62 protein-coding genes and 1 pseudogene are annotated in these 53,149 nt (G+C 28.2%); 20 read left to right on the top strand and 43 right to left on the bottom strand.

Going from position 1 to position 53,149, the window contains the following annotated elements:
• Positions 1–162: 162 nt before the first annotated feature.
• Complete coding sequence (gene thyX, locus QIA27_RS00515) at positions 163–966, bottom strand: FAD-dependent thymidylate synthase (protein ID WP_301403418.1); 804 nt, start codon at positions 964–966, stop codon at positions 163–165.
• A gap of 206 nt (positions 967–1,172) precedes the next feature.
• Positions 1,173–1,942, bottom strand: a pseudogene (locus tag QIA27_RS00510) (OMS28 family porin).
• 524 nt (positions 1,943–2,466) lie between these two features.
• On the opposite strand from QIA27_RS00510, the gene QIA27_RS00505 reads away from it, so the two are divergent.
• The 9 genes from QIA27_RS00505 (at position 2,467) to QIA27_RS00465 (ending at position 11,221) form a co-directional block, all read left to right on the top strand.
• Positions 2,467–3,342, top strand: a complete 876-nt coding sequence (locus QIA27_RS00505; protein WP_301403417.1) for a complement regulator-acquiring protein — start codon at positions 2,467–2,469, stop codon at positions 3,340–3,342.
• Between the two features lie 166 nt (positions 3,343–3,508).
• Complete coding sequence (locus tag QIA27_RS00500) at positions 3,509–4,288, top strand: complement regulator-acquiring protein (protein WP_301353303.1); 780 nt, start codon at positions 3,509–3,511, stop codon at positions 4,286–4,288.
• A 307-nt stretch (positions 4,289–4,595) separates the two neighbouring features.
• On the top strand, positions 4,596–4,838 hold the full coding sequence (locus tag QIA27_RS00495; RefSeq protein WP_363325295.1) for a complement regulator-acquiring protein: 243 nt from the start codon (positions 4,596–4,598) through the stop codon (positions 4,836–4,838).
• Positions 4,839–5,035: 197 nt separating this feature from the next.
• Positions 5,036–5,797, top strand: a complete 762-nt coding sequence (locus QIA27_RS00490; RefSeq protein ID WP_301403416.1) for a complement regulator-acquiring protein — start codon at positions 5,036–5,038, stop codon at positions 5,795–5,797.
• 171 nt (positions 5,798–5,968) lie between these two features.
• Positions 5,969–6,754, top strand: coding sequence for a complement regulator-acquiring protein (locus tag QIA27_RS00485; RefSeq protein ID WP_301403415.1), 786 nt, complete (start codon positions 5,969–5,971; stop codon positions 6,752–6,754).
• 219 nt (positions 6,755–6,973) lie between these two features.
• Positions 6,974–7,726: a complement regulator-acquiring protein gene (locus QIA27_RS00480; protein WP_301403414.1), complete on the top strand. Its 753-nt coding sequence runs from the start codon at positions 6,974–6,976 to the stop codon at positions 7,724–7,726.
• Positions 7,727–7,946: 220 nt separating this feature from the next.
• Positions 7,947–8,639: a complement regulator-acquiring protein gene (locus QIA27_RS00475; protein ID WP_301386156.1), complete on the top strand. Its 693-nt coding sequence runs from the start codon at positions 7,947–7,949 to the stop codon at positions 8,637–8,639.
• Positions 8,640–8,794: 155 nt separating this feature from the next.
• On the top strand, positions 8,795–10,075 hold the full coding sequence (locus QIA27_RS00470) for a complement regulator-acquiring protein (RefSeq protein ID WP_301403413.1): 1,281 nt from the start codon (positions 8,795–8,797) through the stop codon (positions 10,073–10,075).
• Between the two features lie 177 nt (positions 10,076–10,252).
• On the top strand, positions 10,253–11,221 hold the full coding sequence (locus QIA27_RS00465) for a complement regulator-acquiring protein (protein WP_301353301.1): 969 nt from the start codon (positions 10,253–10,255) through the stop codon (positions 11,219–11,221).
• Between the two features lie 118 nt (positions 11,222–11,339).
• Here the strand turns inward: QIA27_RS00465 and QIA27_RS00460 are convergent, their stop codons facing one another.
• On the bottom strand, positions 11,340–11,516 hold the full coding sequence (locus tag QIA27_RS00460; RefSeq protein ID WP_301353300.1) for an Lp6.6 family lipoprotein: 177 nt from the start codon (positions 11,514–11,516) through the stop codon (positions 11,340–11,342).
• Between the two features lie 182 nt (positions 11,517–11,698).
• Between QIA27_RS00460 and QIA27_RS00455 the strand changes: the two genes are divergently transcribed.
• From QIA27_RS00455 to QIA27_RS00440, 4 genes are all read left to right on the top strand, one after another.
• Entirely contained in the window at positions 11,699–12,385 is a 687-nt protein-coding gene (locus QIA27_RS00455; RefSeq protein ID WP_301353299.1) for a hypothetical protein, read from the top strand.
• 354 nt (positions 12,386–12,739) lie between these two features.
• Complete coding sequence (locus tag QIA27_RS00450) at positions 12,740–13,531, top strand: hypothetical protein (protein ID WP_301386154.1); 792 nt, start codon at positions 12,740–12,742, stop codon at positions 13,529–13,531.
• Positions 13,532–13,629: 98 nt separating this feature from the next.
• A complete protein-coding gene (locus tag QIA27_RS00445; protein WP_301353297.1) occupies positions 13,630–13,848 on the top strand; it encodes a hypothetical protein in 219 nt (72 codons plus the stop codon).
• Between the two features lie 469 nt (positions 13,849–14,317).
• Positions 14,318–15,580, top strand: a complete 1,263-nt coding sequence (locus QIA27_RS00440; protein ID WP_301403412.1) for a hypothetical protein — start codon at positions 14,318–14,320, stop codon at positions 15,578–15,580.
• Positions 15,581–15,643: 63 nt separating this feature from the next.
• Here the strand turns inward: QIA27_RS00440 and QIA27_RS00435 are convergent, their stop codons facing one another.
• The 19 genes from QIA27_RS00435 to QIA27_RS00345 form a co-directional block, all read right to left on the bottom strand.
• On the bottom strand, positions 15,644–16,213 hold the full coding sequence (locus QIA27_RS00435) for a DUF777 family protein (protein WP_301403411.1): 570 nt from the start codon (positions 16,211–16,213) through the stop codon (positions 15,644–15,646).
• The gene (locus tag QIA27_RS00430) at positions 16,203–17,141 is read right to left on the bottom strand and encodes a DUF693 family protein (RefSeq protein WP_301403410.1); all 939 of its coding nucleotides are present in this window, start codon (positions 17,139–17,141) and stop codon (positions 16,203–16,205) included. Before QIA27_RS00430 ends, QIA27_RS00435 begins: the two co-directional genes overlap by 11 nt.
• A gap of 124 nt (positions 17,142–17,265) precedes the next feature.
• A complete protein-coding gene (locus tag QIA27_RS00425; RefSeq protein ID WP_301403409.1) occupies positions 17,266–18,114 on the bottom strand; it encodes a hypothetical protein in 849 nt (282 codons plus the stop codon).
• A 40-nt stretch (positions 18,115–18,154) separates the two neighbouring features.
• Positions 18,155–18,718: a DUF792 family protein gene (locus QIA27_RS00420; protein WP_301353292.1), complete on the bottom strand. Its 564-nt coding sequence runs from the start codon at positions 18,716–18,718 to the stop codon at positions 18,155–18,157.
• Between the two features lie 20 nt (positions 18,719–18,738).
• Positions 18,739–20,106, bottom strand: a complete 1,368-nt coding sequence (locus tag QIA27_RS00415) for a hypothetical protein (RefSeq protein WP_301403408.1) — start codon at positions 20,104–20,106, stop codon at positions 18,739–18,741.
• 8 nt (positions 20,107–20,114) lie between these two features.
• Positions 20,115–20,333 (bottom strand): DUF1322 family protein, encoded by a 219-nt coding sequence (locus QIA27_RS00410; protein WP_301403407.1) that lies wholly within the window; start codon positions 20,331–20,333, stop codon positions 20,115–20,117.
• Entirely contained in the window at positions 20,326–20,853 is a 528-nt protein-coding gene (locus QIA27_RS00405; RefSeq protein WP_418906220.1) for a DUF1473 family protein, read from the bottom strand. The genes QIA27_RS00410 and QIA27_RS00405 overlap by 8 nt, the downstream gene beginning before the upstream one ends.
• Positions 20,854–21,276 carry a DUF1463 family protein gene (locus QIA27_RS00400; protein ID WP_301386148.1) on the bottom strand — a complete coding sequence of 141 codons (423 nt, stop codon included), beginning with the start codon at positions 21,274–21,276 and terminating at the stop codon, positions 20,854–20,856.
• Entirely contained in the window at positions 21,276–22,346 is a 1,071-nt protein-coding gene (locus QIA27_RS00395) for a DUF787 family protein (RefSeq protein ID WP_301403405.1), read from the bottom strand. The genes QIA27_RS00400 and QIA27_RS00395 overlap by 1 nt, the downstream gene beginning before the upstream one ends.
• A gap of 58 nt (positions 22,347–22,404) precedes the next feature.
• Positions 22,405–22,944 (bottom strand): DUF764 family protein, encoded by a 540-nt coding sequence (locus QIA27_RS00390; protein ID WP_301353286.1) that lies wholly within the window; start codon positions 22,942–22,944, stop codon positions 22,405–22,407.
• Entirely contained in the window at positions 22,925–23,308 is a 384-nt protein-coding gene (locus tag QIA27_RS00385; protein ID WP_301403404.1) for a hypothetical protein, read from the bottom strand. Before QIA27_RS00385 ends, QIA27_RS00390 begins: the two co-directional genes overlap by 20 nt.
• The gene (locus QIA27_RS00380; RefSeq protein WP_301403403.1) at positions 23,305–23,679 is read right to left on the bottom strand and encodes a DUF1506 family protein; all 375 of its coding nucleotides are present in this window, start codon (positions 23,677–23,679) and stop codon (positions 23,305–23,307) included. The genes QIA27_RS00385 and QIA27_RS00380 overlap by 4 nt, the downstream gene beginning before the upstream one ends.
• Entirely contained in the window at positions 23,676–24,134 is a 459-nt protein-coding gene (locus QIA27_RS00375; RefSeq protein WP_301353283.1) for a DUF3890 domain-containing protein, read from the bottom strand. Before QIA27_RS00375 ends, QIA27_RS00380 begins: the two co-directional genes overlap by 4 nt.
• A 2-nt stretch (positions 24,135–24,136) precedes the next feature.
• Entirely contained in the window at positions 24,137–25,054 is a 918-nt protein-coding gene (locus tag QIA27_RS00370) for a hypothetical protein (RefSeq protein ID WP_301353282.1), read from the bottom strand.
• Positions 25,055–25,070: 16 nt separating this feature from the next.
• Complete coding sequence (locus QIA27_RS00365; RefSeq protein ID WP_301403402.1) at positions 25,071–25,679, bottom strand: DUF228 domain-containing protein; 609 nt, start codon at positions 25,677–25,679, stop codon at positions 25,071–25,073.
• A gap of 56 nt (positions 25,680–25,735) precedes the next feature.
• A complete protein-coding gene (locus QIA27_RS00360; protein WP_301403401.1) occupies positions 25,736–26,338 on the bottom strand; it encodes a DUF1357 family protein in 603 nt (200 codons plus the stop codon).
• Between the two features lie 11 nt (positions 26,339–26,349).
• Positions 26,350–27,582 carry an anti-CBASS protein Acb1 family protein gene (locus QIA27_RS00355; protein ID WP_301403400.1) on the bottom strand — a complete coding sequence of 411 codons (1,233 nt, stop codon included), beginning with the start codon at positions 27,580–27,582 and terminating at the stop codon, positions 26,350–26,352.
• A gap of 351 nt (positions 27,583–27,933) precedes the next feature.
• On the bottom strand, positions 27,934–28,542 hold the full coding sequence (locus QIA27_RS00350) for a hypothetical protein (RefSeq protein WP_301353279.1): 609 nt from the start codon (positions 28,540–28,542) through the stop codon (positions 27,934–27,936).
• 105 nt (positions 28,543–28,647) lie between these two features.
• Positions 28,648–29,310, bottom strand: coding sequence for an Mlp family lipoprotein (locus tag QIA27_RS00345; RefSeq protein WP_301403399.1), 663 nt, complete (start codon positions 29,308–29,310; stop codon positions 28,648–28,650).
• 494 nt (positions 29,311–29,804) lie between these two features.
• On the opposite strand from QIA27_RS00345, the gene QIA27_RS00340 reads away from it, so the two are divergent.
• Entirely contained in the window at positions 29,805–31,391 is a 1,587-nt protein-coding gene (locus tag QIA27_RS00340) for a peptide ABC transporter substrate-binding protein (protein ID WP_301353277.1), read from the top strand.
• 147 nt (positions 31,392–31,538) lie between these two features.
• On the opposite strand, the gene QIA27_RS00335 is transcribed toward QIA27_RS00340, so the two are convergent.
• The 5 genes from QIA27_RS00335 to QIA27_RS00315 form a co-directional block, all read right to left on the bottom strand.
• Complete coding sequence (locus QIA27_RS00335) at positions 31,539–32,006, bottom strand: hypothetical protein (protein ID WP_363325345.1); 468 nt, start codon at positions 32,004–32,006, stop codon at positions 31,539–31,541.
• 262 nt (positions 32,007–32,268) lie between these two features.
• Positions 32,269–32,463: a hypothetical protein gene (locus QIA27_RS00330; protein WP_301353275.1), complete on the bottom strand. Its 195-nt coding sequence runs from the start codon at positions 32,461–32,463 to the stop codon at positions 32,269–32,271.
• A 136-nt stretch (positions 32,464–32,599) separates the two neighbouring features.
• Entirely contained in the window at positions 32,600–33,040 is a 441-nt protein-coding gene (locus QIA27_RS00325; RefSeq protein WP_301403398.1) for a hypothetical protein, read from the bottom strand.
• 293 nt (positions 33,041–33,333) lie between these two features.
• Positions 33,334–34,686: a PBSX family phage terminase large subunit gene (locus QIA27_RS00320; protein ID WP_301403397.1), complete on the bottom strand. Its 1,353-nt coding sequence runs from the start codon at positions 34,684–34,686 to the stop codon at positions 33,334–33,336.
• A 3-nt stretch (positions 34,687–34,689) separates the two neighbouring features.
• The gene (locus tag QIA27_RS00315; RefSeq protein ID WP_301403396.1) at positions 34,690–35,283 is read right to left on the bottom strand and encodes a hypothetical protein; all 594 of its coding nucleotides are present in this window, start codon (positions 35,281–35,283) and stop codon (positions 34,690–34,692) included.
• Between the two features lie 133 nt (positions 35,284–35,416).
• On the opposite strand from QIA27_RS00315, the gene QIA27_RS00310 reads away from it, so the two are divergent.
• The 3 genes from QIA27_RS00310 (at position 35,417) to dbpA (ending at position 37,338) form a co-directional block, all read left to right on the top strand.
• Entirely contained in the window at positions 35,417–35,725 is a 309-nt protein-coding gene (locus QIA27_RS00310; RefSeq protein ID WP_301403395.1) for a hypothetical protein, read from the top strand.
• Between the two features lie 415 nt (positions 35,726–36,140).
• Positions 36,141–36,695 (top strand): decorin-binding protein DbpB, encoded by a 555-nt coding sequence (gene dbpB, locus QIA27_RS00305; protein ID WP_301403394.1) that lies wholly within the window; start codon positions 36,141–36,143, stop codon positions 36,693–36,695.
• Positions 36,696–36,816: 121 nt separating this feature from the next.
• Complete coding sequence (gene dbpA, locus QIA27_RS00300; RefSeq protein WP_301403393.1) at positions 36,817–37,338, top strand: decorin-binding protein DbpA; 522 nt, start codon at positions 36,817–36,819, stop codon at positions 37,336–37,338.
• A gap of 131 nt (positions 37,339–37,469) precedes the next feature.
• Here dbpA and QIA27_RS00295 read toward each other — a convergent pair whose 3' ends face one another.
• The 14 genes from QIA27_RS00295 to QIA27_RS00230 form a co-directional block, all read right to left on the bottom strand.
• The gene (locus QIA27_RS00295) at positions 37,470–37,901 is read right to left on the bottom strand and encodes a DUF261 domain-containing protein (RefSeq protein ID WP_301353267.1); all 432 of its coding nucleotides are present in this window, start codon (positions 37,899–37,901) and stop codon (positions 37,470–37,472) included.
• A 671-nt stretch (positions 37,902–38,572) separates the two neighbouring features.
• The gene (locus QIA27_RS00290) at positions 38,573–39,118 is read right to left on the bottom strand and encodes a chromosome replication/partitioning protein (protein ID WP_301353266.1); all 546 of its coding nucleotides are present in this window, start codon (positions 39,116–39,118) and stop codon (positions 38,573–38,575) included.
• Positions 39,119–39,147: 29 nt separating this feature from the next.
• Positions 39,148–39,900, bottom strand: coding sequence for a ParA family protein (locus tag QIA27_RS00285; RefSeq protein ID WP_301353265.1), 753 nt, complete (start codon positions 39,898–39,900; stop codon positions 39,148–39,150).
• Positions 39,876–40,460, bottom strand: coding sequence for a DUF226 domain-containing protein (locus QIA27_RS00280; RefSeq protein WP_301386134.1), 585 nt, complete (start codon positions 40,458–40,460; stop codon positions 39,876–39,878). The genes QIA27_RS00285 and QIA27_RS00280 overlap by 25 nt, the downstream gene beginning before the upstream one ends.
• A gap of 47 nt (positions 40,461–40,507) precedes the next feature.
• Positions 40,508–41,704: a plasmid maintenance protein gene (locus QIA27_RS00275; protein WP_301353263.1), complete on the bottom strand. Its 1,197-nt coding sequence runs from the start codon at positions 41,702–41,704 to the stop codon at positions 40,508–40,510.
• A gap of 562 nt (positions 41,705–42,266) precedes the next feature.
• Positions 42,267–43,160, bottom strand: a complete 894-nt coding sequence (ospB, locus tag QIA27_RS00270) for an outer surface lipoprotein OspB (RefSeq protein WP_301403392.1) — start codon at positions 43,158–43,160, stop codon at positions 42,267–42,269.
• A gap of 9 nt (positions 43,161–43,169) precedes the next feature.
• The gene (gene ospA, locus QIA27_RS00265) at positions 43,170–43,991 is read right to left on the bottom strand and encodes an outer surface lipoprotein OspA (protein ID WP_301353261.1); all 822 of its coding nucleotides are present in this window, start codon (positions 43,989–43,991) and stop codon (positions 43,170–43,172) included.
• Positions 43,992–44,192: 201 nt separating this feature from the next.
• Positions 44,193–44,558, bottom strand: a complete 366-nt coding sequence (locus QIA27_RS00260; protein ID WP_301403391.1) for a BBA14 family lipoprotein — start codon at positions 44,556–44,558, stop codon at positions 44,193–44,195.
• Entirely contained in the window at positions 44,548–44,961 is a 414-nt protein-coding gene (locus QIA27_RS00255; protein ID WP_301353259.1) for a BlyB family putative holin accessory protein, read from the bottom strand. The genes QIA27_RS00260 and QIA27_RS00255 overlap by 11 nt, the downstream gene beginning before the upstream one ends.
• Complete coding sequence (locus tag QIA27_RS00250; RefSeq protein WP_301353258.1) at positions 44,958–45,137, bottom strand: BlyA family holin; 180 nt, start codon at positions 45,135–45,137, stop codon at positions 44,958–44,960. The genes QIA27_RS00255 and QIA27_RS00250 overlap by 4 nt, the downstream gene beginning before the upstream one ends.
• Before the next feature lie 23 nt (positions 45,138–45,160).
• Positions 45,161–46,195, bottom strand: a complete 1,035-nt coding sequence (locus QIA27_RS00245) for a DUF685 domain-containing protein (protein ID WP_301353257.1) — start codon at positions 46,193–46,195, stop codon at positions 45,161–45,163.
• 66 nt (positions 46,196–46,261) lie between these two features.
• Complete coding sequence (locus QIA27_RS00240) at positions 46,262–46,873, bottom strand: DUF735 family protein (protein WP_301403390.1); 612 nt, start codon at positions 46,871–46,873, stop codon at positions 46,262–46,264.
• 2 nt (positions 46,874–46,875) lie between these two features.
• A complete protein-coding gene (locus QIA27_RS00235) occupies positions 46,876–47,748 on the bottom strand; it encodes a DUF276 domain-containing protein (RefSeq protein WP_301386130.1) in 873 nt (290 codons plus the stop codon).
• Positions 47,745–48,080, bottom strand: a complete 336-nt coding sequence (locus QIA27_RS00230; protein ID WP_301353254.1) for a contractile injection system sheath initiator — start codon at positions 48,078–48,080, stop codon at positions 47,745–47,747. Before QIA27_RS00230 ends, QIA27_RS00235 begins: the two co-directional genes overlap by 4 nt.
• A 171-nt stretch (positions 48,081–48,251) precedes the next feature.
• Between QIA27_RS00230 and QIA27_RS00225 the strand changes: the two genes are divergently transcribed.
• The 3 genes from QIA27_RS00225 to QIA27_RS00215 all read left to right on the top strand — a co-directional run bounded on the left by QIA27_RS00225 (position 48,252) and on the right by QIA27_RS00215 (position 51,193).
• On the top strand, positions 48,252–48,725 hold the full coding sequence (locus QIA27_RS00225) for a BBA07 family lipoprotein (RefSeq protein ID WP_301403389.1): 474 nt from the start codon (positions 48,252–48,254) through the stop codon (positions 48,723–48,725).
• Positions 48,726–48,974: 249 nt separating this feature from the next.
• A complete protein-coding gene (locus QIA27_RS00220) occupies positions 48,975–50,246 on the top strand; it encodes a hypothetical protein (protein WP_301353252.1) in 1,272 nt (423 codons plus the stop codon).
• 98 nt (positions 50,247–50,344) lie between these two features.
• Positions 50,345–51,193, top strand: coding sequence for a S2/P23 family protein (locus tag QIA27_RS00215; protein WP_301403388.1), 849 nt, complete (start codon positions 50,345–50,347; stop codon positions 51,191–51,193).
• A 91-nt stretch (positions 51,194–51,284) separates the two neighbouring features.
• Here QIA27_RS00215 and QIA27_RS00210 read toward each other — a convergent pair whose 3' ends face one another.
• Together QIA27_RS00210 and QIA27_RS00205 are read right to left on the bottom strand one after the other, a co-directional pair.
• On the bottom strand, positions 51,285–51,803 hold the full coding sequence (locus QIA27_RS00210; protein WP_301403387.1) for a BBA03 family outer surface lipoprotein: 519 nt from the start codon (positions 51,801–51,803) through the stop codon (positions 51,285–51,287).
• Between the two features lie 282 nt (positions 51,804–52,085).
• Positions 52,086–52,571 (bottom strand): P13 family porin, encoded by a 486-nt coding sequence (locus tag QIA27_RS00205; protein WP_301403386.1) that lies wholly within the window; start codon positions 52,569–52,571, stop codon positions 52,086–52,088.
• Positions 52,572–53,149: the final 578 nt, after the last annotated feature.

The raw sequence follows: 53,149 nt of genomic DNA, 5'->3' as shown, positions 1-53,149 counted from the left end.
AATTAAGTATTTATTAGTATAATAGCAAATACTCAATTAAAGGTTGTATAGTATCAGTATCTTTTAAAAATCAAGCTTTATCCTAAAAATTAATTTTTGGCCGTAAATTTTAAAGTTTAGTTCTGATATTTATTAAATATCAGAACTAAACACTATAAAAAATCAAAAAATTCCTAGCTTATCTTTTAATAAGTTCAATTTTTTATCATCCATATTAAGCTTATTTAAATCCAAAGCATTAGCAATTGCTATTATCTCTTCATGAGAAAATCTCTTCCCTCTTAAACAATGATTCTCAAAACTGTTAAAAGCGGCGGGGACAATTTCTTTTACTATGCTTACCAATGCTTTAGCATATTTGCGCATTTCTTTTGGCGAATTTTCATTAATTTCTTTTGGACTGTCTAAAGCTAATCTCAATTTAATAAAATTGAAAAGATTATTTAAATCAATTTGCCAATACCATTCGGTATATAAACTTAAGGGCAAAACTATCCTTGAAAGTTCTTTTGGAATATTAGAATTGATCATATCTTGATAAAGCCCATAAGAATGTTGTTGATGATGCTTTATTTTGTCTGAGAAACTTTTTTCCAAAGACTTAAACTCTCTTTTAGGTTGACTATTGCTAGAAATTTGGCACTCCAAGTCTTCTTCTAAAGGAACATAAAATTCCTCTCTTGCCAAACTGTAGCATCCAGAAACTTCATTAATCCTTGCGGTTCTGTGCCTCATCCATTGCCTTGCAATAAATATTGGAGCTTTAACATGAAATGTGAAAACAACCTGCTCCAATGGACTTGTGTGTCCATTTCTTATTAAATAATCAATAAGTTCCTCATCTTTCCTTTTAACGCTGTCTCCTCGATAAGAAATCCTTGCGGCCTCAACTATTCTCTTATCATCTCCCATAAAATCAATAAGCTTTAAAAACCCATTGTCCAAAACTTTGTATTCTTTATTCAAAAATTGATACTCCTTGCTTAAGGATAAATTTATTAACTTTTTAAGAATGTAAATATTTAGAATGAAAGTATTATATCATAAAAACAGCCTTAATGGGGAGCTTAATTTGATCTTAGCGAAATAAAAATAAAAAAGGCAGAAGCTAATATAATTAGCCTCAAACCTTTTCCTTTAACCTTTAATAATTTATAAATCTATATAATCAACTATCTCATATACAAAGAAATGGTCATTACTTTTGTAAGATCTCTTGCACCTTGAGCTACCTTAACAACATTAGAAATAGCCCTTGCAACATCTTTTTTGCTACTGCTTGATCCTTATTTGATGGATTAAAGCCATTAACGGTGTTGAGAACTTTTTGAGCCTCTTGAACTGTTTCATCTAAAGCCCTTTCAGAAACCATTAAAACATCTTTAACTTGTTCTACTTTAGCAAATTCTTCTTTTGTCAATTCCAATTCCTTATTATTTGGAGATTTATTTGACATTATTTGCTTCTCTATTAAAACCATTGCTTCGCCTGCAACAGAAACAGCTTTTTGGGTTTCTTGAACGGCTCTTTTGGACATTTCAACAACCCTATTTGCATCCTCGGCAACCATTCCTGAAAACTTAGCTACAATTGTTGCCTCTTCTGATGCAACAACAGCGCCCTTAGCAACATCTGACATCAAAGACATTGAACCCACAAACTTTTTAACTACCCCCGCATCATTCGATTCTACCAACTCAAGAGATGACTCTCTAACTTCCTCTAATTTACTAGAAACATCCTCTGTCACCTTATTAATAATATCTAAAGCTTGATTAACTTGATCTTTTTTATCTAATTTTTTGCCATCTTTTTGCTCTGGTTGTTCTAAAACATTGGATTGAGATTGAAGAATATTTACATTGTTAGAATCTGCAAACACATTTAAATTTACAAATCCAAACAATAATCCATTAATTATTAAATTACCAAATATTTTCATTGTTAATTCTCCTTAATTAAAATAATTTATTTTAAATATTTTAAAACATAACTAAATTAGAATCAATACATATTTATACAAAAACATTTAATTAACTTTTTTAATTAAAAATGATTTCTAAAAATAAGGACTTTTAATAAAGATCATTAAACTTAAATTTTGCATTAAATGGGGAGAACGGTGTTATTTTATAATCGTTAAACTTATTATTATAAAATAACACATGAAAAATATACTGCAATTATCAGCAAAAATAAAGCTAATAACAAAAATTTTTAAAATTAACATACTTGCAAATACAACATTAACATCAGTGTTGATTGCATTAAGAACAAGTTAAAACCTGCACGAAAAATTTTAATCTTTTTTTTTTTAAAAAAAATATTTTAAACAATTAATTTATTATCTTTTATTTTAAATAAATAAAACAAACATTGAAAATTAAACAAATTGAAATATATTTATATTAGAAATATTGAGCTTGCCAAATAACACAATGATTAAATTTTTTAAAGGATTACGTCTTGAAAAAAAGAAAAATTTATAAAATATTAAAGCTATTTAAAATAACTTTACTGGCCTCATGTTCTTTTTATTCTAAATCAAACAACACAGAAGCAACAAGTGAATTACAATCAAACCACATTGAAATTAACAAATCTAGCACTGAGAAAGCAGCAAATCTTGAAAAGATTTTAAACTCGGGACAAAAAGAGCTCTCAAAAAATGAAAAGGAAAATGTAATAAAAAAAATTACACAAAGATTTAATGAAAATGAAAAATTGATTAATAAAATTGGACCAAATATTGAAACATTTTCTCAAAAAATAAATACAGATACTCAAAAAATTGAACCTATTGATCAATTTGGAATAAACAAAAACACAATCCCAGAAAAAAAAGACATCAATATTGACCTAATATTAACAAACAACCTCTTTAGAAGATTGTTTTATTCATCTCTCAATTATGATGAAAATAAAATCAAAAAATTAATCACAATCCTTGCGCAAACATCAAGTTCAAATGGCGACCATTACAGGGTTATTGGATTAATTTTTTGGACAGGATTCAAAATTCAAGAATCGTTTGAAAAAGCTATTAATCTTTTAACTAAAGACGAGCAAAGACGCTTAATGTTCAATTTTAAAACAAAAACAGTAAAAGATGTTCAAGAAAATTTTGAAAAACTAATACAAGAACGAAATGCTTGGATCTCAACCGTAGAAAACATTATTGGTGACTATGACAAATATGCGGGAATTAGATCTGATGGAATAGTCCTAGCAGAATTCATAAAAAATGGATACGAGCATAAATTTAATCCAAATGAAAGTATGCGAATTTTAAAAGATATTGAAACACCGCTAAAAGCCTGTTGTGACCACATACACTACTAATTATTGTGTATGTGGAATAAAAACATTGCAAAATAAAAAAAATTTCTAAAAAAGTTGTTTTTAATATTAAATGGCATTATTATTTAATAATAGTTATAATGTAGTAACTATATTAGTTTGTATTAAAGTTAATAACTATTGATTTTAATTTTATAAGGAGAGTATTTTGAAAACCACTAAACTAAATATAATTAAGCTTAATATCATTACAGCGATATTAACTTTAATCTTCATCTCATGTGCACCTGACAATCAAATCAATCCCGACCTAAACAATGACACCGATCTGGAAAAAATTGACCAACGTTTTAAAGACAGATCTAGTGAATCTGAAGACATCGGACATTCATATCAAGCATATGAGGATCTCAAGTTTGAAATTGAAAAATCTAAAGGAAATACAGCCTCACAATTAAGAGCAATTAAAAATCATCTGGAAAAGCAAAAGGGGCAAGAAGATGCAGGAATAGCTAAAGTTGATGCAGAAATAGCTAAACTTGGTATACAATCTGATTTCCCAAAGACTTTTACTACCAATTCCGGTTATGCTACTTTCGAAGAAGACCTGCTAGCAATGAAAAGAATGATTTATTCATCTTTATATTACAACACAACAAGAATAAAAACATTAAACGAAATTCTTGAAAAACTTAATAAAAATTCCCATCACAAAAAAGTGATTACAGAATTACTTTATGGAATAGCACTGGGTATTCAACTCCAACTAGACAAGTATTTATTAGAAAAATTACCTCTTCCAGACCAAAGCGAATCCGAAAAGCTGCTAGAATTTATAAGAAATGAATTAAGGAAAAAAGACAAATTTGGGAGAGTCCTAAACAAGGCTATTAACGATTACAACAGGAATTTTGGCGAAATTAAAAACGATGTCGATAAACTAGCAAACTACATAAGTAAGCAATTTCCTCCAAACCATGATTTTTAAAAAAATCATTAATCTAGAATTAAAAAAAATACGTTGCACTTGATATTTTTTTTAAAAGAGAAGTTAATTCTTCTCTTTTTTTTTTATTCACTTAATCTAAATCTAAATTAAAAAACAATGTCTTTTAATTTTATAAAAGTTTAAATTTAAACTTTAAATAATTTGAGATACATTTGTAATATGTACTAAAAATTATTTTGTATTGCATTATTGCGTTTTTATAAAAGGAGAATATTTTGAAAACAAATGGTTTAATATTAACTAATATTGTCATTGCAGCACTTTTTTTGTTGTACTCTTGTAGCTTATTCATACAACTGCACTTAAGCCTGCAAAACTCAACTCAGACTCAAAAAAAGATGAAAGACGTCTATTCTACTCTTCTCTGGATTACAATACAACAAGAATTGTAAACTTTGGAAAAATACTCACACAACTTTACAAACAACACCAGCAAGAACACCATCAACTAATTGAAGAAATTATTAAAAACCCACCCATACAGCAGCGAAATGCACAAATAACAATTGCAGAAAACACTATTAGCTAACATAAACGCGGTGCATGCATTATTAAAGGATTAAATATTACAAAATCAAATCAAAAGCCTAAAAACGCACAATAAAAATTTAATCTTTTAATGTCAAATAAAAACTAATATTAGTTGACATTAAAAACAATATAGTTATATTATTGCCCTTGTATTAGAATTAATAGATATTGATTCTAATTAATAAGGAAAGTATTTTGACAAAAACTAAAATAAATATAATTAAGCTTAATATCATTACGGCGATATTAACTTTAATTTTCATCTCATGTGCATCCGATAATACAGTCATTCCCAAACCAAACAACCACACTAATTCAAAAGAAAATAACCAAAATTTTGAAAATGAATCTAGTAAGTCTGAAGATCTAAAACCTTCAAATCAAAAACCTAAAGGAACTACAGCCTCAAAATTAGAAATAATTGCTAATAGCCTGGAAGCTCAAAAAGAAAAAGAAAATATAGAAATAGCTAAAATTGATACTGCGTATTTTAATTTCCTAGGTGTTTTTAAAGCGGATCACTATGATGAACTTTCCGAATATGAAGAAATAGAAATAAAAAGGATGATTTACTCATCTTTAAATTACGAAAAACAAAAAATAGCGACATTGAAAGAAATTCTTGACAAACTTAACATAATTCCTGAACACAAGCCTGTAGCTAAAAAATTCATTTATCAAATATCACTGAGTATTCAATCCCAACTAAGCTTGGATTTGATATTAATAAAAGAAGCAATACGAAACAACTCACACACTCTACCCCAAAAAGAATCCGAATTGCTAATGCAAGCAGAATCTGACTTAAAGCTTAAACAAAGCTTTGCAAAAGCTTTAAGCGCAACTCTTGAAGCTTACAATAAAAATTCTGGAAACATTAAAAACAACTTAAAAGCATTATCAGACCATATGGATGAAAACTACAAAGACCTTGATTCTTTAAAGCCCATCTATTAATAATCTAACTTCTCTTTTTTTAGTCGCTTAATCTAAAGTTAAGCTGAAAACAACAATGCCTTTTAATGTCAAATAAAAACTAATATTAGTTGACATATAGACTAATATAGTTATATTATTGCTTTGTATTAGAATTAATAAATATTGATTTTAATTAATAGGGAGAGTATTTTGACAAAAACTAAACTAAATATAATTAAGCTTAATATCATTACGGCGATATTAACTTTAATTTTTATCTCATGTGCACCTGATAATACAGTCATTCCCAAACCAAACAACCACACTAATCCAAAAGAAAACAACCAAAATTTTGACAATGAATCTAGTAAGTCTGAAGATCTAGAATATTCAAATCAAAAATATCAAGATTTCAAGCTTGAACTTGAAAAACATCAAGGAAATACAGCCTCAAAATTAGAAATAATTAAAAAGTATCTGGAAGATGAACAAAGGGAAGAAGATGCGCAAATAGCTAAAATTGCACAATATGATTTCCTAGATAATTTTAAAATCTATCACTATGATAATATTCGCAAAGATAATCGAATGAAAATAAAAAGAATAATTTACTCATCTTTAAATTACAAAACGCAAAGAATAGCAATATTAAAAGAAATTCTTGAAAAACTTAATAACGAGCCTGAATACAAAGAAATTATTAGAAATTTTCTTTATATCATCGCACCGGGTATTCAGCTTATCCTAGAAGATGATTTAAAATCAATAAAAAATAAATTAAGCGCTCCAAATGAAGAAGAAGAAGAAGAATCCGAAAAGCTACTAAGGTTCACAGAACATGACTTAAATACAAAACAAAGCTTTGCAAAAGACTTAAACAAAACTATTGCCGATTACAATAATAATGCTGACAACATTAAAACCGATGTTGATAAACTTGCAAACTACATGAATGAAAAATACAAAGATGGGAATTCTTTAAAGCCCATCTATTAATCTAAACAAAAAATTAATTATTGCACTTGATATTTTTTTTCAAAAGAGAAGTTAATTCTTCTCTTTTTTTTTATTCACTTAATCTAAATCTAAACCAAAACACAATGTCTTTTAAGATTAAATAAAGCTAATATTATTTGATCAATAAAATAAGATAGTTATAATGCTGTTTTGCACTAGAATTAGTAATTACTGATTTTCACTCACAAGGAGAGTATCTTGACAAAAACCAAACTAAATCTAATTAAGCTTAATATCATTACAACGATATTAACTTTAATTTGCAACTCATGTGCACCCTTTAATGAAATTAATCTGGAAGAAATCAACATCCAAGGTTTTAAAAATGAATCTAGTGAATCTGAAGATCTTGGATATTCATATCAAAGATATCAAGAGCTCAAACTTGAACTTGAAAAATCTCAAGAAAATACAGCCTCAAAATTAGAAATAATTAAAAAGCATCTGGAAGCTGAAAAAACCTATGAAGATATGCAAATAGCTAAAATTGCTACAGAATCTGATTTCTTAAAAACTTTTCAAATTAATGCCGACTATGCTACTATTTCCGAAAATCAACGCCTAGCAATAAAAAGAATGATTTACTCATCTTTAAATTACAACGCAGAAAAAGTAAAGATATTAAAAGAAATTCTTGAAAAACTTAATGAAAATTCACACCACAACATTATAGTTAAAAATTTCCTTTATCACATAGCAATGGATATTCAACTAAAACTAGAAAGAGATTTAAAATCAATAAAAGAAGAAGGCTTCACAGAGTTATCAATGCCTGGATTATCCGTATTAAGGCTAAAAGAAAGCTTTATAATACTCTTAAATAAAACTATTGACGATTACAACAACAATGTTGACAACATTAAAACCAATGTTAACAACCTAGCAAAATACATGCATGAAAAATACAAAGACCTTAATTTTACACATGCTCCCAATTCCATTCGTCACTAACCCAAACAAAACAAATAATGTGTTAATTTGATATTTTTTAGAAAGAGAAGTTAATTCTTCTTTTTTTTTATTCACTTAATCTAAATCTAAACTAAAACACAATTTCTTTTAATTTTATAAAAGTTTAAATTTAAACTTTAAATAATTTGATATACATTTGTAATATGTACTAGAAATTATTTTGTATCGCATTATTACATTTTTATAAAAGGAGAATATTTTGAAAAAATACAAATTAGCGTTTACTACGCTAGTGACAATAACGTTACTTTTGTGTTCATGTAATTTAGGCTCAAAACAAGAGCTTGTCGAGAAAATAGAGAAAACAATCAAGCCCATAGTAGAAAAAATAGAAATCGACAAAAAAGAAGAAGAATTGGATTTTGATAATATAAAAACCATTTTTGATCTTATTCAAAAAAGAGATGAACTTTCCAAAGATTACAGAAGGCAGTTTTATTCATCTCTTGAGTACAATAAAATAAGAATTACAAACTTAATAGATATTCTTCATAAAGCTCTAGAAATACAAAAGGATATAGCACGAAAGCTTGAACTTGTAAATTTTATTAAATTAATAATCGACAGGGGCTCAATTTTTATTCAAAATCCACTAGAAATTGCTATTCTTGACATAAATAAAAGAAAAGATGATCTTATTAACTTTAATAACAAAGAAAAATTAAAGGATGTGAAAAATAAAATCAATAAAATCATGGGAATGCAACAACAATGGATCAAAAATATAGACAAGATTATTATCACTTACAATGATAATGAAAATCTTCAAAACAATAGCGAAGAATTAGAAGCTTACTTAAGAACAACCTATGAAAATATATTAAAGCCGGAATCAAGCGAAATTTACGATTTAATGATAGAAATTGGAAGAGACTTGCAAGAAAACTTGTAAAAGATACAAAAAGAGCAAAAACCGTTTGCTCTTTTTTTTATATTTATTGATTATTTTTTAATTTGAACTAAGTTTTTATTAATTAGTAATTAATTTTAAATTTTAATTAATTTTAATTATTAAAATTCATTAAAAAGAAATCGAGGAATAATATCTTGAAAATTAAATCATTAATGTATTCAAAGTTCATGGCTTTGCTTTTATTTTCTTGTACAGTTGATGCTCATCTAAACGAAGACTATAAAAACAAAGTAGAAGAACTTCTTAACAGCGCAACTAATGACCAAGCAACAGTAAGTATTAATACAAATTCAAATGCTGCGCAAAACAAAACAAGCACCAATAAAGCAGCGGGGCTGCAAAAACAAACACAAGTAGCAAAAGACAAACAACCGCAAATTTTACAACATCAAGCAAATCAAGCAAATCAAGCGAGTCAAGCAAACCTGGCAAACTTAGCAAGCCTGGCAAATCCATCTCAAGGAAATCTAAAAAATGTACAAACAAAAGTAGCAGGCACACCGCCGCAGCCAAAACAAATAGCACCACCAGCACCTACTCAAACAGTTAAAAATGTGCCTAAAAGTACAAAAGTAAGCACAAAAACCCCAAGCAAAAGAATTCAAAGACCTGCAAAACCAAAATTCACCTTTAGTTACGATTTAAGTCAATCAACAAGCCAAACAAACTTTAGTAACTCGCAAAACAGCAATTTTCCCGAAATTTACACACAAGCTTCTCAACCTTTTGTTCAAGCATCTCTTAGCACTAATTCTCAAACATTAAAAAATAACCTTCTAAGAACAATTTCTGATGAAAGGAACAAAATAAAAAACAACAATGGATTTAGAGAAACTTCCGATCAATTTAAAATGAAAGATTCTGCATTTGATCTACTGGATGTTATTTCAAACACTTCAGTTTATGATCGAAGTTACGCTCCACAGCTTAACTCTAACACACCAGAAGCGGAAAATGAAAGAAATAAATTTTATGCGATTCTGGATTTTGATCAACTGAAAACCGAAAAATTCGGATCAATAATGGAAATTCTTTACACCCAGAATCAAAATCACAACCTAATCAGATCATTAATAATATCAGGACTTGGAATACAAATTTCTTTCGAGCTTGTGCTAGAAGAAATAGAGAAAAAAATTGATCTCTTTATCCAAGAGCACTTAAATAATAAAATTGATAGCTTTAATTTTGACATTAAGATACAAGAGCTTAGCTCAAAGCTTAATGAAATATTAACTGAAAGAAAAGAATGGTCAAAAAACATCGACACTCTTATTGCTAATGTAAACTCTAATGCGAGCCTAAAAGACCCTCAATCTTTAGCACAATACATTCAAAACAGGTATTTAGATAAAATGGAAAATGCTCGCCAGACTGTTCTTGATCTATACCTTAGAATAACAGAATTTAAATAGTTTATTTAAAAAACAAAAATAAACTATTTTACAATAATTTAATCAAAGAAGAGCGCAAGCTCTCTTTTTTTTCGAATTTTTTTGTACAACAATAATTTTGAATTAAAGTTATTAATTGAGTAATTAAAATTATTAATTAATATTAATTACTTAAAATTTTTATTGAAGGATAACATTTTGAAAAAGAATAAATTAATTGCAATATTTTTATTGCATATATTAACTGTGCTAAGTTTGCTTTCTTGCTCACTAGAGGTCAAAGACAGTAGCGAAAAGAAACAAAGTAAAAAAGCAAAGACAAAAACAATTAAAAACGAAAATAACTCATTACGCGTTAAAAAAACGTCTAAAAACTCTAAAAATGACAACCCGACAGTTGACAATCTGATTGTTGCTATTAATACTCTAAAAACTCCACCAAAAACCACAGCCGGCAATAATAAAAAACCCTCAAATTCAGCAGCATCACAAAAACCTAGCAATGCCAATGCTTTAAAGCAAATAATAGTAGATCCTGAGTCTAAGGAGTTAATAAAAAAAATATTAGAAAGATCTGAAGATATTATTCAAATAAGTGAAATTGATTCTAACAAGGGTGAAACTGATGACCAATTTGGAATGAAAACAGAAATATTTAGTAAAATATTCTTCAATGCGGGCTCCACAGTGACTTTTGACGAAAACGAATATCTAAATGAAAGAAGAATACTTTACACATCTTTACATTTCAACGAAAACGTAATTTTAAATCTTGGGAAAATTTTATCAAAACTCAGCCAAGATCCAAACTACAAAAGCTTAGTTAAAGAGACTCTCATAAACAGAGGATTTAGCATTCAATTAGCAATGGAAGAAATCAGCTCAAAAATATTAAATGTAAAAAACAAACTAGAACAACTAAACAAAGCTAATTTGAAAGCACTCTTTTATGATTTCAATAAACTTTTAACACTTAAAGACAAATGGCTAAAAGATGTAGATGACATTATTAATGACTACAATACTAATCCAGAATTACAAACTGATACTTCAAAATTATATGACAACGTAAAATCAAAAAATTCAAAAGCTCAATTCGCAGATATTCACAATTTAATTTTAAATTTAGTAAATACAACTACCAATATTCTTGCCCCAATTCAGTAATATTGGTTTGCGATCCAAAAGGAAGGAGAGATTGTTGCCAATCTCCCCCTTTTTTTTATATTTAATTTTTCTAATAATTGTCTATATTGTATTCTAATTAATCTGAAATTAACCCCTATTACTTTTTGTTTGACTTCATAGGCTGCTTATTTGACTTCATAGTCTTTTCTGGCATTGGGGCTGTAACTTTTGAATTTTCATCGATAGCATTTTCCATTTCATCTGAAATTCTTGTAGTTTCACAAGCAATAAACAATATTGCACTTAAAAACATAGCATACATTAATTTTGTCATTATTTAATTCTCCTTATTTAAAATTTATACTATATTAAAATAAAATTATAAAATAATCAATATTAATTGATTGTTTATTTCAAATAAAAAAAATTATAAAATAAGTTAGAAACTATTGATAAAATCTATATAAAATGATATTCTATATAAGTAAATTTGGACTGAGGAATAATTAAATATTTATGCGTGCAGCTTTGAGTATTTTAAAAAATAATTTAAACAATTCTAATCTTACAAAAGATAATATTAATGCCTTTAAAAATAATCTAATTTATAAAAGCCAACATACAAAGCCACTAAACCCTATTCTTTGTACGCAATTTTATATTAGAACCTACAATATAGATTTAAATGCAACAATTGAAATAAAATCAGAAGCACAATATTTAGACCAATACGATAAAATTGCACTCACAAAAGGTAAACTAAAATCAATAAGCATCTTGGCCCACAAAGATACTATGAATAAAAAAGGTTTACAAAACCTGCTTCAATTAAAAAATCATGAAGATTTTATTTATTTTTTTGAAAATCATTACATAAGATGTTGTTTAAATTTCGAAGACAAGCAAAAAAGAGAAATCAATTTAATGCCTTTGTTTCATTACCACAGCTTGTTAAGCATAAACAAAGCAATCCTAAGCAAAGAAAACTCAGGTGATTTGCAATTTGGAAGCTCATTTTACGTATCAACCAATTACAGCTGGAAATATCTCAACTTTACCAAATTCCAAAAAAGCCTAAGCAAAATTAAACTTATCTACTCCCCTTATTCTAATAAGAAATATTACATTAAAGTAAATCAAAACATTTACAATACACTAAAAATACTAACTAATGCTTCAATATTAAAAGAATTCATAAAATAGTTTAAATAAAAAATAATTTATTAAACACTTCCCACACACGTTTCAAAGAGGCACTCCGCCGAGAGTCCTCTTTGTATGAATTTGTAAAACTAAACAAAAATTCATCTTTTTAAAATGTGCGCTATACTTAAACTAACTGCAATGTTACGCCAAAATTGTGGCTTGTTAAAGCAATAAAAATTAATACTACTTTTAACTACCTCCAAAGAAGTTCTTTTATTGTATTAGAGGACTTCTTTTTGTAAAAATCAATTTCTGATATTTTTTAAAAATTTTAATTTAATAATACTTAAAATAACTTATTAATAATCATTAATGATGTATAATAAATACATAAAGGATAAGGAACAATAAATGGCTAAAAGGATAATTTTAATGTTATTGGGAATTCTGATCTTATCCTGCGATCTGTTTACAACTAAATCACAAAAAAATAAAAACCCAAGAAAACCAGATAAAACCACTCAAGAACAAAAACCCGCAGCAAAAATAATTCCCGTAGTATCAATTCAAAAAGTAGAAATAAGACAATCAAATAAAAGCCCAACAAGCATTGAAAATTACTACAAACAAGCTTTTCCAATTCAAACATTTTCTATTGATTTTAGCATCAGCAGAGAAAATGAATTTCAACAAGCAGAAGATAAAATCTTATCTACACAAGGAAAAGTAGCATCTCTGAGCATCTTAATAAATCAAAAATTGTTAGACTCAAAACACCCCAAAAATTTAACTTTCAAAAAGTTTAAAGAAATTCAAAACATTGAAAATTTTTTCCAAAATCAAGATCTCTTATTTGTTTTAAACCTTAAATCCCAAAATGATGACAATACTATTAATATTATGCTCAATCCCCCAAACGACATCGGCAAGCCCAAAAATCACGTCTTACTGGGCATTAAAGATATAATTAAAAATGGCGTGGGTGAAAAGTACCTGAATCCTATCTACAGATTTCAAATAAAAAACAAAAAAGATTACCATTCAATAGATTACAACAAAGTGTCTATTACCGAAAATAGCATAGAATTAGACCTATTGCCTCACAATCAAATCTTTAAACTGAATAAAAATTTCACTCAAATCTTAGAAATATCAACAGATATAAACAATCTAAAATCAGTAATTCAAAAAGAATATATCTAGAAATATATTAAGCTTTAAAATTATATTGATTTAATTGATAAATATAATTTTATAATATATAATTACACTTAAATTGCTTAGGTTAGAGGAATGATTAAATGGTTAAAAAAATAATATTTATTTCTTTTTTAGTGTTTATGATGTCTTGCAACGCAATTGGTCGTGGGGTTTTAATAGATTCTATTCTTAATAAAATGGTGAAAGACCTGGACCAAGAAGAAAAAGAAGAAAAAAAAGAAAAAGAAAATTCCCACTCAAATCCAGCAACTAACGAAAATGCTGATGACGATTCTGAAGAAGAAGAAGATATCGAGTAGGGTAAATTAAATCATCTTATTTGAAAACATTTTATTAGATTAATATTTAAAATTTTAAGCTTACATTTTAAATATATTAATATATTCAAAGGAACATCGAATTACGCCCGATGTTCTCCTTTATTAATAAATCTGAAAAATTCAAAGTATGCTGTACACTTAGTAAAAAGCAAATCCTTTGCATCAATACAAAAGAGAAGAATGGTGCTGAGAATTTATATAAAAATTATTTAAAACAGCGCCACTACTTCGACGCCAAATTACAAATAAACCAAAGGCAAAACACTAAAAAGTATTAATTCTAATTTCTACACAATAGAAAGAATAAAAATTTAAAAAATAAAAAACATAAATCTATGATACCCCCTTAAAAGTCCCCTTAACAGGGGATTTTTTATATTTAAAATTAAAATCCAAAAATGTGGTATAATATTTGTCAATATTCTTGTTTTAAAAGGAGTGCAAGGCTTTGAAAAGCAAGCTTAGAAAAATTTCAAACAAATTCTTGGGACTTGCATCATTGTTGCTGATTATTAGCTGCAATGCCAATATGAACACAAATGACAAAAATAAAGCCTTAAACGAACATAAATTAACAAATATTTCAGAAGTTATTAAAAATAGCTTACAAATTGAATTGGAATTTAAAAAAGAACTTGAATCAAACGTAAATCAAAATACTCCCCCTATTTTAGAAATTGAAAAAATTGAACCTGGAAAACAAGAATTTCTCTTGAAATCCGAATCTGAATCTGAATCTGAATCTGACAACGAAAGCTTAATGCCGCCAGAAACACCAGAAGAAACAAATTTGGCCAAATCAGAAGAAGAAATTGCAAAAATACAAGAGAAATTATTGTTAATCGGAGCTTCTGATGAAATCACAGAAGAAGAACTAGGCCCAAATATGCAAAAATATTTACATCCAACTACAATAGAATTCAAAATTTTAAGAACTCCCGACGGGCAAACAATACTTAATCCAATTGAAGAAGAAAAAGAAAAAGAAAAAGAAATTAATACCAATGATGAAGAAAAAATTTTTGATCAAAAAGAAGAAAATAACACCTTAAACGAAAGTGCAAAAACCCATGCACAAAATCAATTCCAAAAACAAGAAACATACCTTAGCAAAGATGGCAACTTTATAACAAAAGAATACGCAGAACAAGTTAGAAAATCTCTAGATAAAGCACTAAATGCAATAAAAAATTTAGAAAAATCTAAAGAGCTTGAGACTGAAAACTTACCAAAGGATCAGGAAAACTCCGCAAACACAACAGACAGCTTGATCACCAATTACGCCAATGATATTAATACCAAGAATAAAGAAAAAACAAAAAATAAATTGCTTGAAGATCTAGAAAAAAGTGAGCTTATTTTTGAAGACATTAAAGATCCTCTGGGAACAAGCACCATTAAACAAGTAATAGATGCTGCTAAAAATTGGCAAGAAAAAGAAAACTCCAGTCAAATAAACTGGGACTTAGGATCTAAGTTTCATCCAAAACCAAAGCTTTACAACAAATCAGTAGCCCAAAAGTATAAAGTTCTGGCTGAAAAATTTACCGAAGTAAAAAATGAATACAAAAACACAAAAGAACAACTAAAAGTTCAACCTAAATTAACAACCAACAACATCAGAAAAATAATTGCCGCAACAAAAGAATTTGCAACTCAAATAAGAAATTTAATCTTATTGGTAGAAGACAATCATCAACAGACCTATTAATATTAACCTTAGCGGGGTTAACCTTGAAGTTGTAAATTATTGATTTTTGCTTTGCACGCTACTTCAAGCAATAGGGCCCGTTTTGCCGGTTGTAGTTGTTGGCAAACCACTACTATTAACATACGTTAGGGTACCAGAGCTGTGAATATGATTTTCGAATTTAGTTCCATTAATCTTTAGATTACCTTTAATTTCAATATTATCTACATCAATAATCAATTTTTTAGCTTTAAATTTTATATTTTCGCTTTGTGTATTAAACTCTTCCAAATTCACTTTAAGCTCATTAAGCTTAATACCAATTTTCTTGGGATTAAGAACGCTTAGAATGTAAAAATAATTTTTATCAAAATGATTATTGTCACTTTCTTGGAAAATATTAAAATTACTTTGAAGCAAAACTACTTCATCTTCTTCTGCTAGATCAAGATTAAAATTAGATATATTCCTGGTGCTAATCTCTAACCCTTCGTATTCCTTAATAGTAACAACACCTGTTTGAGCTTTACAATCAAAACTTTTAATAACACCTATTCTGCAAATAAAAATATTCTCAAAAAGATACTCCTTAAACACACCAACAGAAGAACCCTTTAGGCTGCCCGCCCCCGCACAAAAATCATTATTTTTCATAATACATTCCTTTTTCATCATTAGAGTAAAGCTCAAGATTTAAAACACACTCTCTAGTGCTACTTAATCTGGCACTGGTATTTTTAACCTTACAATTAACACTGTTCCCGTGCCTGTCTTTAAAGCTTAGATTGTCTGCAATCCTAATATTGTGGGTAAACATCACTTGTGCTTGGTACAAGCTTAAACTAGAATTGTTAGAACCTAAAGCATCTCTTTGGGGTACAAACAAAAGTCCATAATCTTCAAGTCTTTTGTACTCGCCAGAAACAACTTGTCCAAAATTCGTAAAAATAAATTTTGAATCAACGTCTTGCCCTAAATTTCCAATGTCAACAACAACAGAATCAACGTATCCTTGTCGCCTTAAGTGTTCTATTAATCCTTTTGGCGAGTTGCAAGCCAAACTCTTGCTAATCACTCTTGCTTTTTCAAGTTCATTCATGCAAAAAATTGCTTTGTCCTTAAACACATATTTTATTGCATCAGAAACAGTGCTACCTTTGAAATTTTTATACTCAAACCTTCTCTCTAAAAAAGTAGCTCTGGACAAAAGGTGCAATTCACACTCAAAGCTAAAATTTTCAGACCCACCAATTCTTTCAACAGGTGATCCTAAATACCCAGCCATAATAAATTGATAATCTTGCTGATGAGTAAACTTCTTATAATAAATTTTTACAATGTCTGCAGTCTTAAAATCAGAAAAATTTAAAGGTACATTGAAAATTTGAAGTTTGGCTTTCTTGCAGGTTATTAAATTATCCTCAGAATATGTATTTTGAACAACAATATTCAAATCAGGAGCACCATTTTGAGTGACAATAACAACTCTGGGCCTCAAGCCTGCAAGTCTCCCGCCAATGCTGTTCTTAGAATCAACTGCATTGTAAAATTCAATCTTAAAATCGTATTGAAAAATTAACATCTTTTTTAAATAAAACTCCTTTTTTAAATTAACAAGCTAATAAATCAACATTGCCTGTGAAAATTATTCTAGCTTGATAAGCTTTAAAGGCAAATCAAAACAAAATATTTAAATTAAAGAAAATTTAGTTAAATCTGTCTTCTTGAAGATCAAAAAACTCATCTTCACCTTGGGGCTCTTCATTAACCCAATCGTCTCTGCTGTCTAGCTCATCTGGACTTTCTTCTAGTTCCTCATTTGATTCTTCTAAATCTTCTCTGTCTAAATTATCTAGATTTTTGTTTTTTTTACCCGGATCTTCACTTTCTAATTCGTCTGAACGCTCGCCATCTGCCCGGTTAAGATTATATTTGTTTAAGATTCGTCTTTTGTTACATTCTTTTGAATCTTGTGATCTTTTTGAAGTTTTTAAGTTTGAAAACTTCGACCTGGAAGGGCTTCTGGTTCTACCCTTTGAAGACTTTAAGCTACTCTTATTAGGATCTATTCTTTTTTTAATCTTTTCGGGGGATTTTACATTTTTAATCTTAGCTTGAAAATAGTTTTCTAGAAAAATAACTTTTTTAATGCTTCTTTCTACAATAAGTTTTGTATATTCTGGATTTTCAATCAAATTTTTATTTCTGTAATTTTTTGTTAAATGTTTATATTTTCTCAAGATATTAAACAGCGGGAATTCCACCTCTTTTTGGAACCTGCTCCTAGTAAGTCTGTTTTTTATTATTTTCTGCAAAGCATTAGAATAAGCATTCAACTTATTAAGCCTGGCAAGTATTTCTTGACTTTTAATGCTGCCAGCTTTATCTTGAGATTTGGTTAAAATCCCATTATCAATGTCATGCATTAATACATAAGCCAAATCTATGTCTTTTTTGAAATTCCATTTCCTAAAATCAAATGGTCTTGCTACACTTGCAGGAGTTGTTAAAACAATAAACAAAAAAAATATTAAAATAAGCTTAAATTGTCTCATTAATATTCTCCCAATATTAAAGCTATATTTATTTAATATTTTAACCTTTATAGGTTAAAATATTAAACGTTTTACAAATTTTTACTTGCAAACTAACTTCTACCTCTTCTAAATAAACTGTATCTTTAAGCTTTAATGAATTAATACTTACCACCTCGTGAAATCCTACCGAAGGACTGTACATACTGTAATAAACCCCTAAGTTAAATCTCTGCCTAAATTGCATTTTTATAAAATTACTATTAAATTCTAAGGCACTGTTCATAAAAGGGGTCTCTTTTAGCGCCCTTAGCAAAGTTTTATCATAAATAGATGACAAAATCCCTTTATTAATTGTTACAATCTCGGGCCTTGTTGTAATGTTAAAGTTTACATATTCACTTTTTGTATTTGCAAAATCAATCACCGCACGGTCTGAACTTATGCTTGAGAGATTTTCTTCTATCAGATCATTCTTTACAAAAATAAAAAACAGTTGCGGAATGTACCCAAGCCCTTTAAAATCAAGCCTTGGGAAAAGTAAAACAAAATTAGAAATGCTTGCTAAACTTGAAATTTGATTTACAACATCTTCTATTAACCTTGTAGCTTGCTTTGTGATCATTTTAAACCTCTTTAAATTTACTAAGGCATTCTAGAATCATCATCAATTACTCTTGAACTTGATCCACCACCATCCCTTAGTACATTTGTCATGTACTCAACCAAAGGCAAACTTTCAAATGCCTGCCCCAACAAATTGCCAAGATTTGAAAAAGTATTCCTTAAAGGATCTAATACGCTGCTGGTAAAATCGTAACTTTTAGCCCATTCCAAAAGTTCTACAGTTTTTTCTAAAAGTGGGTCTAATCTTGGCTCAGAAATGCTGTTTATTATTTTATTGCTATTTAAAACCTCAGGCTCACCTTTTAACTGGGTGTTTAGAGAAATTGTTTTGTCAAAACTTAAAACTTCTTCTAAATTATTCTTGCCACCTAGAAAATCATTTATTAGGCTAATAGCTTTAAAATCATTTTTTGCTTGGCCTTCGTTTTTTAATCTCTGGGCAAGCTCAACAATAAAAGAGAAATCATTTAAATTCGAATTTTGTGAACTTTGAAGAATATAAAGTTTTCTTAAAAAATCATTTCTCTCAAGCTCAGTTTCAAAAGATCGCTGGCCTTTTAATATTTTATTTGCACTCTCTTTTTGAACATCTTTGCAAATAAGATTTTCAAGACTTAGTTGGGAAATCTTTTTGTCTTTAAAATTTTGAAGCTCTTTTAAAGACAATTCAAAATCTTTAAAACCATTTTTTATATTAAAAAAATCAACTAGCTCTAAGTCTTTTGAAAGATTTTTAAAAGACATTAAATTCCCCCAAATAAGATTATTTTCGTTTTTCAAACCTAATGCTTGTAAATCGACCCTAAAGCTATGCTCAGCCTTGGGGGAACTGGAATTTAACCTTAAATCTTTGGGTACATTAGTTTGATCTTTATTAGAATTTTTGAAAAAATTTTGCTTAAAAGCATTTTTAATATTTTCAGTTTTAAAATATGAATATTGATTGCTAGAATTTAAATCTAATTTATCTATTTCTGGATTTAAATAAGAGCTAAAATTGTCACTTCTAGCATCCAAATGCCTTAAGGCTAAATAGCTTTTGTCTTTTGAAAAGTCTAAATCCTTTAAAGCACTCTTTGGACTATTTTTCTTAAAATCTAGGTTAAGAGCATCCTTAAAAGGACTTCTGTTGCTTGTGGTATTTAAAGATTTAAAATTTACTGACTTTTGTAAATTGTCGTTTTTCAGTTTCTCAAAACTTTTAAGTCTTTCAAGACTTAAGGATAAAAAATCCTTACTACTTTTTGGACTTAAACTAACATTAAACAAATCTTCCTTTTTAAAACTTGAAAGCTCTTTTTTTAAATTACTTCTGGTGGCATTTCTGTCAAGCACGCCTTCTAAGGTAATTGTAAATTTATCTTCATTATTGTTTTCTTCGTACATAAAAACCTTTAAAACGTGCCACTAAAGGACAAAATCCGTTCGTACATTTCCTTGTTAAGCTTTAAATTAGCTACTCGGGTAACTTCCACAAGCTCTTTGTAGCTCATTTTTTTAACATCTTTGTATGTACAAATGCCCATTACAATAGGAAAATAATACTTATTAGATTCCTTTTTCAAATGATCCATGTATTTAAAATAATTGGTTGCAATCTCTGACTTATTCATTAACACCTTCTTGCAATAAAGGCTCAAGATTGCCTTGTAAAGAAGTTTCTTGATTTAAGTCTACTGCTGACCTACTTGCAATTAAAAAATCATAGCTCCACCTTTTATCAATGTAGTCATACTTAATATAATCGCCGTTTCTATCTTGAAAACTTTCAATGTAAACCAAACCAGGCTGCTTGAACCCTTCTATTGTTTCAAAAAGTGAATACTGAACCGAAAAAAGAATTGTAGGCAGAGCATACTTGTAAAGCTCAGAATATCTTCTCTCTTTATTTAGAATCTCGTAAAATTCATCTAAAAATCCTCTTGAAATCATTAATTTGGTTATTTCTTTTAATGTTTGCAAACTGTTAAGTTTGCTAATAAGTTCATCTCTTTCAATATCAAATCCTAAAACATTGTCCCACTCGTACATTGGAATATCTTTTAAAACGTACGTATGTGTTTTGGCTCTGGTTAATATTTTTAATTTGTATCTCATTTTAAATTCTTGTCCTTTATTGAAATTTAAATTCAATCAACTTGCTTTCTCAACATCACAATTGATTGCATGAATTGTAAACTTAACCGTATCATTCTCAGACGAATACTTTCTAGTTGGAATTTCTGCAAAAAATGCACTATTGGAAATAATTTTCAACCCCATTTGGTCGTTAAACACTAATCTTTTTAACTTTTGAGATTTTGGTACATTCTCGTAAAATTGCTCGTTGCTTAGTTTTGTTAAAAGCTTGTAATCAAGAGATCCTTTGCTTACTTCTAAATCAAAAATATGAACAACCGTTCTTGGGTCTCTAAAGCTTGGAATTGGAAAATTTCTGTCTTCTGTGCTTGCCTTGGCCATTACATTAGGTTCTGTACTGTACTCAACAGTACCTCTGTCTATTAAATTGTCATTAAAGCTAAAAAATATTAAATCTAATGAATAATATTCTCTCATTATGATGCTCTCCTTAAATATTCATTTATCTCTTGTGTGGTGATTATTAAATTAACACTATTGAAACTGTCATTATACTTGAGTGCAACTTCTAAGCTTAAACTCAAACCTTCAGAAGAGTTGATTTTAAGCCTAATCTTTTTGTAAGATATAATAAGACCCCTCTGTTTAAGTTCGTGGAAAAAGCATTCAAGCCCTGCTGTGTATTCGTTTGGCAAATTTCCGTCCAAATTTAAAGCACTAAGCTTGCTGTTAGCTCTATTGTTTTTATGCCAGATCCTAATAAGCTCTTTGATTGATTCATTTCTAATATAATAAAGCGTAAAAGCCTCATCAATCGGATCCCCAGAAAGACTAACACCTTCTTTGAAAGCTAAAATGCCATCATTGCCGGTTTCATTTAAAAGAGAATAAAAATTAATATTGGATTTTCTAAGAGCGTCAATTATTAAATCATCATAAACAGGAGTAGAATTTAAAATCATTCCATAAGGATTAACAGCATGAAAAATGCTTGCCTGCTGCAAATACATTGCTGTAAACTTAAGATGCAAATTTTCACTACTACTGTAAACAGCAATAATGTTTTTAAGCTCACTTTTGTCTTTACCTTTTAAAAAATTTGGTAAACTGTTCTTTTTAGTGGAAATTACAATAAAATTGCAAGATTTTCTAATAGTTTCAAAATCACTACTAATGTCGTCTCCCGCTTCATTTACAAAAACTACAAACGGATGTAAATTGGATTTTAAAAAATCTTTAATCTCTTTAATCTGATTGTAAACATAAAAATCTACAGACTTAAGTCCGTCTTGTCCAAAAAAATCACCCATTGATTTTTGTAAAGCGCTTAACTGATCGCTTGCTATTTTCTTCTGAGAAGAATCAGACTCTTGAGCTTTTTGAATCTCAAGTTTTTTAAGCAACTCCTCGAAATTTGTAACACTTAATGCCAAGTATTTGCTTTCTAAAACACTGCTTTTGTAGATTAAAAGCGGATTATAATAATTAATTTTGTTGGTAATTAGTCTGTTTTGCATCAAACTAACACTTATTGTATCTTTTGGCATTTTTCCTCCTTTTAAATTTCTTCTTTTTAAATTCTTTTTAAATTTCTTTTTTAAAAATTTACATTTCTTGTTTTACAACCTGTATATTTGCAAGAAAAATCTGGTTTAAGCTAAAACACAGATTGCTTTTCATATTCGAAACGCCAAGTAGCCCATCATTATTTAAATTACTAATCGAACAAAGGTAATAAGTTAAAAGCAAACAATAACCACTCTCAAGCTCTTTTACAAACTCAAACCGAAATTTATTCTCATATAGAAATTCCAAAAAGTGCTCATACACTTTGCACATGCTCTCATAAGAATCTCTGTAAGCTTTAAGTAATGTAAAACTTAAAAAATAAAGCGAAAACCTTAATCTAAACTCATTAGATGTTTTACAGAAATTTCTACCCCTTAGATTTCTAGGAGTAAGCCCTTCAAAAGATTCACTTTTTAATACAATCAAATTACTAGTAGTTGTAGCAAACTTTTCTAAATACGGGTGGTTGTAAGTATTTAAGATTTCTAACTCTATTTCTTTAAGTTCTAAATACTGTTTAAATTTCGTAAGTATTTGAATTAAAAACTGTACAGATTCATTTAGTCCTACAATCATAATTGTCCTTTGATTTTGCCTTTGATTTTGATTTTAAGAGATTAAGTTTTTCAATGCTGTTAGTTAAGCTTTTAAATTCTTTAGCCTTGAAAGCTCTTTTTGACTGAAGGTCTATTTGATTGCTAAGTAAATAATTTTTACAAAAAATTCTAAATTGATCTTTTATTTCAATAAGTCCTTTTTGAATAGATTTCCTAAAAGCCATTTTTATTCCCTTGTTTGAAAAAATACTAGAATAAAACTCTTTGTAAGCAGACTTTGCCAGTTTGAAAGTAATCTCTTTTTCAAGTTCTTCCGATTTGATATTAATGCTATTTTCTGCATTAAAAGAATAAATGTCTTTAAATCCAATTTTTACACTCAACAAGAACTCCTTAAAACTAGCGTGTTGTAATTTAGACCTTCTTTGTGGCTCTTTTGAACTCCTAAGATCGAATAAAAATCATCGTGGGCCTTAATCAAATCTCCGTACTCAAACTCAAAACTAGCAAGAGTATACACCTTGGCATAGCTATTTTTATCAAAAATATTTACACCTTCAATTTCAACAGCTTCTTCTGGGCTTATTAAAAATAACATTCCTTTAAAAACAACAGTATCAGAACTTTTAAATCTAGTTTCATAAGATGCATTAATTGGATCTTTGATTGTTCTAAATTTACAGAACAAAAGATCTTGTGAATATTTACTTATAATATTACTTAAACTTGTATTAATCATCTCTAAAGATTTCATTTAACTACTCCTATTAAAGAGCGCTTTGCTCTTAGCTCTTCTATTAAACTATCCAAGCATTTACAAAAATCATTCCCACAACTACTGCTAGTACTTAGAGTTGTGGGAAAATATTCTAATGATATCTCTTTAAATTTTTCAGATTTGATGCAATTTAAATTAAAACCTTTCAATCTGTTTCGTTTTTTTAATTCACAGCCAATAAAATAATAAATTAGAACAAACATTGTGGGATCATTTAAACTTTCAATTTTTATTCTCTTAAGAACTAAAATATTTTCAAGTAAATTCAAATATAACAAAAATTCCTTAGTCCCAAGATCTTTAGAATTAAGCATCAAAAGTTCAAGTATTTGCTCATACACTGTTTTTAAGGTTGATTCTAGATTCTTGCTGTCTAAAGTTTTTAACTTCGCGCTTTGAAACTGATTCGAATCTATTTTACTTTCATTCATTTTTAGCTCAATTTTATTCTAAGGATTGAATTTTTTGTTGCCAAAATTGTTCCAATAGAAAAATCAAGAAAACTTGTTCTGAAATTGCTACTTGAAACTTCTGTGTATGAATTTAATATTGGCTGATGGCCGTCTTTTAAAAGTAGTAGTTTGCCGCTTCTTGGGTATATTAAAATTTCATCGTCTAATAAATTTGTAGTCTCAAGTTCAATATTTGCATCATTATTAATTGCGCTTATAAAATCAAAAAGCATGTCTTTGTATGAATAATTATTGTTTGGAAGTCTTTCTAGTAAACGACCTTTGATTTTGCTAGTTGTAAGTATTTTAAAAGGAACCCTTCTCTCATCTTCTAAATTAATCTTTCCAAGTTCATCATTTATTGATTTTACTTGATCTAATATGTTTGTCTGTTTAATTGTTTTGTCTATTTGGTTTGGAAGATTTAAAAGTCCGTACATAGTTTCATTGTTAGACTCATCAACAAGAAGAGTTCTTTTACTACTTTTTGAAAGCACAAGTCCTCCTTTTAAATAGTGGGCACTCATTAACTTTTGTATCTCAATTATTGCTCCCAGCAGTCCTTCTCTCATGTTAATGTTTGTGTTTGCCTCTACGCTAACTTTTCCATCTGGCGCATAGTAAGTAAATGCATACTGAAAAGGTAAATAATTGATTTTTACTATTTGTCTTTGAAACTTTATTGTTGAGACCGTATTAAAATCATTAACCTTTAGTGTGGGAATGTCTGTTAAATTAGAATACCACTTAATAATTCTATCACTTCCAATAGAAATATTACTACTCTCTATTTGCTGCAAATCCAAAAAATGATAATATTCTGGAATTGGACATTCGCTAACTAAAACATCCCTTACTGTGTCTACATACTCGTCGTTATTTAATGTACTATTGTCCATTTTAAATTCTCCTATTTTAAATTGCATCTTTTATTTGTTTGACCAAAAAAAGAACTCTAACACCGTAAACATCTCTTCTGTCTTTAAATTCTTCAGCTGGGCCTAATGCTAAAGCGTGAATAACTGATGCATTCGCTAAAGCTTTTTCTAAAAACCCTTCGCTGTTTATTATTAATTTATCTTCTGCTTTAATTGTTTTGTCTTTAGCAATCAAAACACATTCAAAACTACAAGTCATTGGGACAACTGTGCCGGTTCTTGAAAAATCATCAAAGTCGACACAAACTCCATAAAGATCGCTGCCGCCACCTCTTGCTATTTGTAAATGTGAGCCATTAACAATAAGCTTCACCCCACATTTGTAGCAAAAATCTTGAGCTTGATAATTTTCAAACTTATCAGCTAAAGAGCTTTTAAGAACACCTTTTTGAGCAAAATAAAATCCCTCATCTTGAAATTTACTGCTCTCAAACACAGGGTAACTGTTAGCATTAACGCTTTGCAATTTGTCTAAAACAATTTTTTGAGCTTGATTTTTTTTAAAACTTTCAAGCTGATTCTCAAGCTCTACTTTTGATGCTTTTAGTTTTTCTATCTCTTTTTTAAAATCAATTGAATCACTCATTTAAATATCTCCTTTTTTTAAATTATTTTTTTATTATTAGCTTAAATTACAACAATTCAAACTAATACTTTTTTATTACAATAAAATTCCCGCTTAAGCTCGTCCCATTCATTAAGCATTGCTTTTCTTAAATCATAATATGTGCTAAAAACAGTATTTTTGTTTCTTAAGCTATTTTCTTTATTTGCTTTTACTTTTTGAAAATTTATTATTTTGTATGAATTTTCGGCATTCTTATTCTGATCAATGTTAGTCTTTGCAACCCTTATTAGTATTGCGCGAGAAGATGAATCAATCTCATCAAGATTGTTAGTTCCAGCTATTGCCAAGATTTGAGTTGCTTTTACATACTTTCTAATAAGTTCTAAAGCTTGGCCTTTTACAACCTCTTTAAAAGAATACCCTTTTGATAAAAGATTTTCTGTATTGTACTCAAAGCTTAAATTATCATTTGCAAGTTTATTTATCTCAACAGATTCCCTTAAGTCACTATGAGAAAAACTAACTGAATCATTATTGGCACTTTTGAGATTTTTATATTCTAAAAACTCCCGAATCAAAGCATCATTTGAAACCTCATTGCTTGTGCTTAACTTTTTAAAATCTTCTTGGTTGCTTTTACTCTCGTAATCTACACTCTCAGAAGACATTTTTTCCATAATTACTCCTTTTAAATAACTAAACTTAATTGTTCTTTTAAATTTTCTTTTGCCTTGTGACTTAGATTTTCATTTTTAATTAACTCTAAATATTTGAAATAAACATCAAGAAGTAAATTGTCTCTCTCAAGTCTTTGCTCATAGCTTAAAACTTCAAGCTCATTAAACTTCATATTTAATCTGTAATATTTGTTAAGCTTAAGATTGCACGCATTAGCAACAGATTCTTGTACGCCTTTTAAATAGTCGTAATAATTACTTTTGTCTCCCTTGCCGCTGCTGCCTAGACCTTTGACTTGTTCATTAAAACTTCTGGTAAGTGGCTCTTTGGTATCAGCACCAATTTTTGCTTTAACAAGTTCAAATGCATCTTTTAAAAACTCTAAATCATATTTTATTACTTCCAGACGCGCATTATCTGATGCTGTATAAAAAATTCCATCATTGTTTAGCTTGCTTTTAATCTTGCCAAGCTCTCTGCTAAGCTGCTCAGAAGCACTACTTAGTGCTGAGAAACTTTTGTTTGGCTCTTGACCTTTGAAAAAGGTAGAAAATATTTTGCCTTTATTATTGTTTGCTAAAACGCCAATTTCTTCTTTTGCAAGTTCTAAAGATTCAACAAGTCCTACTAAGTGTTCGTCTTTGTAAAACAAAAAATTATAATTTCTTATTCTTTTTTCTATCTCTAAATAAATTTGCTCTAAAAGACAAATATTAAGAAGTAAACTTTGTGTATAAGCGGGCTCGTGCGAGCCTAAAACATAATCATAATTTTCATAAATTATTACTCTGCTTTTATCTATTTTTACAACCCTTGCCTTCTCACCCTCACCATTCAAGTCTTTCAAGTCAGAAAAGTATTCTATGTATTCAGATTCTCTTTTGTTAATAATTTTTTGAAAATCTAAATATTTAAAACCTGTTGGCAGTTCACTGTTAACCTTTTTACTTAAATCTTCATCTTCACCTTTGGGTTTTACTAAGATATAGCCTGCTCCATTAAATCTATAGCTTATCATTGCTTCAAGAAGAGCTTCTTTTAATTCCACCTTCAAGTTCAAAAGAGATTCTCTGCCTTCTTTTAAACAAGAAGTCTCAAGTAAGCTTAAATTAATTCCATTTTTCAACGCATCTTCTGCTGAACTTTCTATGTAATTTCTAAAAAAAATTGAATATTTGTAAACATCAACAGGATTAATTTGGGACTGTTTGCTTTTTATTTCCATTTTAAATTCATTAATCATTTTTTTAAATATCATTATACATTATTATATCAGAAACTGTTTTTTATGCAAATCGTTATTATTTAATACAAATTATAAAATAAGATTTATGTACAAAATTTAAATATTAAAATTCATTTAAAATTTTATAAAAAACCAATATGTTTTAGAGTATTTATGCTAATATTAACTTAAGAATATAAGTAAAACTTACAAAATATTCTGCTTACTGTTACGCGCATTGCTGAAAGATAAACATTAAAAAGAATATTAAATTAATACTTTATCCAATCCCAATAAATATTAAAAAGGTAGAGAGACGTCTCTCTACCTTTTAATATTTAAACACATCTGAAAATCAAATCAGCAAACCTAAATATAAAAAAATAAAATCTGCTTGCCTTCTATTCCCCTCTGCGCAATAACAGATGCCGCTAAAAGAGATGCTCTGATTGCTTTTATTAAGGCTTTGTCTGCTTGAAACGTGAATTTAATAACTAAAAGCAGCTTACAAAGAAATTCTCTTTTCTCAAAATTTTCAATACTGCTAATCTCTTCTTCTACTGATTTCATTCCTTCTTCCTCTTCGTATAAAAAATCAATCTCTTTTAATCCTATTGATTCAATCTCACTTACTGTATGTGAATCAAAATTAACTATTGTCCAATAAAATATTTTTAATATCTTGTCAACAATGCTAAATGTTACAGGAATATCAAAATCAAAAGGAATTTTATCAAATTCTAAGAGTAAATGATTGTTTAGTTTTTTGGCTAGCTCAATCGTAGAAACAAGCTCCGATTTTGACTTCTGGACCTTTAAATAAGCATCATCCAAATTTTCTGTCTTTAAAATTTTATTTAAATTAGTCTCTATTGTTAAGGAAGATTTGATAACTTGAGTTGACAATTCTTTGGCAAACACAACATTATTAAATTTTAAATCCTGAAAATTGCCTTTTGCGTTGTTATTATCACCCATAACCTAAAGAAAGAATTTTACAAAAGTGATTTAAAAGTCACCTAAAAACAATAAAGACAAGTTCTCATTAGAACCTGTCTTTATAGTAAATCATATCTCAAATATTTAAACATTCCCATAATTTTTTAAATTTTTCAATTCATTGTTACTCTCGCTTTCAGTAAACACCCTTTTAATTACTTTAAAAATCTCTTCATTGCACTTCTCAGGCTTTTGATCATTCTCATCATTATTCTCATCCTTGTTTTTGTACTCTTGAGTGCCAAATGCATCAGCTACCTTTTGGAAAAATAAACTTAAATCATCGCCAGTCCTAGTTTTAATGTCGTAACAAACATATTCATCAAAATCTAAAGCTTGTTTACCATCATTACTATATTTTTTTTTGCTTGCGTCCACTGATTTAGTTACAATGCCACAAATATTGTTAAAAGAATTTACAAACTCTTTTTGTTTGTTAACATCCTTAGAAAGCCAATCAAAAAATTCTTTATAGGATTTCTCGTACTCAGCTTTTACGTCGCCTTCTTTACCATTAACACCCATTGCATCTTTTAAAAAGGTTTTTAAAGACTCTAACTTTTTAGACTCCTCTGATGTTAAAGCAGGCCCAACTTCGGCAATTGAATCTTTAGCCGACACATTGTCGCTAACAACAAGAGAATTATTATCCTCAAAATCAGAAGCAATTTCTGTTAATGATTTAACCTCGCCATACTGTTTACAAGAAAATAATAATATTATCGATAAAATACCTATCCTTTTCATTAAAACCTCCGCTAAAATACCCTGACATTATAGTTCATTATCTAGAATTCTCAAGGCATGTAAAAAATTAATCCCACTCATTTTATTCTTTTAAAAAAGAATAAAAACCTAAATTTTTATTTCCTCTAAAAATCCTAAAAATCTAAATAAAGGTTCAAATTTTATTTGGAAAAAACAAAGAGAGCTGTATACTTGTTTATTGTTATAAATCAACAATTCATTGAAAACTTCTTTAAAACTACAAATAGGGCTCTTTAAGGTCCTATTTGTAGTTTTAAACCCAATCTCAATAATAAAAATTAATATCTTATTGATCTTTCTTTGAATAGACAATATTTTCTGATTGCCATTTTTAATTTCAATTACATTTAAATTAATAAACAAGCAACAAGCCTTTTAAAGCTCAACAAAAGCATAAATTATATTTTTAAAAAAATATTGCAATATAATTTGCTATAAAACAAAAAGTTAATAAGATAGAGAGGAAATAAAACATGATAATAAAAAAAACATTATTTTTGATGCTGGTTATTTTAGTTGTAATATCGTGCACAATTTCTAAAGCAAAAGACGATCTTATCCTTGGAATTGGAATTGGAAACGAACCAACCTCACTTGATCCGCAGTTTTGCAGCGATAAATTGGGTCAGCTAATCATAAATGAACTATTTGTTGGACTTTTAAGAGGCGATCCCAAAACAGGTGGATACAGACCAGGTCTTGCAAAAAGTTGGGACATTTCTCACGACAACACTTGCTATACATTTCATTTAAGAGACGACATCTACTGGAGTGACGGCGTTAAAATCACAGCAGATACTATTAGAAGCTCATACATAATGGCCTTAGAAACTGAAGAGAATGTGCCAAATATTACCCTATTAGCATCAAAAATAAAAAATGCTAAAGAATTTCACACAACAAAATTAAATGTAGATGAAGTCGGAATACGGGTAATTAATGACAAAACCTTAGAAATAACTCTTTCCCACCCAACAATATATTTTCTTGATATGCTTACAAACCCAATATTTATACCTATTCCCACGCACATTGTTAAAAAGTTTGGAAATAAATGGACAAGCCCAGAAAACATCGTTACAAGCGGGCCTTTTAAGCTAAAAAGAAGAATCTTACACGAAGAAATATCTATTGAAAAGAATAAAAAATTTTATGATGCCAAAAACGTTGCTATTAATGAGATTACATTTGTTACTGTAAGCGATGCCCGCAGAATTTACAGCATGTACGAACATAACGAAATAGATGCCATTTTCAACAGCATCCCTTTAAACCTTATTAATGAGCTTATTTTAAGAGAAGATTTTTATTCAGCTGACACTAACCGAGTTGGTTTTTTTTCATTAAACACAACTGTTAAACCTCTTGACAACGTAAAAGTAAGAGAAGCATTATCTCTTGCAGTTGACAGAGAAACATTGACCTACAGAGTACTTGATAACAACTTTAAAGCATCAAGAAAAATAAGTCCCGCCCTTAACAATTATAATTATGGGAAAAAATTAAAACTATACAACCCACGAAAAGCAGAAAAACTTTTAGCCGAAGCTGGATATCCGGATGGGAAAAACTTTCCAACTCTTACAATACAATACAGTAATAATGATCTTGAAAAGGAAGTTGCCATTTTTATTCAAGGCCAATGGAAAAAAGTTTTAAATATTGACGTTGAAATTGAGCCTGTAACATGGAATAACCATATAGCAAACATTTTAAAAGGACAATATGAGCTCTCAATAAGGTCCTGGCAAGGAGATTATTTAGATCCCATGGCATACTTTGAAATATTTAAAGCCAAAAACTCACATCTTTCATCTTACGGATATTCAAATCCTGAACTTGACGAACTGCTTGGTAAATCTGAGCTTGAAGTGGATGAAAAAATCAGATTAGAGCTATTTAAAAAGATTGAAGAAATAATCATTGAAAAGGATCATCCAATAATTCCAATATACAGTATTGTGGGAAACTATCTTTTTAAAAATGATAAATGGACAGGGTGGAACACAAACAATTCAGAAAGATTTGCCTTGTCAGAAATAAAACCTTTAGAAGAATAAATAAATTTTTTATAAATAGAGTCAAAAATTAATGACTCTATTTATAAAGGTCTTTTTTAAAAAATATAAGTTAATACATGTTTATTGTTTACATTTGACCGGTTAAGCATAAGAAAAAATATGCAAACAAACGTAATAAATTAAAGCTTATTTTTGCATTAGTGCTAAAGAACTCTCTTTTAAAGAAGTTAAATCCTTTAAAACCTTATTAAAGTCAATGCTGTTACTAAGAATGTAACTACATATTTCTCTTAATTTTTCATCTATATCTGAATATTTTTGATTTAAAAGCCGTAATTCTGGCTGAGGATCAAGAACAGCATAATTACCTCCGCTTCGCATATTGAGCTCACTTAAACTATTGCTACTTTTTTCCACTAAACCATGCTGTATGTTTAAAATCTCCAACACTTTGTTTAAAAGATTAATTTTTTGTTCACTAAATTCACTAAAAAAATTGCTAACTTTAATCTCGCTATAATTAGAGATTCTAGAGCTTAGTCTATCAGTAAGACTTTTAAATTTTCTTTGAATTCTTAAAATAGCGCTTTCTCTTTCAGCTAAAGAAAGTTCAGCAAAATTTAAATCGTATTTATTAATATTGCTCTTTTTCATATTAGAAAAATCATTTAAATAACAAGAACTTACTACTATTACCAATACATACACATAAATATAAATATAAATATAAATTTATCTCTTCATGCATATTCTCCCCAATTAAAATTCAATTTACTTAAAAGCCACAAAATATTTTAAGCAGCTAAAAACATACATCTTTTACATAAATCCACCGATCAACTTAAATATATTGCTTAATATTAAAATTACTTTAAAATTCTTAATAAATTTAAAAGTTTAATTCTTTCTATTTAATTTAATGTCTTCTGTTTCTACGATATCGCTCTCTAGCTCTTAATTTAAGTTTTTCTCTGTTCTTTTGGTAATATTCTCTGTTGTAATTAGAGGCTCGCTCCTTATTTTCAGATAATAAATTCTTATTGTGCTTTTTATTAACAGAACTGCAACCAAAAAGGCACGTCAAAAAAAACACAAAAAAAGCCATTCTCATATTTCTCTCTCCTTGAAATATATTTGAATAGATAAAAAATACCTGACTGGTCTTTTTAAATTATCGAAATTATTAAATAATACATTTTAAAAATAAACTTCTTTAAATTTTCTTAAATCAAATACATTCTACACATTCACTTAGTAGTTTTAGGTTCAACAAAATTGTTAAATTCGTCTACTAATTTTTCAAACTCCTCTTGTGTGTAATTAAGCTCTTTTAATTTAGATTTAAAATCACTTTCTAAAGCGCTTTTATTTGCTGATTCTTTTTCTGCTTCTTTAGATTCTATGTATTTAAATCCAATTGAAAATACCTGCAAAACAACATCTCTTTTAGACTCGTCAAATTTCTTAAAATATTCATCAACTCTAGCTATTTTTTGAGAGTCACTACCAAGTTTGCTTTTAATAGTCTTTATAATTTCAGACTTTTGTTCATTTGTAAGTTTTGAACTTCTTTTTTCTTTGTCTTCAACCTCTGAACTTTTTTTGTCTCCAACACCCAAAAAGATACTACAGCTAAAAAGAAAAATTAAAGCTGAAAATAAATATATATAAAAAAATCTACTTCCCATGTTCGCTCCCTTAAAATAAAAATTCATAGAAGTTCAATTATAAATCATATCAATAGCATTTCCCAAGCAATTAAATTTAAAAATAATTTTTCAAAACTTTTAAAAGATTGAATATTGATCTTACATTTTTTAAAAAATTGCAATTTTTTAAAAAAAATTTTAATTGCTTTAAATTAATTTAATCCTAGTTTTTAAGGTAAAGTAAATTCTAATCAAAATCAGCACGAGAAATAAAAAATTTCTAACAGTTGCTAATCACAAGAGTGAATTGACTAATAAAAATTTAGATCAAATCATAAATATTTAAACTTACCAAAATGAAATAATTTTTCTTTATAATTTAGTGTTAAAAGAAGATAGGCATTTGCAAGAGAATCAAGCGCATCATCTTTTGTTTTACCGTCTCCTTTATAGCTGTAAATATCTGTTACTACATTTTTACTGATTATTTTTAAAAATTCTATTTTGCGGCTTTCAAACAAAGGAATAAGAGCACATATTCTTTTGAATTTATTGCTTAGGGGTTTTATTGGTGCAACTTTAAAATAGTTAGTACTTTTATTTCTTAGAAAAAGAATTGTTTTGGTTAAAATTCCATCTCCTTTAGTACTATCTCTCTCTTCAATATAAACAGTATTTACATTGAAATTTTCTATTAAAACTTGAATAGAGCCAAGCATTAAACTATCGCTTACTGGTTTTTGGTCTTGATAAATATATGCATAAAACTTCTCAAAAGTGCGCTCTAAAACACAAATAGCTGTATTGTCCCCACCTACTGAGAATGCAGGATCAATGTACATTATTGGACTTTTAAATTCATAATCTTGATTAAAAATCATTTCATTAAATAATGCAGATTCATTTAAAATCCATTCTCCATAAAGCACGCGGGCTTTATAGGCAGGAAAATGCTTGTAAAGCTTCTCTTGAGTTTCAATAAAATCTGCTGAATTTAAAGGGTTGTCATACGTTGTGAAATTATATGTTTTAAAAACATCTGTATTTTCAATATAGTCTGTTTTAAAATAATGCGCTGGGCTTTCTGGATTTGTATCAAAAATAATGATTGCCTTACCTTTTCTAAGCCTTTTTATTACTTCAAGCAAAGTTTCTCTGTGAATTACTGTTGCTTCATTTACATATATTATTGCGCTATTGCCTCCTCGAATCTTAGAAAAAGCATCTCTGTTTCTACCCCCGTAAATATTAAGCTCAAGTCCTGCTATTTTACAAAAAGATTCACCACCTTTCTTTTTCTGATAGTCAATTCCCAAAAACCCACAAATTTTTTCTATTTGCTTTATGGTATTTGTCATTAACAGGCCAATAGAATTGCCTATAATAAAATTATTAGTATCTTGCTCATAAAGGGATTTGTTTTCAATAAGCTTTTTAACAAGCAAATATGAGGCTAAAAACGTCTTACCGCTTGCAATCCCACCACTAAATATTACTTTTGAATAATCGTGACTTTCTATGTCAAACAGCACTTCTTTTTGCTTAGTAGTTAAATATTTGTTTTCAAAATCTTTAAAACAAATATTGGTTGATTTTGGCTTAATATAATCCAAAATGTTGATATTAAACTTATTTTTGAACTTTTTCTGAAGATTGAGAAATATTAAGGATCTTGAAAATTTCAATTTTTACTCCAATTTTAAATTCTTGCTACTTAAAACAGATTTAAGTTTAACAATAGTATCATAATCTTCTCTCATGCAAATATTAATAAGCTCTTTTTCAAGATTTTCTCTCTGTTTAATCTTAGCAGCAAGCTCAATTTCAAGGCTTTCATTCTCCTTTAAACCTCTTTTTTTGTTGGTGTCAATCTCGCTTTGAAGCTTGCTAATTTTTAAATCTAAGATTAATGCATCTTTTTTTATTGACAGCAAACTAAGATCTTTATATTTACGATGAGAATCAATAAAAGCACAAACTATCTCGTAAAATAATCTTTCGGTCTCGTTTTTAGCATTTTCTAGCTCACAAGCCTTTTTTGTGGCAAGTAATACTAAATTGTCAAAATTATCCTCATTAACCGGTACTTCAGAAATGCTCTCTAATGCCAAATCACTAGAAGAAGAGTTCTTTTTACAAAAAGAATCGTTGGATTTAAAATATTTGTTTCGGGCTTTTGCTACAAAAGATTCACTAACACCTAAAATTTGAGCAATGTCTAAATCTTTCAAACCTTTTTTAAATAAAAAAATATATTCTTCTTTTCTATTTTTAAATATCATTATTTTATTTTAATTAAGTTTTTTTAAAAACTCAAGAAAAATTAAATGGTTTTTATTGGGAATAATTAATTTAACGATATATATTTTTTAATTAGAATAAAATAAATAAAAATAAATGGTAAAGGAGAAAGAAATGTTTAAAATAAAATATATTTTGTTGCCAGCGCTAATATTATCCTGTAATATGGACAGCAGAGGATTTACTCAAGAGCAAGAAACAAGAATCAAAGAAATAGTTGTTATCGAACAAAATGAGGCATTAAAAAGCTTAATAGAAGCTGCTGGCAACAACACATCTAATGAAAGTTTACTAGACATAATAATTAAAGGAAAAAATAAAATAGTTTCTGGGGCACATAAGACAGGAAGGTTCTTTAAAGGCTTGAAAGATGCTGTTATGCCCTCTAAACCCGCTAATGCCACTCCCACTTCTACTCCCTAATTAAAAAATAGAATTCAAAATAGTCAAAAGAGAAGCCAATAAATTGCGGGAGCATGGCTTCTCTTTTATTTTTAAGACCTAAATTCTTTTAGATCTTTGATTTAATTTACAAAATAACCAATTGAAAATATTCTGGCAAACTGCTATTAAATCTTATAATCAAAAACTAGCTTGCAAAAGTTAGCTTATAATTCCAAACAATATTATTGCTATATTTGCATAAAACAAACTTATGCCCCAACAAAAATAAAATTCAAAACAATAACCTTTAAAATAAAAATTTTGCTTTAGTGTAAATCCAAAAATTATGTTAGCTTTGTTAGCTAATATGTTTTATTTTATTTCTAATAAACTGGGCTAAAATTTAGGTTTTAATTATTAATTATTTTTAATAGGAGGTAACAAAACAGAAAAAATGAAAAAACTTAATTTAACAATTTTGGCTTTGCTTGTTGCTCTGTTGATAGCCTGTAAGTTCGAACTAACTGGAGAAACAAAGATGGCTCTTGAATCGTCTTCTAGAGATGTAAAAGACAAAATTTTGCAACTAAAAAAAGAAGCCGCTTTAAAAGGTGTGAATTTTGAAGCTTTTACAGACAAAAAAACAGGCATTGTGGTGGCAGAACAACCCGAAATCATAAAAGACGCGAAAGTTCAGGCAATTAACGAAACAGAAAAGTTTCTTAATGTAATTGAACAAGAAGCTTTAAAGCTTAAAGAAAATGGAAATGGTGGTCAATTCTTGGCTATGTTTGACATAATGATTGAAGTTGTAGAATCATTAGAGGCAATTGGAATAAAAGGAGCAAAATACCCTGTTTCAAAGGAAGCTAAAAGCAATCCTATAAACACATTTGAAAGATTGCTTGAAGCCAAGGTGAAAATAAAAAATAAGCTAGAAGACATTAAGAAAAAACAAAAAATTGATAGTGAGGATAAAAAAAACAATAAAAGCAAAAAAAAGAAATAAATCTTAAAATATTGTAATTAGAATGGACTAAAAATGAAATTTTAGTTTGTCCTAATATTTACAATTTAATATTCATTTAATGCTTTTATTAAAATTTAAATTTAAATAAAAAGGATTTTGTATGAATAAATATAATAAAAATTTAATTAAACTTACTTTAATTGCTAGCCTGTTTGCAGCATGTGCTTTAACAGGAAAAGCTAGATTAGAATCATCAGTTCAAGACATTACAGATGAAATAGATAAGGCTGTAAAAGAGGCTAAACAAGAAGGCGCAAAACTAGATGCGATCACAGAGCAAAAAGCAGGTGTAGGGGTGGCGGGACCTAAAATAAAAGCCGCAAAAATACGCGTCATTGCATTAACACAAAAGTTCCTAAAAGAAATAGAAGAGGAAGCTATTAAGCTCAAAGGGAGTGAAGGTAGTGATGAATTATCATTCTCAGAAATGTATGAATTAATGTCTAGAACCGCAAAAAAAGTAGAAGAGATTGGGGTGCTAAATATGTCAGGAACGGTCAAAGAGGCAGCTGAAGCAACTCCTCCAACTACAGCTGAAGGAATACTTGAGATTGCAAAAGCAATTAAAGAAAAATTGGTCCGTATTGAAGTAAAGCAAAATAAAAATAATGCTACTACATAAGAACTGCTTTTAATACTCAGCTTAAAATAATTGCCAAACAACTTACAATGTTTTAGGTTGTTTGGCTTTACAGGCCTAATGTACTTTTAAAATGTATTTACCTTTCACAACAACTGATTAATTTATAATTTTCAAATAAAATAATTAAATATTCTTTTTGATATTATTTCAAATTTATTGCCCCTAGACTTTAAATCAAGACTATCGTAAAGCACCTTATTGTTATCCATTGCAATAAAATGGGTAAAGACTTGATTTTTCAACTTAATTTCTGTTATTTCAAACTCTCTGCCAGTTACGGGCAAATAAAGTGGACTTTCATATCTAACCTTAGAAAATATTTTATAAAAACTAAGAATTTTGCATGGATTTAAAATATAACAATCACTTCTAATGTAGCCTAACTGCAAAAACCTCTGGTAATTCGAATTAACGTCTTTTACTTTGAAATCAAAACCTGTCAAAACAAATATCCAATAGTGTAGAGATAAAAAATAACATCCAGACTTTTGAATGTCTTTTAAAAGCTCTTTATTGCTTTGTAATATTTTTTCAATAAACATTTTTAATTCTCCTAAAACTTTAACTTGGAGCAAAAAGCTTAAAACAAATTGTGGGTGTAATCACAATTTGTTTTTAATATATTTTAAATAAACAATTTTTAAATAAATAAACATGCCTGCTCCATTTTTATTTACAAGGAACACACATTTGAGATCTCTTATGAAGACATGCTCTTAGAATCTCTAAAACATTAACAATCCAGTATTTTGTTTTTACATTTTAATAGTCTAAGCATCAACAATAAATCTCAATTTAGAATCTAAAAGCTTAATAAGAAAATATTTGGTTTAAGAATAATCTTTAATATTGCTAAAACCAAGCCACTCAAACCCATTGTTTTTAATGGCAAAAGTTTTAATTAAAAATTTGTAGTACTCTTTCCTTTTAATCTTATTAAGCCTTTTCATCTTAACCCCTAATATAAGTTTTTACTAATATTATAGTATAAAAAAATTCATGTTTTGTAAATACTTTTTTAAATTTTTCTAAAATTGTTGTTTAAAAATAAAAGTTTTAAGTCAAAAATTAAAGGGTTTATTGGAATTTCTTTGCAAAGAATCCCCAATAAACCCTTTAAGGTAACAGGTCCTTATATTAAGAGCGACACATTGCGTGTCAGTCTGTACCTATAAAGTATACACTAACTTTTTAAGTTTTGCAAATAAATATTTCATTTTTGTTTGTTTCTTTTGGTCTCAAATTCTTCAATTATTTTTAATAAAAAATCTTTTTCCTCAAAAAAAATTTTTTCCAAAAGAAAGCTCGTAAGCTTAGCATTTTTTTTGTAAAAAGAATAAGATTCTTCCTTTTTGAGCTGAAATCTCAGTGGTTTTATTGGGTTTTGATTAGATCTTTTTAAACTTGGACCTTCTTTTGTTTTAAGCAAACAAATTGTCTCATTGATCCCGTTCCTAACCACATACTTCTCTTCAATCAAACCTTCTTCTATTGCTGTTGCAATTTTAAGATACTTATATGTTTGAGTTCGAGCAAGTCTATAGTCTTTTGCAAAATCATCAAAACTAGAATAATTGTCAAGTTTATAATATTCTTTATCTTTAATTTCTTTTAAAACCTTCATTGCTTCCAGTTTACAATAAATTTCTTTTTGAAAATTGATGTTTAATTTTTCTTTAAGCTTGTTGTAATGAATAAGTGCCTGTTCTTTTTCGTTAACACTCTCAGATAAATTCCTTTTATTTATCTTTATATCCACTTGTGCTCCTCCTTTACAATTGAGTACACTTAGTGTACGTAACCTGATTTATTCAAAAACACGTTTAGCGTGTTTTGGTACTCCATTATGTAATCCTTCGTCAAATCAAATCTGTCGTTTTTTGCTATTCTTTTATTCAAATCTTCTCTCTCAGATATTGTCCCTAAGAAATTGCTATTTTTCTCTAAAACCTTTAAAAGTTCTTTATGAGTGTTGTTTTTTTTAAATTTAGTATTGATTAAGTACATTGGCAAAGTTAATAACAATTTGTTCATAAAAAAAGTAAACAAATCTAAGCTTTCAACAGCCCATTTTTCTGCTGTTATTGGTATTATTATATAATCACTGCACACAAGAGCGTTCGTTAAAGTAAAATCTAAACTGGGATTTGTATCAAGTATTATATAATCATAATGATTGCTTAGTAACTTTAGCTGTTCTTTTAATTTAAATTCTTTGTACGGAATAGATTCTGAATTAAATTTATGTAGTGTTAAATAGCTCGGAATTAAGTCTAAATTCTCGTCAATCCTTATTAATGCATTATCTATGTGTAAATTTGATATTAGTACCTCGTATATATTTCTGTTTATTAGATCTACGTTGCTATCTTTAATTTTATTGAAAAAATAACTAGTTGTTGACGCTTGAGTATCAATATCTATTAAAAGAACTTTACATTTAATTGAAAGCAGTGTGGCAAAAATTAAACTTGTTGTACTCTTGCCAACGCCACCTTTTATGCTTGCAATGGTTATTACTTTTGTCTCTTTTTTATCCATTCAGGAATAATTCCCCCCTTTGATAATTTTTTGTCATAGAAAGTATAAAGCTCAGTTTCTAATTCTAAAATAATATTTAAAAGTGTGTTGTAATATGGACTGTCGACCCTGTCCTTTTTGAGTAAAATATGAAGACCGTTTAAATAACAAAAAACAGAACCTTTTTTAAACTTAAATTCAATATATTCACATTTTCGCAAAGTATAAGTTTCTTTTTTGTTGAAATTTTTTACAATAAAAGCTTTATCAAGCTTTCTTATTCCGTAATAAATTCCTAGAAATTTATCGTCTTCTCTTAAAGAGAATAAATGAAACATGCTTATTTCTTCTATGTTAAAGATTCCTCTTAAAGAAATGAAAAATTTAGTAGGTTCATTTTTGCTTATTCCAAATGTATAAAAGTCATTAAAGATTTTAGTATGGTATATTTTTCTACCTTTAACCTCCTCAATTTTAGAAAAGACGTTAGCCTTTTTTTCTTTTTTGAATTTTGTTTTATTGTCTGTGTTTAATTTTAATTCTTTTTGTTTTTGCTTTAATCGTTCAAGTAAAGCCGTCATTTTTTTCCTTTTTCCTTAATAGCAAAGCTAAACTATACATTTTCTTTTTAGCTCACTATTTTAATCAAATTATTATAGTAGGAATTGTCAAATACCTTGCTATATTTAAGATCAGGCTCATTCTCAATGAATTTCTTTAAAGTAGGAATTAGTTTATCATTATCTACTTTATGCCTTAACTGTTCTAATAATATACTAAAAATATTGTTTTTTATACTTTTTAGTTTTATCATTTCGTCTTGGATTTTAGCAGTCTCTGTTTTTGCTCTTTTTACCAACTTATCTAAATCTGGATATTTTTTATATTCTATTATGAAATGTGGTTTCATTTTGTAAATTTCATACGTTTTGTTAAAAAACTTTTCAAGATCTTCTTTTTTATATTGCTCATTTTCTAACTCTTTTATTTTTTCTTTAAGTATTTTTCTTAGAATTTCTGTTTTGTTTTTATGTTTTTTATCTTGTTCTTTGATTTTATTTATTAGCTTTCTGTATCCGTTGTTTTTGAAAAATTTACATAGGTATCCTGGGTTGTTTACGTTTTCTTTTATTGCAATTGATAGGTGCTTTTCGATGTTTTTGGGATCTATTTCTCTAAGATCGTTTTCAATGTGTTTTAAGTTTCTTAAATGGTATATTTTGATCTTGTTTGTTGTTTCTAAATCCATTATTAGAGCTGGAATTTCTGTTTTGAAGTTACATTTACTTAAATATTTTTTTAATATTTCGTTATTTTTTGTTTTTTTGAAATTTTTGTGTATATTTCTATATTCTTTATATTTATATATATTATTAGTATTATTTATACACTCCCATTTAACACTACCATTTATTTGATTGAATTTTTTTATTCTTTGCACAAATTCATTAATTTTATTATTTATTTTTTCTTTGAAGTATGTGTTAATTATTAAGTAGCATTTTTCTTTTTCATATTTTAGTTTATAATGGGTTTCGCTTCCAGAATTTTTTCCTAAATGTTTGCAGTAGTTTAGTGTGACTTTAAATTTTTTCTCTAGTATGTATAAATAGTTTTGCAGTGTTTTTAGTTTTATAGGTTTTTGTTTATTTCTTTCAAGGTTTTTATTTAGAAAATAAAGTATGTTTTTTTGTGTGTATTTTTTTAAATTTAAGTTTATAAAGTTGAGAGTAGAGATTAATACAATCAAGTTGTGTTGGAAGTTCTTTGTAGCTTTTTTTACCTTTTTTGTAGTGTTTGGTGATTTTTGATTTGGTGTTTTCAATTTTATACTCCTAATATAAGTAGTTTCTTTAATTCTAAATTAATTAATAGTACAGTTTCTTAAAAAAGTAAAGTATTTTTATATAAAAAATATAAAAAAAGTATATTTAATGCATATTTGTTAAATATACTTTACAAAAGTAAGTTTTTGTAATAAAATACAATAAATAATAGACTTATATTAAGAGTAAATTATTTTTACGCTTTAATTTTTATTTAAAATAGTGAGCTTATTAGCGATGGGTTTAATTTTTTAAGAATTGAGATTATGTTATTTGTTTATCCTTCATTCAAGATTTAGGCTTGAGTGGGGGAATTAGCCCCATTGGTTTTCTTAATTTTAGCCAGACTTTTAGTTTATTAAAGCTTTTTTATTTTGATTTTAAAGACTTAAATGGCCTGATTAGCGTATTATTTTTGGTTTTTCTTTTTACAAGAGAAAAAGTCCCCTAAGAGACTTTTTCTAGAAGTAACAAATTGAAAAATATATAAATTCAATTTTTAGATTGTAATAAACAATATCCCACAAAGGCATTAGCCAATGTAGGATGTTTACTTATATATTATTTTAAAGCGCCTTTAAGTCCTGCAAGATCCTTAATTTCACTTGGATTGCCTTCAAGCTTAGTGCCTGCTGTGTCATAGTTTTGTACTGTAATTGTACCATCGGTTAAGAACACTAAATCTTTAGTTTTTTTGCTATCAGCAGTAATTGTTAAGGTATTAGTACTTTCTTCCCATTTTGCTGTTTTTTTATCGCTACCAGATGCAGTATCATTCAAAAAGAGCTTTATTTTACCGTCTTTATCAATTTCTCTTGTTAATGTAACAGTACCTTCTGTGATTTTCAATGTTGTTTTTCCGCCTACAAGATTTCCTTCGAATTTAATACCATTTTTTAGAGTTTCAACTGCTTTTGTAGCATTTTCAGCATCAGTCATGCTTGTATATTCAAGTGTAGTGTCATTTGATCTTGTTAATTTTTTTGAGTCTAATTTGTTAGCTTTGAAATTTTCTTCTGTTAATGACCCATGTTTTTTAACAACTTTGCTTGAAACTTTTTTGTCGGCTGTATCAAATGTTTCCACAGTTACTGAATTTAGATCGTCAGAAACCAGTATTGTTATTTTACTCTTGTCAGCTTTTAAACCTTCAAGTTTTCCAGATCCATTGTTTTTATCAGAAGTTCCTTTAAGTTCAACCTGGTCAACTATTGCTCTTAAATCATATTTACCATCTTTATTTTTTTCTTTGCTTATAAAAATGGTATTTCCATTAAATAGAGACACTGAGTCTTCTGTTGATGTAGGAAGAACTTGTTTAGAATCTTTTGGTGCATCGCTGCTGGAATCTATAATTTCTTGATCATTGTGATTTTGAGTTTTTGGCTCAGCACCTTTTTGTGCACATGCTAGTAAAGTTAATACTAAAGCAAATCCTATTAAGTATTGTCTCATAAATTCTCCTTATTTTAAAGCGTTTTTAAGCTCATCAAGTGTTTTAATTTCAACTGCTGTACCTTCTAGCTTGGTGCCCGCAGAGTCATAGTTTTGTACTGTTATTGTGTCTTGTTTTGTAAATACAAGGTTTTTCTTGTTTTTGCTGTTAATAGCAATTGTTAAAGTTGAAGTATTTGAATCCCATTTTCCAGATTTTTTAGTAGAAGCATCACTGTTAGTATCAGCAATCTCAACGGTTACTTCTCCAGATTTTGCAATGTTCTTACTTAAAGTAACAGTTCCTTCTTTAACCATCAATGTTGCTTTTTCAGCAGCTAGAGTTCCTTCAAGAGTAAAGTCTTTTAAAACTTCTTTGGCTTTTCCGGTTCCATCGCTTTTTATTTCTGTGTATTCAAGTCTGGTTCCGTTTTCTCTTGTTAGTATTTTTTCATACAATTCACCTTTTTCATTGAATTTTTCTTCTGTTGATGACTTGTCTTTAGAATTTACTCTTTTTAACACTAATGTTTTGCCATCTTCTTTGAAAATTTCAAATGTGGTTTTACTTAGATCGTCAGAAATTGTTAATTTTACTTTATTTTTGTCAGCTTTTAAGCCTTCAAGTACCCCAGATCCATTGTTTTTATCAGAAGTTCCTTTCAGCTCAATTTTGTCTACTGTTGCTGTTAGACTGTATTTACCGTCTTTATCTTTTTCTTTGCTTACAAGAACTTTCATTTCGCCGGGTAGATCAACTGAATCGCTGTTCTTTTCGTCAAGGCTGCTAACATTTTGCTTACATGCTATTAAGGCTAATATTAGACCTATTCCCAATAAATATTTTTTCATAATATATTCTCCTTTTATATTATATTAATATAACTTAATACAAGTATAATTATAGTATAAGATCAATAAATAACAAATAGAAAATTAAAAAAAAATAAAATGATAATAACCTTTAATTGGTTAAAGAATTAATATGTACTTTTATTAAAATAAAAAGTCCCACAATTGGGACTTTAGGAGAAAAAGAAAAATTAAATGACTTTAAGGTATGTTTTTTGAGTATTTTTTGTAAATCTGTATTGCTATTGGTTTTATTTTGTCGATGTAATTTTTTAAATTAGTAATGTTTGTTTTGATTGATTTTAGATTTTGATCTTTTTCTAATTTACTGGTGTCAAAAAGCTTAAACTCAGGATAATTTTTGTTATTTACTTTTTGCTTAGTCTTTACAAGAAATGTTTGTAAGTACATAACATAGCTTGAAAGATGCGCTTCATATAAGCTTAAAGCCTTTAATGTTGATTCTTTTGGGTATGATGGTTCTTCTGGAAGGCTTGCTATTGTAGAGCATGAAAAGATTATAAGCGTGTTTAATAAAAATAAAAAAGGGTAAGTTTTAATTTTCAATTTTATCTCCTTTCAGGTCTTTGTTATTATAGCTTTTTGGTAAATCTTCTAGGGATCCTTTTATTTGTTCTTGGAGTGCTTTGGTTTTGATTGTCATTAGTTCATTTCTTTCTTCTCTTAAATTCTCAATAATACTTGCATCTCTATCGTCATTAATGCTTGATATAAGTTGAGTGATTTTATTATTAACATTTTCAATATCATTTAATATTTTTATTGATTCTTCCTTTTCAAGGGTGTCGATTTTATCTTTGTAGATACTCATTATTAGCTTGTAAAGATTAAGCCCCAAATATATTCCCTTTTCTACTTTAACTTCTGTTGGAGAATCACCGCTTTTTAGAAAATCATATAAATTATTTAAGGCTTCAACACCAGAATTGATATTTATTTTACTGTTCATTTTGGTTCCTTTTTATTTGTATTTTTTAAGAGCTTTTTTATAAGAAAGTTTAAATTTTCTCTAAACTGCGGCTTTATTGCTAAAATCGTTGGCAGTATTGCCAGAACAATAAATCCTCCTAATATAATGAGTTTTGTATTGTCAATTGTTGACAAAAAAATAAGTATTGTATCCATAAATATCTCCTTTTAATTTATTTTTATACTTTGTATAGTATTGGCATTGTTTGGTCTCTGCTTACGCTGCCTGACCCAACGAAGTACCAACCATTGTAGATTGGCGTTTTGAGTGTGGGTATGTTTTCTGAAGAAAATGAGGCTATTAGTATTTTGGCAGAGCTTTTTGCAAATTGAAGGTAAAATTGTTTATTGTGATCTTCTATTGAGCTTGAATGCCTAATTTCTGCGTCAATTTGCAAGTAAATGTAATTTTCTTTGTGTGATTCGTCTATTACAATTGATGTGCTGCTTTTGTTTTTAAGTACAATGGTTGTGGCTTTATTTTTATATTGAAATTCTAATATTGCATCATCATCAATTATTGTGTGTTGTCCCCCAAAGCCATGTGGTTTTCCTTGCCACCAAATGGGAGTGTCTACAATTTGTGGGATTCCGTTTTTATAACAGCTTACAAGTTGTTCATTTTTTGTATCAAAAGATTTTTTAGGTATTGATTTGAAAGAGTTTAGGAATGTATCTGTAAAATTATTTATTTGTAAATAGTTAATTAAGTCACTTTTGAGTTGATTAATCTCAGATTTTTCTGCAAGAACTTCTTTTAAGCTTTCAATTAAAATTTCAAATTGAATAAGTTCAAGATCTTTTGTGGTTGAGTTGTAAATTGAAATTTTATTTGAAGGTAGTTTTGTGTTTGTGTGCTTTAAGCTTGAAATAAACGTAGATTTAACTTTTCTAAAAACAGTGTCAAAATCTATGTTTTCAGGTGATGTACTTAGTTCTAAAAGCTTAGAGATTACTTTGATGTAAATGGTTTTTATATATTCTTTGTTTTCTAAAAGTTCCTTGCTAATTACGTCTTTTATTGCTTTTTTAAAGCATTGAAATTCACTGTTGTAAAAGGTATCGTTTTGTATTTGTTCTAGGAGATGTTTGTATGTGATTGCACAAGTATCTTCTACTATGTCATCAATAGGAATAAGATCGCTTTGATTAACTTTTGTTTTTCTGTTTAAATCCTTTATTTGTACGCTTTCTTGTTGTTCGCCGGTATTCATAAATTCTCCTTTTAAATTCTTTAATTTTAAATTGTTATTTAAGCTTTAGTAGACCAGAAAAATAATCTACTTTGCAAAATTTTTTATTCTTGTACTTTTTATTTCTATTTGTTCTTTGTCTATGATTTTTACTATCCTTCCTACGGGAATTAATATTTTAATAAACTCATATACTGAATTTTTGTAATCTTTGGGCATATAGTTAGAAACCAAAGATTTTTTTAATCCAATGTGTTTTGCAGTTATTTTTTTAAGTTTATTTTGATTTTTTGCAGCAATATTAAATTCAATTGGAGACTTAATGTTTCCAAGTAATTTTATTATTATTTCGCCTGGAGCGTCTTTGTTTGCGCTGACTTCTACATTTGCGTGTAAAAATGCCTTAAAGAGTACAATAAAGCTTTCATCGGTGCCAATAGATTTTATTGCAAAAATAATGGCGTCTAAAGAGTTAACAAGATTTTTATCTAGCTCTTTTTTAAAGTGAAATGCGTTAAATATTGAAAGCATTAGTAATGCAATATATTTAGAGTTAATGCTGTCTTTAACATTGATTGTTCTAAAGTTCTCAAGCAGTTCTTTTAGTTCTCTTAGTATCTCTTTTTTATAGTCAAGCTCATTGTAAATGAATTTTTCAATTTGAGTATTTTCTAAAAATTTTGGTATCTCTTTGTTCATTTTTATTCTCTGTTAATAAGCAGTCTTTTGTTTGTATCAAAAATAATAATTTCATTTTCTTTGGTGTTTTCGTCTTTATTAAATGTAAAATCACTATCACTAAGGTCTGTAATTTTTTTTGTGACATCACTTTTAATGCAAGTTCCGATTCTTAGCTCTTTTATGCCCCTGATAATGCTAACTGGCGCAAGAAAGTCTTGGTATCTAAGGGATGTGCCCATTTCAGTGTATTTTTCGGTTAATATTTTATTGTAAATGTCTCTGATTTGAGCATCTATTTCTTTATAAATTGCGTCTTTTGCTTCTGTTTTGTAGGTTGCTTTAAGATATGCATATTTTTTCTTGCCTAAGCTGAATTTGTATGTTTTTTTTTGATTGTGCTTGTTTAAAAACTCAATCTCAATATCACCTTTAAAAACAGTTCCGCTTGGCGCGGTATAGTATATTGCTTGCCAAATATTTTGCTTAGTCTCAATTTTAATTTGATTTTTTTCTTTGTCCGCAAAACAATCGTCTTGTAATATTAAGTAGAGGTTAATTGTTCCAGGCCCACTTAAAATATTTATGTGTTTAACCCCTTCAACATTTAGCAGAGCCTTTCTTATTGCTTCGTAGGTTGAGCTTTTGGGTGTGCTTAAGTCTTCTTTGAGTGCATTAAAATAGCTTCCATTTTCTTTTATTTTGGCAAAAAGCTCTTTTAAGGCTTCTGATATTTGTTTGTCAATGCTTGAGCTTGGAAAGTTTATTATGTCGTAAATTGAATTGTCTTTAATGTTTATGCCGTATTTTGTTCTCAAAATATGTTTTTTTTCAGTTTGAATTTCTTCTATTGTTTTTTCCAATATTCCTAAGTTTTTATCAAAAATTATACTCATATTTTAAAATCCATTTTTAAAGTGTCTTTTCCCAAAAAGAAAAATTTTATTGTTATTGTTTTGTTTTTAATGCTTGGCTTTACGTTAATAAGATCTATTTTAAGTTCTTTTGAAAGGTTTAAAAAAAAATTTTTAATAGATTCTAGTTTATTGGCTTTGCAAAGCTTAAAGTAAAAGTTAAAGTCAAACCCATAATTTGGATTTTCTTGCAAGCTGCCTTTTGGTGTCTTAAGATAAAAGAATAAACGTTGTTTTTGTTCTTCAATGTTTTCTATTAATTTAAGATCGTTGTTAAATACTATATTAAATTTCTCGTCAATTTTAATTTCCATTTTTTAACTACCAAGGTCATTCTAGCATATTTTATTCGATATTTCTATAAAGTTTTACAAAATGTTTATTATTTTAAATGTTGAGATATATTATAATTTATATTTTTTTAAAAAAAAGTTCATTTAATTTTTAAATTTAAATATTTGTGTAATCACAGTGTGGGAGACGGTATGAGAAATATTTTATTATTTATTGTTTTGTTGTTCTTTTCTTGTAAAGAATTTAATTATTCTGATATTAGGAGAAGGTCTTCAAAGTTGTTAAATTCTTCTAATGGTTCATTAAGTGGAGCGCCTAAAATGTCTTTTGTAGATTCTTTAAATGATGACCAAAAAGAAGCTTTGTTTTTTCTTGAGCAGGTGGTTCTTGATAGTAGTCCTGACAAGTTTAACCAAATTTTTAATTTAAATGAAGACAAAGTAAAAGAAATGCTTGCTACTGTTGTTAAGTGTTTAAAAGCCAAAAGAAAGGCCAAAATGGCTCTTGAGCGTTCAAATGATGTAAATGTTGCTAATGCCAAGCAGCAATTGTTACAGGTTGAAAAAGCTTACATAGACAATTTGAGACAATCTTTTACGACGACTAAGAACATTGAAGAGGCTTGTAATCTTGTGAAAAACTATGATGCATCCGCTTCATTTTAACTTTTTTGTATTAGCGAATTGCTTGATTAGCTCTTCTTTAGAAGAGTTAATCTTTCTGTTTATATTTGTTTTTGGCTGTTTTGTTGTAAATGTATGGCTTTGTTAGCACTATCTTAAAAGGTAATTATGGAAACAATTTTAGGTCTAATTCCTTTTATGGTAAGAATTAAAGTGGAGCATACATTTAGTGTATATAAAGTGAGATATATTTTATTTAAACCTATAATTAAATAGAGGAAATTTAATTTTATGAATAAAATAGAAATTGCAGCTGTGATTAACTTGTTATTGTTTTTTAGTTGTAATAGTAAATCTTTAGAAGAAGATTTAAAAATTCCTATTCCCAATAATAAACAAAATTTAATCAGCAATCAAAAAAAATCTTTAGAGTCTAAAAGTAATAAGCTTAAAGATTCCAATTTGGGCAATTTTGAAAGCAAAAAGAATGGTCAAGCAAACTCCAGAGAATTTAAAGACTTTAAAAATGATTTACAAATTTTGGAAAATTCTAAAAATTTAATGTCGGCAGACTCAGATCATGAAAGTCACGATTTAAATATTAGTAATTTGGCCAGTTTAGAGGATTCTGGATCTGTGCAAAAAACGCCTTCAAATCGTAATATTGGTAAGTCAAAACACAGTAAAGCTTTGCTGAAAAATGCTAATGATGGGATTTGGATTCCCAATTTAAACTTGGAAGAAGACAAAAATTTTGAGTTTTTCAAGAAATCTTTGCAAAACGATGAACATAGATATACTCTTGGTGGATGGCTTTTAAACAATGATGAAATGTTAGAAAAGTATAAGTACAGCGAAAAAGATGTTAATCAGTTTTTGATTGATATAGGGAAAAAGCGGTGGGGAGATTTATCTTCTAAAATAAGTGTTTTAGTGCGATTGATTGGAAATTATTCTGATAAAAGTGATAGAGAAGATGAAACTTCTCTTTTAGAAATGAATTTGTGTCAACAATTTTATCTAACCAAAATTAATGCTGGTGGTTCAAATGCAGACATTCTTGTTGCTCTTGAAAAAACAATTGATCAACAAATTAGTAGTGTTAGTAAAGAGCTTCTTGAATTAAAAAATTTTTCTCTTGCTACAAAGTCAGAACTTGATTGGTATTTAAATTGGAATCGCAGCTTAACAGACGAAGAAGAAGAGACGTTGCGAGTTTGCGGGGTTTTGTTATACGGAGAATTTGATTTTGATAATCTTGACGATTTGTTTAAAAAACTTGGGAAGGAATATTCTAGGTTGATATTGAGAAAGCTAGAAGAAATAACATCAAATTATGATGTTAAGGGGTTTTTAAAAGAAATGGATAAATCACGCAAACCTTTCAAGCAAGCATTAGGCTCTATTGGAAATAAAAACAGAAGAATATTGATTCTTAAAGTTAGAAATACTCTTTTGGAAATTTTTAAACTTTATTATACCAATATTGGCAAGAATAAGAAACTTTATGATTATATAAATCGCATTTTAAACAGTTTGAAAAAAGAGATTACCAGGCGTTAAGTTTTTTATTTTGCTTTTTTTGTTAATTGATCTAAATTTGCTTCTAATAATATAATTAAAATTTTTAAATTATATGGAGATTTTTAAGGGGGAGCGTTTTGAAAAGATTCATTGTATTCATTGTAGTTTTAATTCTTGGTTGTCATTTAGATAATAATTCAAAAATGGAGAAAAAGGATAGTGGACTTGTTGGAGAAAATGCATCAGATAAACTAGGTCAAAAAAAAGGAACTTTAGGTTCAATGAATTTTGGATCATTCTCGGGCGATTCTGGTTTGGCTTCTGATTTTCAAAATTATGGGACTTTAAAAGCGCTTGATAATAAAAATAAATTTATTGATTACACCCAAATAGAGTTTTTAGAAGGAACAAAAGCAATCACCGCGTTGATTTGGCCGATATATGTTCGTTGGATGAAAATTAAAGCCAGAAATTTGTGTAATGAGCATGGAAATTGTATTGAAGAGCTTAAGGGCATTAAGTATTCTTATCTTGTTTCTCCTGTTGATGGGAGTTACATTTCTTATGCCATGCCGTTAATAATCTTTGAGACCACTAGTGAAAGTGATCCGGTTTATTCTGTTTCTGGATTTAAATTGATAAGCAAAGGAAGCGATATAAATTTTAATGAAAATAAAGGGGGGCTTTTAGGGGGAGGAGTGCCAATGTCTGAAAAATCAGTTGAATCTGGGCTTGTAACCGCATATCCTTTTGGCGCTAGTGATGCTGAAAAAGTAGTTAAGGCTTTTACTGATCTTTATAGTGATGGAATTTGGAGGGATATGCTTGCGGAGATTACCATTAAGTTTAAGCAATATCCACAAAATAAAAAAGTTTACAAAATTTCGCTTGATTCTAAGCTTTTTAATGTTGCTATGAAAAAAATAATTGAAAAATATCCTAAAATAAAAAGCGCAAGCTGCTCATTTAATTCGCTGATTAACTAAAAAGTTGCTTTAAAAGCTAGCAGTTTTTAACCACTAGCTTTTAACACTAGTTTTTTGTTTTTTTAAAATTAATTAATTTCAGATTTGTTGATTATATAGCGTCTTTAAGGGTATTAAATGTGGCTTTGGAATCTGCTTGACTGAAAATTCCGTCGAATCCACTAGCAAGTACGGTTTTGTAAGTATCTAACTTTTCAGGATCTTTTTCTTTTGCATCTTTATTTTCTTTAATTTTTGCAAGCATTTCTTTTATTTCATCTTCTTTTAGGTCTGATAGAAATTTGTGCATAGTCTCTTCTATTTTGCTTTCATCTGTGCCAGTATTTTTAAAGTGTAAGCCAATATTTGGGTCTACTAGTTTTTCTTTTAATAAGCTTGTCAAAAATGTTAGTGTTTCTTTTTCATCATAGTTTAAATTTAATTTGCTTATTAATTTTTCTAAAGGTGTTGTTTTGCTAAATTCAATTCTATTGTCATCAACTAGATTTGATTTAGATTGTAATTTTTGAGATTCTTCATCCAGATCATTATTTAACTCGGCAGTATTAGTTTTTTTTGTACAATTAAACATAAATACTAATATGGTAAATACAATAATCGTTTTTTTCAAAATAGTCTCCTTAAAAGTAGTTTTAATCAATAATAAGTAATTATATCATTTTAAGATAATGTTTAGAACATTTTAATTAATAATTGTTATTATTAATTGTTAAAAATATTGTATAAGTTTTAATATTTTAAAAGTTTTTGTATTTAAGTGTTTAAATAATATTCTGAATTTAATTGATAAACCTAAGAAGAGAGTATTTACGCAAATGCTTTATTCTTAGGTAAATTAATTTTTAATATTAGATTGTAAAAAATTATTGTCTTACATTTATTTAACAATTATTTAATAATTTTTTTTAAAGGACAGTTGGAATCCGTTTGTTCCAATATCAAAATTGGGTTCAAAACCCGCAAGTTCAGTGCTTAGTCTTTTTTTAAGATTTTCATTGTACCAATTTGCAAATGTGAATGGAATAATAAGTGAAGTTGCATAGGAGGCTACAATCATACCTGCTCCTACTCCTATTAGTATGGATCCGGTTAATTGTGTTTCTCGAGCGTTAAGAATAATTCCAGTTCCACAAATGATTGCTCCTAGCAAATTAAATCCAAGTACTGAGCCACCACCAATATAATCTCCTTGGACAAAGGATCCTATTCCAAAGGGCAAAAATAAATTCAAAAGGAATGGTCCAATTGGATTTTTTTTGTCGTTATCATATTTATTGAAACTCTCAATACCTTTTTGAATTCTATCTTGCTTATTGTTTGTAGCAAAGATTTGAATTGTCAAACCAAAAATTAATATTAATGTGAAAATTTTTTTCATATTATTATTGCCTCCTCTCTTAATAGTAAGTTTTGACAAGTAAAATATTAGCGCAATTTATAATAAATTAATATCAGCTTGCTGTAAATAAAAAAAGTTATAATTTGTAAAAATTAAATTTTTAAGTTGTATCTATTAGAAGGTTTTTAATCCCGTAGCAATAGATTTTTTAAAACTTTCCAAATGAAGGCGGTGTAGTATACCATATGATTTAGTAATTAAAAACATTTTTTAATCTTTTGCATTTATTAATTTATTAATAAAGTTTGAATAATATTTTGCTGGGAATTTTCAAGATCAATACCTTTCCTTTGTGAATTATTATGAAAATTTATTAAACGAACTTGATTAAGTAAAACTTTTTTTAAAAAAAATTAAAAGAAAGAATTAAAGCTTTAGACATTTTGTTATGTGGTTATTAATAAAAATTGTTGTAGGTCGCGTGATTTCAAGTTCATGGTAGGGCTGCTAATTTTCTTGAAGTTAGAATTTTTTATATTTACATTTTGTAGTAATGTTGTTGTTTTGCAAGTTAAAAAGAGGTTATTTATGCTTTTTATACTAAAAGCATATAAATT

It is taken from the genome of [Borrelia] tanukii (assembly GCF_030439725.2).
GTDB lineage: Bacteria > Spirochaetota > Spirochaetia > Borreliales > Borreliaceae > Borreliella > Borreliella tanukii.
The sequence above is the reverse complement of the archived record's forward strand: the minus strand, read 5'-3'. Positions and strand labels throughout refer to the sequence as shown.

Bases quoted from the DNA above. Each gene is read 5' to 3' on its own strand.
- QIA27_RS00460 (WP_301353300.1), bottom strand. From the start codon at position 11,516: ATGACAAAATTAATGTATGCTATGTTTTTAAGTGCAATATTGTTTATT.
- QIA27_RS00455 (WP_301353299.1), top strand. From the start codon at position 11,699: ATGCGTGCAGCTTTGAGTATTTTAAAAAATAATTTAAACAATTCTAAT.
- QIA27_RS00450 (WP_301386154.1), top strand. From the start codon at position 12,740: ATGGCTAAAAGGATAATTTTAATGTTATTGGGAATTCTGATCTTATCC.
- QIA27_RS00445 (WP_301353297.1), top strand. From the start codon at position 13,630: ATGGTTAAAAAAATAATATTTATTTCTTTTTTAGTGTTTATGATGTCT.
- QIA27_RS00435 (WP_301403411.1), bottom strand. From the start codon at position 16,213: ATGAAAAATAATGATTTTTGTGCGGGGGCGGGCAGCCTAAAGGGTTCT.
- QIA27_RS00430 (WP_301403410.1), bottom strand. From the start codon at position 17,141: ATGTTAATTTTTCAATACGATTTTAAGATTGAATTTTACAATGCAGTT.
- QIA27_RS00425 (WP_301403409.1), bottom strand. From the start codon at position 18,114: ATGAGACAATTTAAGCTTATTTTAATATTTTTTTTGTTTATTGTTTTA.
- QIA27_RS00420 (WP_301353292.1), bottom strand. From the start codon at position 18,718: ATGATCACAAAGCAAGCTACAAGGTTAATAGAAGATGTTGTAAATCAA.
- QIA27_RS00415 (WP_301403408.1), bottom strand. From the start codon at position 20,106: ATGTACGAAGAAAACAATAATGAAGATAAATTTACAATTACCTTAGAA.
- QIA27_RS00410 (WP_301403407.1), bottom strand. From the start codon at position 20,333: ATGAATAAGTCAGAGATTGCAACCAATTATTTTAAATACATGGATCAT.
- QIA27_RS00400 (WP_301386148.1), bottom strand. From the start codon at position 21,276: ATGAGAGAATATTATTCATTAGATTTAATATTTTTTAGCTTTAATGAC.
- QIA27_RS00395 (WP_301403405.1), bottom strand. From the start codon at position 22,346: ATGCCAAAAGATACAATAAGTGTTAGTTTGATGCAAAACAGACTAATT.
- QIA27_RS00390 (WP_301353286.1), bottom strand. From the start codon at position 22,944: ATGATTGTAGGACTAAATGAATCTGTACAGTTTTTAATTCAAATACTT.
- QIA27_RS00380 (WP_301403403.1), bottom strand. From the start codon at position 23,679: ATGAAATCTTTAGAGATGATTAATACAAGTTTAAGTAATATTATAAGT.
- QIA27_RS00375 (WP_301353283.1), bottom strand. From the start codon at position 24,134: ATGAATGAAAGTAAAATAGATTCGAATCAGTTTCAAAGCGCGAAGTTA.
- QIA27_RS00370 (WP_301353282.1), bottom strand. From the start codon at position 25,054: ATGGACAATAGTACATTAAATAACGACGAGTATGTAGACACAGTAAGG.
- QIA27_RS00365 (WP_301403402.1), bottom strand. From the start codon at position 25,679: ATGAGTGATTCAATTGATTTTAAAAAAGAGATAGAAAAACTAAAAGCA.
- QIA27_RS00360 (WP_301403401.1), bottom strand. From the start codon at position 26,338: ATGGAAAAAATGTCTTCTGAGAGTGTAGATTACGAGAGTAAAAGCAAC.
- QIA27_RS00355 (WP_301403400.1), bottom strand. From the start codon at position 27,582: ATGATTAATGAATTTAAAATGGAAATAAAAAGCAAACAGTCCCAAATT.
- QIA27_RS00350 (WP_301353279.1), bottom strand. From the start codon at position 28,542: ATGGGTGATAATAACAACGCAAAAGGCAATTTTCAGGATTTAAAATTT.
- QIA27_RS00345 (WP_301403399.1), bottom strand. From the start codon at position 29,310: ATGAAAAGGATAGGTATTTTATCGATAATATTATTATTTTCTTGTAAA.
- QIA27_RS00340 (WP_301353277.1), top strand. From the start codon at position 29,805: ATGATAATAAAAAAAACATTATTTTTGATGCTGGTTATTTTAGTTGTA.
- QIA27_RS00335 (WP_363325345.1), bottom strand. From the start codon at position 32,006: ATGAAAAAGAGCAATATTAATAAATACGATTTAAATTTTGCTGAACTT.
- QIA27_RS00330 (WP_301353275.1), bottom strand. From the start codon at position 32,463: ATGAGAATGGCTTTTTTTGTGTTTTTTTTGACGTGCCTTTTTGGTTGC.
- QIA27_RS00325 (WP_301403398.1), bottom strand. From the start codon at position 33,040: ATGGGAAGTAGATTTTTTTATATATATTTATTTTCAGCTTTAATTTTT.
- QIA27_RS00315 (WP_301403396.1), bottom strand. From the start codon at position 35,283: ATGATATTTAAAAATAGAAAAGAAGAATATATTTTTTTATTTAAAAAA.
- QIA27_RS00310 (WP_301403395.1), top strand. From the start codon at position 35,417: ATGTTTAAAATAAAATATATTTTGTTGCCAGCGCTAATATTATCCTGT.
- dbpB (WP_301403394.1), top strand. From the start codon at position 36,141: ATGAAAAAACTTAATTTAACAATTTTGGCTTTGCTTGTTGCTCTGTTG.
- dbpA (WP_301403393.1), top strand. From the start codon at position 36,817: ATGAATAAATATAATAAAAATTTAATTAAACTTACTTTAATTGCTAGC.
- QIA27_RS00295 (WP_301353267.1), bottom strand. From the start codon at position 37,901: ATGTTTATTGAAAAAATATTACAAAGCAATAAAGAGCTTTTAAAAGAC.
- QIA27_RS00285 (WP_301353265.1), bottom strand. From the start codon at position 39,900: ATGGATAAAAAAGAGACAAAAGTAATAACCATTGCAAGCATAAAAGGT.
- QIA27_RS00280 (WP_301386134.1), bottom strand. From the start codon at position 40,460: ATGACGGCTTTACTTGAACGATTAAAGCAAAAACAAAAAGAATTAAAA.
- ospB (WP_301403392.1), bottom strand. From the start codon at position 43,160: ATGAGACAATACTTAATAGGATTTGCTTTAGTATTAACTTTACTAGCA.
- ospA (WP_301353261.1), bottom strand. From the start codon at position 43,991: ATGAAAAAATATTTATTGGGAATAGGTCTAATATTAGCCTTAATAGCA.
- QIA27_RS00255 (WP_301353259.1), bottom strand. From the start codon at position 44,961: ATGAACAGTAAAATAAATATCAATTCTGGTGTTGAAGCCTTAAATAAT.
- QIA27_RS00250 (WP_301353258.1), bottom strand. From the start codon at position 45,137: ATGGATACAATACTTATTTTTTTGTCAACAATTGACAATACAAAACTC.
- QIA27_RS00245 (WP_301353257.1), bottom strand. From the start codon at position 46,195: ATGAATACCGGCGAACAACAAGAAAGCGTACAAATAAAGGATTTAAAC.
- QIA27_RS00240 (WP_301403390.1), bottom strand. From the start codon at position 46,873: ATGAACAAAGAGATACCAAAATTTTTAGAAAATACTCAAATTGAAAAA.
- QIA27_RS00235 (WP_301386130.1), bottom strand. From the start codon at position 47,748: ATGAGTATAATTTTTGATAAAAACTTAGGAATATTGGAAAAAACAATA.
- QIA27_RS00230 (WP_301353254.1), bottom strand. From the start codon at position 48,080: ATGGAAATTAAAATTGACGAGAAATTTAATATAGTATTTAACAACGAT.
- QIA27_RS00225 (WP_301403389.1), top strand. From the start codon at position 48,252: ATGAGAAATATTTTATTATTTATTGTTTTGTTGTTCTTTTCTTGTAAA.
- QIA27_RS00220 (WP_301353252.1), top strand. From the start codon at position 48,975: ATGAATAAAATAGAAATTGCAGCTGTGATTAACTTGTTATTGTTTTTT.
- QIA27_RS00205 (WP_301403386.1), bottom strand. From the start codon at position 52,571: ATGAAAAAAATTTTCACATTAATATTAATTTTTGGTTTGACAATTCAA.